44 protein-coding genes and 1 pseudogene (1 of these 45 running past the window's edge) are annotated in these 52081 nt (G+C 69.6%); 18 read left to right on the plus strand and 27 right to left on the minus strand.

The features are described from left to right. Positions 1-328: the beginning of an SMP-30/gluconolactonase/LRE family protein gene (locus tag ACTWQN_RS30965; RefSeq protein ID WP_443207154.1), read on the minus strand. Its footprint begins 593 nt before the window's first position; 328 of the gene's 921 nt are visible here — the first part of the coding sequence; its start codon is at positions 326-328; its stop codon lies beyond the left edge, outside the window. A gap of 267 nt (positions 329-595) precedes the next feature. Between ACTWQN_RS30965 and ACTWQN_RS30970 the strand changes: the two genes are divergently transcribed. Then, on the plus strand, positions 596-1423 hold the full coding sequence (locus ACTWQN_RS30970; protein WP_443207155.1) for a crotonase/enoyl-CoA hydratase family protein: 828 nt from the start codon (positions 596-598) through the stop codon (positions 1421-1423). A 128-nt stretch (positions 1424-1551) separates the two neighbouring features. Here the strand turns inward: ACTWQN_RS30970 and ACTWQN_RS30975 are convergent, their stop codons facing one another. Further along, complete coding sequence (locus ACTWQN_RS30975; protein ID WP_443207199.1) at positions 1552-2337, minus strand: enoyl-CoA hydratase/isomerase family protein; 786 nt, start codon at positions 2335-2337, stop codon at positions 1552-1554. A 202-nt stretch (positions 2338-2539) separates the two neighbouring features. Here ACTWQN_RS30975 and ACTWQN_RS30980 point away from each other — a divergent pair, with 202 nt between their 5' ends. Continuing rightward, the gene (locus ACTWQN_RS30980) at positions 2540-3232 is read left to right on the plus strand and encodes a histidine phosphatase family protein (RefSeq protein WP_443207156.1); all 693 of its coding nucleotides are present in this window, start codon (positions 2540-2542) and stop codon (positions 3230-3232) included. Between the two features lie 194 nt (positions 3233-3426). Here ACTWQN_RS30980 and ACTWQN_RS30985 read toward each other — a convergent pair whose 3' ends face one another. Genes ACTWQN_RS30985 through ACTWQN_RS31000 form a run of 4 tightly spaced genes read right to left on the minus strand, consistent with a single transcriptional unit; the run spans position 3427 to position 7401 of the window. After that, complete coding sequence (locus ACTWQN_RS30985; RefSeq protein ID WP_443207157.1) at positions 3427-4389, minus strand: LLM class F420-dependent oxidoreductase; 963 nt, start codon at positions 4387-4389, stop codon at positions 3427-3429. 14 nt (positions 4390-4403) lie between these two features. Beyond that, positions 4404-5939 carry an acyl-CoA synthetase gene (locus ACTWQN_RS30990; RefSeq protein WP_443207158.1) on the minus strand — a complete coding sequence of 512 codons (1536 nt, stop codon included), beginning with the start codon at positions 5937-5939 and terminating at the stop codon, positions 4404-4406. A gap of 41 nt (positions 5940-5980) precedes the next feature. Beyond that, positions 5981-6640 (minus strand): PaaI family thioesterase, encoded by a 660-nt coding sequence (locus ACTWQN_RS30995; RefSeq protein WP_443207159.1) that lies wholly within the window; start codon positions 6638-6640, stop codon positions 5981-5983. Next, entirely contained in the window at positions 6637-7401 is a 765-nt protein-coding gene (locus ACTWQN_RS31000) for a crotonase/enoyl-CoA hydratase family protein (RefSeq protein WP_443207160.1), read from the minus strand. The genes ACTWQN_RS30995 and ACTWQN_RS31000 overlap by 4 nt, the downstream gene beginning before the upstream one ends. A gap of 166 nt (positions 7402-7567) precedes the next feature. On the opposite strand from ACTWQN_RS31000, the gene ACTWQN_RS31005 reads away from it, so the two are divergent. Then, positions 7568-8518 (plus strand): LysR family transcriptional regulator, encoded by a 951-nt coding sequence (locus tag ACTWQN_RS31005; protein ID WP_443207161.1) that lies wholly within the window; start codon positions 7568-7570, stop codon positions 8516-8518. On the opposite strand, the gene ACTWQN_RS31010 is transcribed toward ACTWQN_RS31005, so the two are convergent. Continuing rightward, complete coding sequence (locus ACTWQN_RS31010; RefSeq protein WP_443207162.1) at positions 8430-9302, minus strand: LysR family transcriptional regulator; 873 nt, start codon at positions 9300-9302, stop codon at positions 8430-8432. The two genes, ACTWQN_RS31005 and ACTWQN_RS31010, sit on opposite strands and share 89 nt — an antisense overlap. Before the next feature lie 180 nt (positions 9303-9482). Continuing rightward, on the minus strand, positions 9483-12584 hold the full coding sequence (locus ACTWQN_RS31015; protein WP_443207163.1) for an amidohydrolase family protein: 3102 nt from the start codon (positions 12582-12584) through the stop codon (positions 9483-9485). Between the two features lie 284 nt (positions 12585-12868). On the opposite strand from ACTWQN_RS31015, the gene ACTWQN_RS31020 reads away from it, so the two are divergent. From ACTWQN_RS31020 to ACTWQN_RS31055, 8 genes are all read left to right on the plus strand, one after another. Beyond that, positions 12869-14056, plus strand: a complete 1188-nt coding sequence (locus ACTWQN_RS31020) for a lytic transglycosylase domain-containing protein (RefSeq protein WP_443207164.1) — start codon at positions 12869-12871, stop codon at positions 14054-14056. A gap of 348 nt (positions 14057-14404) precedes the next feature. Continuing rightward, positions 14405-14557, plus strand: a complete 153-nt coding sequence (locus ACTWQN_RS31025; protein WP_443207165.1) for a hypothetical protein — start codon at positions 14405-14407, stop codon at positions 14555-14557. 226 nt (positions 14558-14783) lie between these two features. After that, a complete protein-coding gene (locus tag ACTWQN_RS31030) occupies positions 14784-14960 on the plus strand; it encodes a hypothetical protein (protein WP_443207166.1) in 177 nt (58 codons plus the stop codon). Between the two features lie 221 nt (positions 14961-15181). After that, entirely contained in the window at positions 15182-15994 is an 813-nt protein-coding gene (locus tag ACTWQN_RS31035) for a hypothetical protein (protein ID WP_443207167.1), read from the plus strand. Beyond that, the gene (locus ACTWQN_RS31040) at positions 15991-16761 is read left to right on the plus strand and encodes an energy-coupling factor transporter transmembrane component T family protein (protein WP_443207168.1); all 771 of its coding nucleotides are present in this window, start codon (positions 15991-15993) and stop codon (positions 16759-16761) included. Before ACTWQN_RS31035 ends, ACTWQN_RS31040 begins: the two co-directional genes overlap by 4 nt. After that, positions 16758-17612, plus strand: a complete 855-nt coding sequence (locus tag ACTWQN_RS31045; protein WP_443207169.1) for an energy-coupling factor ABC transporter ATP-binding protein — start codon at positions 16758-16760, stop codon at positions 17610-17612. Before ACTWQN_RS31040 ends, ACTWQN_RS31045 begins: the two co-directional genes overlap by 4 nt. Next, complete coding sequence (locus ACTWQN_RS31050) at positions 17609-18397, plus strand: energy-coupling factor ABC transporter ATP-binding protein (RefSeq protein WP_443207170.1); 789 nt, start codon at positions 17609-17611, stop codon at positions 18395-18397. Before ACTWQN_RS31045 ends, ACTWQN_RS31050 begins: the two co-directional genes overlap by 4 nt. A gap of 353 nt (positions 18398-18750) precedes the next feature. Beyond that, positions 18751-19524: a hypothetical protein gene (locus ACTWQN_RS31055; RefSeq protein WP_443207171.1), complete on the plus strand. Its 774-nt coding sequence runs from the start codon at positions 18751-18753 to the stop codon at positions 19522-19524. 194 nt (positions 19525-19718) lie between these two features. Here ACTWQN_RS31055 and ACTWQN_RS31060 read toward each other — a convergent pair. The 3 genes and pseudogenes from ACTWQN_RS31060 to ACTWQN_RS31070 form a co-directional block, all read right to left on the minus strand. Next, positions 19719-21164: pseudogene (locus ACTWQN_RS31060) on the minus strand (glutamate synthase subunit beta); the annotation flags it as partial. Next, positions 21157-25695 (minus strand): glutamate synthase large subunit, encoded by a 4539-nt coding sequence (gene gltB, locus ACTWQN_RS31065; RefSeq protein ID WP_443207172.1) that lies wholly within the window; start codon positions 25693-25695, stop codon positions 21157-21159. The pseudogene ACTWQN_RS31060 and the gene gltB, both read right to left, overlap by 8 nt. Before the next feature lie 523 nt (positions 25696-26218). Continuing rightward, positions 26219-27532, minus strand: coding sequence for a glycosyltransferase family 87 protein (locus ACTWQN_RS31070; protein ID WP_443207173.1), 1314 nt, complete (start codon positions 27530-27532; stop codon positions 26219-26221). A gap of 312 nt (positions 27533-27844) precedes the next feature. On the opposite strand from ACTWQN_RS31070, the gene ACTWQN_RS31075 reads away from it, so the two are divergent. Then, positions 27845-28105, plus strand: a complete 261-nt coding sequence (locus ACTWQN_RS31075; RefSeq protein ID WP_443207174.1) for a biotin/lipoyl-binding carrier protein — start codon at positions 27845-27847, stop codon at positions 28103-28105. A 121-nt stretch (positions 28106-28226) separates the two neighbouring features. On the opposite strand, the gene ACTWQN_RS31080 is transcribed toward ACTWQN_RS31075, so the two are convergent. The 5 genes from ACTWQN_RS31080 to ACTWQN_RS31100 form a co-directional block, all read right to left on the minus strand. Beyond that, positions 28227-28709 carry a cupin domain-containing protein gene (locus tag ACTWQN_RS31080; protein WP_443207175.1) on the minus strand — a complete coding sequence of 161 codons (483 nt, stop codon included), beginning with the start codon at positions 28707-28709 and terminating at the stop codon, positions 28227-28229. A 13-nt stretch (positions 28710-28722) separates the two neighbouring features. After that, positions 28723-29751 (minus strand): Rrf2 family transcriptional regulator, encoded by a 1029-nt coding sequence (locus tag ACTWQN_RS31085; RefSeq protein WP_443207176.1) that lies wholly within the window; start codon positions 29749-29751, stop codon positions 28723-28725. A gap of 161 nt (positions 29752-29912) precedes the next feature. Next, positions 29913-31013, minus strand: a complete 1101-nt coding sequence (locus ACTWQN_RS31090) for an LLM class flavin-dependent oxidoreductase (RefSeq protein ID WP_443207177.1) — start codon at positions 31011-31013, stop codon at positions 29913-29915. Continuing rightward, positions 31010-31747 (minus strand): ABC transporter ATP-binding protein, encoded by a 738-nt coding sequence (locus ACTWQN_RS31095; protein WP_443207178.1) that lies wholly within the window; start codon positions 31745-31747, stop codon positions 31010-31012. The genes ACTWQN_RS31090 and ACTWQN_RS31095 overlap by 4 nt, the downstream gene beginning before the upstream one ends. After that, positions 31720-32580 carry an ABC transporter permease gene (locus ACTWQN_RS31100; RefSeq protein ID WP_443207179.1) on the minus strand — a complete coding sequence of 287 codons (861 nt, stop codon included), beginning with the start codon at positions 32578-32580 and terminating at the stop codon, positions 31720-31722. Before ACTWQN_RS31100 ends, ACTWQN_RS31095 begins: the two co-directional genes overlap by 28 nt. 312 nt (positions 32581-32892) lie before the next feature. Between ACTWQN_RS31100 and ACTWQN_RS31105 the strand changes: the two genes are divergently transcribed. After that, on the plus strand, positions 32893-33555 hold the full coding sequence (locus tag ACTWQN_RS31105; RefSeq protein WP_443207180.1) for a 4'-phosphopantetheinyl transferase family protein: 663 nt from the start codon (positions 32893-32895) through the stop codon (positions 33553-33555). Positions 33556-33714: 159 nt separating this feature from the next. On the opposite strand, the gene wrbA is transcribed toward ACTWQN_RS31105, so the two are convergent. Next, complete coding sequence (wrbA, locus tag ACTWQN_RS31110; protein WP_443207181.1) at positions 33715-34332, minus strand: NAD(P)H:quinone oxidoreductase; 618 nt, start codon at positions 34330-34332, stop codon at positions 33715-33717. 153 nt (positions 34333-34485) lie between these two features. Between wrbA and ACTWQN_RS31115 the strand changes: the two genes are divergently transcribed. Together ACTWQN_RS31115 and ACTWQN_RS31120 are read left to right on the plus strand one after the other, a co-directional pair. Beyond that, on the plus strand, positions 34486-34959 hold the full coding sequence (locus tag ACTWQN_RS31115) for a MarR family winged helix-turn-helix transcriptional regulator (protein WP_443207182.1): 474 nt from the start codon (positions 34486-34488) through the stop codon (positions 34957-34959). A gap of 349 nt (positions 34960-35308) precedes the next feature. Then, positions 35309-36112, plus strand: a complete 804-nt coding sequence (locus tag ACTWQN_RS31120) for an NAD-dependent epimerase/dehydratase family protein (RefSeq protein ID WP_443207183.1) — start codon at positions 35309-35311, stop codon at positions 36110-36112. A gap of 18 nt (positions 36113-36130) precedes the next feature. On the opposite strand, the gene ACTWQN_RS31125 is transcribed toward ACTWQN_RS31120, so the two are convergent. After that, positions 36131-37138, minus strand: a complete 1008-nt coding sequence (locus ACTWQN_RS31125) for a glycoside hydrolase family 5 protein (RefSeq protein WP_443207184.1) — start codon at positions 37136-37138, stop codon at positions 36131-36133. Positions 37139-37531: 393 nt separating this feature from the next. On the opposite strand from ACTWQN_RS31125, the gene ACTWQN_RS31130 reads away from it, so the two are divergent. Next, positions 37532-38740: an acetyl-CoA C-acetyltransferase gene (locus ACTWQN_RS31130; protein WP_443207185.1), complete on the plus strand. Its 1209-nt coding sequence runs from the start codon at positions 37532-37534 to the stop codon at positions 38738-38740. A gap of 218 nt (positions 38741-38958) precedes the next feature. Here the strand turns inward: ACTWQN_RS31130 and ACTWQN_RS31135 are convergent, their stop codons facing one another. The 9 genes from ACTWQN_RS31135 to ACTWQN_RS31175 all read right to left on the minus strand — a co-directional run bounded on the left by ACTWQN_RS31135 (position 38959) and on the right by ACTWQN_RS31175 (position 49679). Further along, a complete protein-coding gene (locus ACTWQN_RS31135) occupies positions 38959-40317 on the minus strand; it encodes an MFS transporter (RefSeq protein ID WP_443207186.1) in 1359 nt (452 codons plus the stop codon). A gap of 330 nt (positions 40318-40647) precedes the next feature. Next, positions 40648-41445 carry an SDR family oxidoreductase gene (locus ACTWQN_RS31140; protein WP_443207187.1) on the minus strand — a complete coding sequence of 266 codons (798 nt, stop codon included), beginning with the start codon at positions 41443-41445 and terminating at the stop codon, positions 40648-40650. A 19-nt stretch (positions 41446-41464) separates the two neighbouring features. Next, complete coding sequence (locus ACTWQN_RS31145) at positions 41465-42346, minus strand: alpha/beta fold hydrolase (RefSeq protein WP_443207188.1); 882 nt, start codon at positions 42344-42346, stop codon at positions 41465-41467. 28 nt (positions 42347-42374) lie between these two features. After that, a complete protein-coding gene (locus ACTWQN_RS31150; RefSeq protein ID WP_443207200.1) occupies positions 42375-43067 on the minus strand; it encodes an enoyl-CoA hydratase/isomerase family protein in 693 nt (230 codons plus the stop codon). A gap of 13 nt (positions 43068-43080) precedes the next feature. Then, complete coding sequence (locus tag ACTWQN_RS31155) at positions 43081-43674, minus strand: SRPBCC family protein (protein ID WP_443207189.1); 594 nt, start codon at positions 43672-43674, stop codon at positions 43081-43083. A gap of 12 nt (positions 43675-43686) precedes the next feature. Next, positions 43687-45957, minus strand: a complete 2271-nt coding sequence (locus ACTWQN_RS31160; protein ID WP_443207190.1) for a xanthine dehydrogenase family protein molybdopterin-binding subunit — start codon at positions 45955-45957, stop codon at positions 43687-43689. Positions 45958-46009: 52 nt separating this feature from the next. Further along, complete coding sequence (locus tag ACTWQN_RS31165) at positions 46010-46492, minus strand: (2Fe-2S)-binding protein (protein ID WP_443207191.1); 483 nt, start codon at positions 46490-46492, stop codon at positions 46010-46012. Continuing rightward, a complete protein-coding gene (locus ACTWQN_RS31170; RefSeq protein ID WP_443207192.1) occupies positions 46489-48825 on the minus strand; it encodes a xanthine dehydrogenase family protein molybdopterin-binding subunit in 2337 nt (778 codons plus the stop codon). The genes ACTWQN_RS31165 and ACTWQN_RS31170 overlap by 4 nt, the downstream gene beginning before the upstream one ends. After that, on the minus strand, positions 48822-49679 hold the full coding sequence (locus tag ACTWQN_RS31175; protein ID WP_443207193.1) for an FAD binding domain-containing protein: 858 nt from the start codon (positions 49677-49679) through the stop codon (positions 48822-48824). Before ACTWQN_RS31175 ends, ACTWQN_RS31170 begins: the two co-directional genes overlap by 4 nt. Before the next feature lie 166 nt (positions 49680-49845). Between ACTWQN_RS31175 and ACTWQN_RS31180 the strand changes: the two genes are divergently transcribed. Further along, positions 49846-51381, plus strand: a complete 1536-nt coding sequence (locus ACTWQN_RS31180; protein ID WP_443207194.1) for a class I adenylate-forming enzyme family protein — start codon at positions 49846-49848, stop codon at positions 51379-51381. 70 nt (positions 51382-51451) lie between these two features. After that, positions 51452-52075 (plus strand): GntR family transcriptional regulator, encoded by a 624-nt coding sequence (locus ACTWQN_RS31185; protein ID WP_443207201.1) that lies wholly within the window; start codon positions 51452-51454, stop codon positions 52073-52075. Positions 52076-52081: the final 6 nt, after the last annotated feature.

Here is a 52081-nt window from a genome sequence, read left to right on the forward strand (position 1 = left end):
TGTAGACATCGGTGACGGCACCGTCCATGGTGACCCGCTGGATCCGGCCGCCGATGTAGTTCTCGGGCTGCAGTCCGGGCACCACCCGGCCGTCGACGTCGAGCCACCCGAACCCGCCGTTGTTGCACACGTACACCGCGCCGTCCGGTCCGATCGCCGCCCCGTTGGGCCCGCCGCCGCAGTCGGCGACCACCGACACCTCGCCGTCCGGCGACACCCGCGAGAGGGTGCCGCGCTTGATCTCCACCAGCAGCACGGATCCGTCGGAGAGGGCCACCGGTCCTTCCGGGAACTGCAGGCCCGATGCGATCTGCCGAAGCTCGGTCATGAGGTTCCTCTCTCGTGCCGCGCAGCCTTCCGCGAGCCGGTTCACTGCCGCGGCGCGCTCCACAATGGACAAGGTGTTCACCCGAAGTCCGAGCAACCTCCTTAACGCTCGTTAAGTGACCCTAGACACGCCGTCGCAGGTAGCACAAGAGGCGACCGGGGGCGTTCTTGACGCCCCGCGCACGCTCCCCATAGCGTGCGGAAATCCCTGGTGCGCGAGTGCCCGCATCGGTCCAGTGCGCGGATCGCGCGGAGTTCAGGAGGGTTCGTGACCACAACGGCTGAGCAGCGGGTCAGCTGCACCATCACCGGTGGTGTGGCGGATGTTCGGTTGAACCGCCCGGACAAGCTCAACGCGCTCGACCAGGCCATGTTCGAAGCGCTGGTCGCGACCGGGCTGCGGCTGCGGGACGACAGCAGCGTGCGCGCCGTGGTGCTCTCCGGTGCAGGCCGGGCGTTCTGCGCCGGGCTGGACTTCGGCAACTTCCAGCAGATGGCCGACGGCACCGGCCGGGTCCCGGACCGCGAGGCCGTCAGCGCCGAGCCGATCGGTCCGGCCAAGGCGCGTGGCCAGCGGGCGGCGCACGTGTGGGCGACGCTGGCGGTTCCGGTGATCGCGGCGGTGCACGGCGTCGCCTTCGGCGGCGGCCTGCAGGTGGCGCTGGGCGCGGACATCCGGCTGGTTGCGGCGGATGCGAAGCTCTCGGTGTTGGAGATCAAGTGGGGCCTGGCGCCGGACATGACCGGCACCCAGCTGCTGCCAGAGCTGGTCGGCCGCGACGTGGCCAAGGAACTGACCTACACCGGCCGCGTCGTCAGCGGCGAAGAGGCCGCCGCGCTGGGGCTGGCCACCCGCGTCGAAGCCGACCCGCTGGCGGCAGCGCTGGCCCTGGCCGGGGAGATCGCGACGAAGAGCCCCGACGCGATCCGCTATTCCAAACAGCTGCTCGACATGGCGGGCCGCACCAGCCTGGCCGAGGGCTTCGAAGCCGAGCAACACGCCATCAAAGCCCTGATCGGCAGCCCCAACCAGACCGAAGCGGTCCGGGCCAACCTGGAGAACCGCTCCCCCAACTTCACCGACCCCACCACCTGACCCAACACACCGGCCTGACCCAACACACCGGCGCGTACGTCGATCGCGTTGAGGTGAGGGGCACCTGTGACCAAGTAACTGGGTCACAGGTGCCCCCCACCTCGAAAAAGTGCGCTCGATCGGGTTGGTTATCGGGGTAGCCATTCGCCGGTGAAGTTCGGTTCTGCCTTGTTCAGGAACGCTTCGCGGGCGGCCGGGGCGTCGGCGGTGGCGAAGTTGATGGTCTGGGCGCGTGCTTCGTTCTCCAGCGCTTCCCGGAAGCTCTGGTGCGAGCCCGCGTGCAGCAGCTGCTTGGTCTGCGCGACCGCGATCGGCGGGCCCTGCGCCAGCCGGTCGGCCAGGTCCGTGACGAACCCGTCGAGCTCCTGGTCGTCCTTCACCCAGGTCACCAGGCCGAGCCCGAGGGCCTCCTCGGCACCGATGATCTCGCCGAGCAGCGCCAGGCGCTTGGCCTGCTGCATCCCGACGATCCGCGGCAGCAACCAGGATCCGCCGAAGTCCAGCGACAGGCCGCGTTTGGCGAAGATCTGCGAGAACCGCGCGTCCGGGGTCGACACCACCAGGTCGCAACCCAGCGCCAGGTTCCAGCCCGCGCCGACGGCCACCCCGCGAACCTTGGCGACGACCGGTTTGGGCAGGTCGTGCAGTGCCAGCGCGATCTCGTTGATGTCGTGCATCCGGTGCAGCGGATGCGGCCCGCCGCGATCGCTGCCCAGGTCGGCACCGGCGCAGAAATCGCCGCCCGTGCCGGTGAGCACCAGCGCCCGCACGCTGTCGTCGGACGCCGCGCGCTCCAGCACCTCGCGCAGCGCCGACCAGGTCGCCGTGTCGATGGCGTTCTTCCGGTGCGGCCGGTTGATCGTCACCGTCAGCACGGGACCGTCCTGGGTCACCAGAACCGTGTCACCGTCCATTGTGCTCACGCGTCCCATCCGTTTCGGCACCGGTGCGCGCCGGGGCCAGCCGTGTATCGTTCGTTAAGTTAACATCCGGCGGCGCCAGTCCCAAGCGACGTTTCCGGCACTTGAAATGCACCCGCCGCACTGGAAAAGTCGGAGCTCGCCCCGAGTCCCGAGCATCGCGGCCGGGCGCGGACCGGCCGGAAAGCGAGTCCGCATGTCCGAAGTGGAATACCGGCAGTCCCAGTTCTCGGCACCCGCCGGAGCCACCGACATCCTGCTGATCCGGCACGGCGAATCCGCCCCGGCCCGCCCCGACCAGCCCTTCCGGTTGGTCGACGGGCAGGGCGACCCGGAACTGGCGCCCGCTGGTCTGGCACACGCCCAGCAGGTCGCCGTACGGCTCGCCGACGAGCCGCTGGACGCGATCTACGTGACCACGCTGCAACGGACCGCGCAGACCGCCGCACCGCTGGCCGCCCGCCTCGGCCTGACCCCGCGCGTCGAGCCCGACCTGCGGGAAGTGCACCTGGGCGAGTGGGAAGGCGGGCTGTTCCGGCAGAAGGTCGCCCAGCGCGACCCGGTGATCCTGAAGATGCACGACGAGCAGCGCTGGGACGTCATCCCGGGCGCGGAACCCGCCGAATCGCTGCGCACCCGGGTGCGCGGGGCGATCGAGCGCCTCGCCGCCGCGCACCCGGACCAGCGCATCGCGGTGTTCACCCACGGCGGGGTCATCGGGCAGGTGATCGCGCTGGCCACCGACTCCCGACCGCTGGCCTTCCTCGGCGCGAACAACGGCTCGATCTCCCAGATCGTGGTGACCGGCGACCGCTGGATCGTCCGCCGCTTCAACGACTCCGCGCACGTCGATGGCGGCCTGTCCAAGGCCGCCACCGCGCTGAGCTAGCGTCTGGTTTACAAGTGGTGTAGCCGCTTGCGGTGTGGGACTCAGCTCGCACCGCCGCCCGATCTCGACGACACGGTCTCAGGCGTCTCCTCGCCGACGACAGCCCCGACGTGGCTGGCATTCATGATGTCGGGGATCGGCGGACCGAGGGGCGTCTGAGGTTCCGCTACGCGAACCCACGCCTGAAACGGTCTTCAGCGCTGCGCCAACCCCAGCGCGCGGACGGCGGCGGTCGGGTCGCCCTGGGTCAGCAGTGCGATCGCCGGGGTGGTGACGCCGTTTTCCACGTACTGCCGCACGCGTTCCCGGCAGTAGGCGGCCGGGCCGTGCACGACGAGCTCGTCGACCACCTTGTCCGGGATCGCCGCCAGCGCGGCCTTGCGGTCGCCGGATTCCCAGGCCTGCCACATCGGCTCCAGTTCGGTGCGGCCCAGCCACTCGTGGAACGCCCGGTACACCGGCACGTTCAGGTAGGCCGCGATCTGCCGCCGGGCCACCCCGCGCGCCGTGTCGGGATCGGTGTCCGGCATGACGAAGATCCGCGCCACGATCTCCTTGTCCGCACCACCCTCGTGCACGTGCGGGACGACCGCGCGGACGTCTTCGGGGGACAGCCAGTTGATGATCGCCCCGTCGGCCTCCCGCCCGGCCAGCCGCAGCATGCCCGGCCGCAGCGCGGCGAGCAGCAGCGGCGGTGGCGGGTCGGCGACCACCCCGGCGGTGAACCCGTGCACCTGGAACGTGTCGTAGGTTTCGGTGACCTTCTCGCCGCGCAGCGCCTTGCGCAGGAACCGCAACGTGTCCCGCACCCGCTGGTAGGGCTCGTCGAACGGAATGCTGTTCCAGCGCTGCACGATCACGTTCGACGACGTGCCGACGCCCAGCACGAACCGGCCCGGCGCCACCGCCGCCAGCGTCGCCGCGCTCATCGCCAGCGTCGCCGGGCCGCGGGTGTACACCGGCACGATCGCGGTGCCCAGCCGCAGCCGCGGCGCCCAACTGCTGGCCAGCGCCAGCGGGGTGAACGCGTCGGTGGCGTTCGACTCCGACGACCACACGTCGGTGTAGCCCAGGTCCGGCAATTCGGCGATCAGCTCCCGCTGTGCGGCCAGCGGCAGCCCCGGCAGCGGGACCGTGATGCCCCAACGTCGTTCCACGACAATCCCTTCCGTCACGAATGCGCGTAACGCGCCTTGAGCTTTCCCTTTACCAGCTTGCCGGTGGGGGTCCTCGGCAGTTCGTCGACGAAGTCCACGCTGCGCGGCGCCTTGTAGTGCGCGAGCCGGTCCCGCACGTAGCCGAGGATCTCCCGTTCCAGCGCGGGGCCGGGCACCGCGTCGGGCGCCGGTTGGACCACTGCTTTGACCGCCTCCCCCATCTCGTCGTCGGGCACTCCGAACACCGCCACGTCGAGGATGGCCGGGTGCAGCGCGAGCACGTTCTCCACCTCCTGCGGGTAGATGTTCACCCCACCGGAGATGATCATGAAGGCCTTGCGGTCGGTCAGGAAGAGGAACCCGTCCTCGTCGAGGTAGCCGAGATCGCCCACGGTGGCCCAGTTGGCGTGCTCGGGATGCTGGACCGAGCGGGTCTTCACCGGGTCGCCCAGGTACTCGAAGCGCAATTCCTCGCGCGCGAAGTAGATGGTGCCGACCTCCCCAGCTGGCAGCACCCGGCCCTCGTCGTCGCAGATCCGGGGCTCGCCCAGCACCGCACGCCCCACCGAACCCGGTTTTTCCAGCCACCGCGCGGAATCGATCATCGTCATGCCGACGCCCTCGGTGGCCGCGTAGTACTCCAGCAGGATCGGCCCCCACCACTGGATCATCGCGCGCTTGACGTCCACCGGGCACGGCGCGGCGGCGTGCACCGCGACGCGGTGGCTGGACAGGTCGTAGCGCCCCCGGATCGCCGGATCGAGTTTGAGCATCCGGATGAACATCGTCGGCACCCACTGGCTGTGCGTGATGCGGTAGCGCTCGATCGCCCGCAACGCCGCCTCGGCGTCGAAGTGCTCCATCATCACCACGGTTCCGCCCAGCGCGTGCACCGAGGCGCAATACCGCAGCGGAGCCGCGTGGTACACCGGCGCGGGCGAGAGGTAGACGGTGTCCTCGCCGAATCCGAACGCGGTGCGCAGGATTTCGACCAGCGTGTCACCGGGTTCGTGCACCTGGCGATCCGGCAGACCGGGCTTGATCCCCTTGGGCCGCCCGGTGGTTCCGGACGAGTACAGCAGATCCGCGCCGCGCGGCTGCACCTCGGGCACCTCGGCGGACGCCGCCGCCAGCCCCGCCTGGTAGTCGTCGTAGCCGCGCACCGCACCGCCGTAGGCCAACCGCACGCGCACCTCGGGTACCCGGCTCGCGACGTCTGCGGCGAGTTCGCCCAGGGCCGCCGACACCACCAGCGCGCTGGCGCCGGAATCGCCTACGATGTAGGCGACTTCGTCCACCTGCAGGTGGCTGTTCACCGCGCACACGTACAGCCCGGAGCGCACCGCGGCCCAGTACACCTCGTAGGCGTGCATCGAGTTGTCGGCCAGCAGCGCGACCACATCGCCCTTGGCCAACCCCGCGCAGCGCAGCAGGTTCGCCAGCCGCAGCGAGCGGTCGTCGAGTTCCCGGTAGGTCAGCCGATCCCCGGATCCGGCCATGATCAGCGCTGGTCGATCGGGGTGCGCGGCGGCGTGGCTTCCTGGGTACATGCGGCTCCTCCTCGACCTACCCCATCGCATGCGCTTCGCGGTCAACGCACGATGCGCTCCAACTCCCCGAACAGCCGCTTGGACTGCTCAGCGGTTGGCACCACGAAGGTGCCTTCGGCTTCCACCAGCACGGTGTCGGGATCGTCCTCGATGCTGATCGTGGCCACCGAGTTCGTCCGCCGCCGGTCGACGCCCAGCACCCGCCCGACGATGCGCAACGGCGTTCGCAACGGCACCGGGCGCCGGTAGCGCAGCGCCAGTTTCGCCGTCATGCCCGGTTGCCCGTTCGCCGCGTGCGCGTGCCCGAGGATCTGGTCCAGCAGCATCGCGCTGATGCCGCCGTGCACGTAGCTGGGTGGGCCCTCGTAGGTCAGGCCGAGGGTGCAGCTGCCGATCGCGACCCCGTCGACGATCTCCACCCGCATCGGCGGCGCGATCGGATTGCCCGGCCCGGCCGCCGGGTTGTACATCCGCCTCGGCCGCCGCCCATCGTCCACAGTGGCCAGTTCGCCGCGTTCGCGGCGCGCCGCGGCCAGCACCGGCACCAGCGCGCGGACCTGCTCGGCGACCTCGGCCAGGCTGCTCGCGTCGACCTCGGTCGACACCGCCGCCTCGGTCAGCTCGCGCAGCGCGGCACCGAGTTCGCGCACCGCGCGGCGGCGCTCCCGCAGATCGGCTTCGGCGTCGTCCGAGGCGGTCACACGCCCCGCCAAACCGGCGCGCGCTTCTCGGCGAACGCCCGCGCCCCTTCCTGGGCATCGGCGGAACCGAACACCGGCGCGGTGATCTCGGCCTGCTTGGCGAAGGCCTCCGCATCGGTCCAGCCGACCGCCCCGGCCACGATCTGCTTGGTGGCGCGGATGGCCAGCGGCCCGTTGGCGGCCACCCGCGCGGCCAGCGCCCGCGCCCCCGCCAGCGCCTCGCCGGGCTCGGTGAGCTCGTTGACCAGCCCGTGGGCGTGCGCGACCTCGGCGGTCAGCGGATCGCCGGTCAGCGCCACCTGCATGGCCAGCTGGTACGGCAAGGCCTTCGGCAGCCGCAACAGCCCGCCCGCCGCGGCGACCAGCCCGCGCTTGACCTCGGGCAACCCGAACTTCGCCGCCCGCGAGGCGACGATCAGATCGCAGCTGAGCGCCAGCTCGCAGCCCCCGGCCAGGGCCCAACCCTCGACGGCGGCGATCAGCGGCTTCGACGGCGGGCGTTCGGTGAGCCCGCCGAAGCCGCGGCCGGGCAGCGACGGCCGCTCGCCGCGGGTGAAGGCCTTGAGGTCCATGCCCGCGCTGAAGGTGCCGCCCGCGCCGGTGAGGATCCCGATGACCACGTCCGCGCGTGCTTCGAGCTCGTCGATCGCGGCGGCCAGCCCTTCGGCCACCGTGCGGTCCACCGCGTTGCGGGCTTCGGGTCGGTCGATCGTGATGACGGCAACGCCGTCGGCGACCTCGGTCCGGACACTTTCGCCCACGCTGTCTCCTCCTGTTGCGGTCAAGAGCGGCTTTCAGTCTTGCTCGCCGGTCGCCAGCAGTCCAGACCGGCCGGTCGGTCTGATGACGAGGCAGCGCCGCACGAACCGATGGCCGCCACCAATAGCAGCCTGTCCGACCCGACGTTTTGCCGGATATGGTGCGGAAGTGGATCTGCGGTTGGTGGAGTACTTCGTGGCCGTCATCGATCATGGCAGCGTCACCAGGGCCGCGCAGTCCCTCTACATCGCGCAGCCGTCGCTGTCGCAGGCGATCCGGAGCCTGGAGCGGCAGCTCGGCGTGCAGCTGTTCCACCGCACCGGCCGCCACTTGGTGCTCACCTCCGACGGCGAGGCGTTCGCCGAACCGGCTCGCCGGATCCTGCTGGACGTCGACCGGGCGCGCGGCGCGGTCCAAGACGTGCGCGCCATGGACAGCGGGCGGCTGGACATCGCCGCCCTGGCGACGCTGGCCGCCCACCCGCTGCCGGAGCTGGCTGGCGAGTACCGGCGGCGGCACCCCGGCGTGCTGCTCAACATCATCGATCCGGGTGGCTCGACCCGCGTCGTCGACGAGGTTCGGCGCGGGCACGCCGAACTCGGCCTGACCCGGCTGGCCTCGGCCCAGCACAAGTCTTCGCTGATCGCCCACGAGCTCGACACCCAGGAGATCGTGCTGGCGCTGCCGCCGGAACTGGCCGAAGCACTGCCCGACCCCGTTCCGCTGGACGCGGTCGCGGGCATCCCGCTGGTTCTGGAATTCACCGACACCACCACCCGCCCCCTGGTCGACGAGGTGCTCGACACGGCTGTGCAGACGGTGGCGGTGGAATGCGCTAACCGGCAGGCGATCTGGGATCTGGTGGCGCACGGCGCGGGTGCGACGTTCTTGCCCCGACACTTGGCCGAGCGTGAACTCGAAGGCGTGGTGCTGCGTTCCACCGTGCCGGAAATCTGGCACAGCGTCGGATTCGTGCACCGGCCCGGCCCGCTGTCGCCAGCGGCCGAAGCGTTCCTGGCGGTCGCCGGGATCAGCGTGCCGACCGGGCCAGGTGGAGAAACGCCCGCCCTGCGGGAGACAGCACCGCCGGGTCGTAGAGCACGCCGTAGGCCAGGCTGATCGGCGGGTCGATCGCGCGCACCACCGCGCCGCGCGCGGCGGCCTGCTCGGCCATCGGCCGCGCCAGAACGGTGCCGCCGACACCGGCCAGCACGAACGGCAGCATCGATTCGCGGTGCTGCACGATCGCCGATGGCGTGGTGCGCTTGCGGGCCGCGCTCAGCGCTCGCTCGATGACGGTGCGACCGGTGCTCTTGGGCACGATCACCAGCGGCAGGTCCGGAAGTTCGGTCAACGGCAGCGGATCCTGCGCGGGAACGTCGGTGCCGGGCGGGAACACCAGCCAATAGTCGTGCGTACCGAGCTCCTCGACCGCCAGGTCCGGCCCGGCGACCGGCAGGTTGGTGAACACGATCTCGCAGTGGCCTTCGCGGATCAGCGCCGCACCGGCCTCCTCGTCGCGCAGCTCGGCCAGCCGCAGCGAGACGTTCGGGTAGTGCTTGCGGAACCGGCCGACCAGCTGCGCGACCGGGTGCACCGCCAGCGGCGCGGCCACCTGGATGTCGAGCCGACCGCGAGGCAGGCCGTCGGAGTCGACCAGCACGCCTTCGGCGGCCACCACATCGCGCAGCACCTGCCGCGCGGGGCCGACGAAGGCCTGACCTGCCGAGGTCAGCACCATGCCGCGACCGATGCGGTGGAACAGGTCGACGCCGAGCTCCCGCTCCAGCCCGCGGATCGCCTGCGAAACAGTGGGCTGCGCCAGTCCCAGAACGCTCGCCGCGGCGTTGATGCCCTTGTGATCGACGACCGCCAGGAAGTACTCCACCTGGTGCAGTTCCACACCGGCAGCTTAGAAGTCCCGATCACCACCCACCCAACCAACACCGCAGGTCCACAACGATGAGAAACGAGGTGAAGGGCACCTTTCACCAAGTAAGTTGGTAAAAGGTGCCCTTCACCCTTCACTCGAACGAAAACCCCGATGACGTTCGGATCGGCCGCACCTGTGCGGGGGCAGCGGTCAGCAGCAGGAGTGCCCGGTGATGTAGTCCTCCCGGTGCCACCAGAACCCGGCCTGCCGCGGGGTGGTGCGGAAGGTGTGCGTCACGGCGGCGGTGGGTTTCGCCGCCGGTTGTCCGATGAGGTCGGCCACGGTGTGCAGGACACCGCCCAGCATCACCTGCCTCGTCTGCGCCGCCGCGGTCACGTCTTCGAGCGGATTGCCGTGCACGAAGGCGAGATCGGCGAGCTTGCCCGGTGCCACGGTGCCCAGGTGCTCGGCCATCCCGATCAGCCGCGCGCCGCCCGAAGTCGCGGCCCGCAGCACCTCGTACGGGGTGATGCCGTTGCGGGCCAGCGAGTCGATGTTGAGGTGGTAGTGGATCGCGAACGGCACGAGCGGTGAATCGGTGCCGATGCCGATGTGCGCGCCGCCGTCGAGCATCCGGCGCACCGTCGCCACCTGGCGCGCGTTGAACGCCAACTCCGCCTCGGGGTAGCGGCCCACCGCATCCTCGACGTCCGCGCGGAACTGCTCGTACGTCGTCGCGGGCAGCAGCGCTTTCAGCCGCGGATCGTCCAACGCCCACCCGGCGTAGTGGTACAGCGCTGCCGCCATGCTCGCCGAACTGGGCCCGGACAGGCCCAACGTGGGGGTGAACGTCATGCCCGAGCGCGCCACCGGCGCCACGACGTCGGCGTAGGCGTGCCCGAGGTACGTCTCCTTCTGGCGGTAGCCGTAGCGGCTGGTGCCGCCGTGGTGCTCGACCGCGTCCGCGCCCAGCGCCGCCGGACCGAACAGGTAGTGCGAAGTGACCGGGACCCCGTGGTCGTGGGCCTGCTCGATCGCCTGCCGCTGCAAGGCGAACGGCAGCCGCACGTAGGTCTTGACCATGTCGTGCCCGAGTTCGCCGACCCGGTCCAGTTCGCGCCGCAGCTCCTCGGCTTTGGTGATGGTCCGGTTGCTGCCGTAGTACACCCGAGCGCCGTCGACGATCTCACCGGCGCAGAACAGCCGCGGTGCCAACCGGTTTCCGGATTCCTGCGCCTCCTTCGCCTCGACAGCGGCGTAGTGCCCGGAGCCGGGCGAGCGGACCGTGGTGACGCCGAAGGCCAGCCACAGCCGCGGAATCCGGTTGTTGGCCCACGGCAGGTGCTCGTGGGTGGCGATCAGACCCGGCAGCACCGTCAGATCACCCGCGTCGATGACCTCCGCACCTGGTGCACCGGCGCCGACCGCGACGATCCGGTTGCCCCGCACCAGGATCTCGACGTTGCGGCGCAACTCCCGGTGCTCGCCGTCCCAGAGCGCACCGGCCCGGATCACCTTGAGCCCGTCCGGTTTGCTCGGCCGCCAGGTCAGCCTGGTCTGCATCGGCCGCACCGCCCCGGTGCGCCGGTCGGCCAGCCGCAGCCGACCGTTGGCCAGGTAGAGCAGCGTGTTCGAATCACCGCTCCAGCTCGGGCAGTCACCCGTCTCGTCGCTGACCCGTTTGGCCGTCCCGGCCGGCCGACCGGTGGAGTCCACATCGGACATCCACACCAAGCCCGCGACGACGAAGGCCATGCTGCGGCCATCCGGCGAGTACACCGGGCCCGCATCGACGCGGTTGGCCAGCGACTTGCCCGGCAGCGGCGGCGTGTAGTGCGCCTCGCCGGTGACGATGTCCACGGTCAGCACGTGGTTGGTGCCTTCCCGGTAGCGCGCCGTGGTCGGCACGAAACCGGCCAGGCCGAGCTTGCCGCCATCGGCGCTGAAGCTCGGGCGGCCGGGCGCGTTGAGCGAGCCGATGACCTCGCGCACCTCGCCGGTCGCGATGTCCACGGTGCGCACCGAACTGCCGGAGACGAACGCGACGCTGCGCCCGTCCGGGCTGAACGCGGGAGCGCTCTCGTCGCCTTCGAGGTCGGTGAGCTGCCGCTGCCCGCCGGTGGCGAAGTCGTGCAGCCACAGGTCGAGCTGGCCCGACCGGTCGCTGGCGAACACCAGCGTCCGACCGTCCGGTGACCAGGCCGGATCGCTGTTGTAGTTGCCGTCGGCGATCAGCGCTTCGGGCTCCCGGTTCGGCCGCAGCAGCCAGATGCCGCCCAGCGCGCGGCAGGCGACCTGCTGACCGTCCGGCGACAGCGCCGGACTCACCAGGCCCTTGACCGGCCTCGGTGCCGTCGCGTCGAAGTCGCGCACGCTGGGCCGATCCACCACCGAGCGCACCGAGACCTCGGCGGTGAACGGCACTTCCCGCGCGGCGCCGGTGCGCAGGTCGCGCCGCCGGATCCGGCCGTCGGCGGTGTAGAGCAGTTCATCGGCGGAGAACCAGCGCGGCGCGAACGGGAACACGTCCTCGCCCGGCTGCGAAATCTTGCGGTCGCCGACGATGAGCGCGGTCTCCGAATCGGTCAGGTGCACGTAGCTCAGCCTGCCGCCGGGTGCGAACGACGGTCCGGCGAGTTGGCCGTCGGACACCTCGACCAGGCCGTGACGCGCCCCGGCGGCGTCGACCGCTTCGATCTTCTGCGGCGCGTTGGCCGCACCGCTGGTGAAGGCGATCAGCGAGCCATCCGGCGACCACACCGGATGCGCCTCCTGCTGGGTGCCGCTGGTCCAGTCGCTGATCTCGCCGGTCGCCAGCTCCAGCACCCGGATGCCGTAGCGGCCACTGGTCTCGCCGGAGAACGCGATCCGGGTGCCGTCCGGGGAGAACCGGGGTTCGCGGTGGTCACCTGGCCCGTCGGTGAGCCTGATCAGCCCGGTACCGTCGATGTTCAGCAGCACCAGGTGGAACTGTCCGTCCTGATAGGACTGGCACACGATGCGCCGCCCGTCCGGGGAGATGTCGGGCTCGCTGGCTTCCTGCACCACATCGGTGAGCCGAACGGCCGCGCCGCCGGTTACCGGCAGCACCCACAGCATGTTCAGCAGGTCGAACACGACGGTGCCGCCATCCGGGGACAGCGCGGCGGCCGCATTGGTGGCCTCCTGGAGGGTGAGCTGCCTGGCACCTGCCGCGTCCGGCGCCGCGACGGCGACGGATTCACCGGCCAACCGGCTCAACAACCAGCCGGAACCGAGCCCGGCCGCCGCGCGTCCGCTGTACCGAAAGAGCGCTCGCCGCGAAAGACCCACCACGCACCTCCTGGAAGAGCCACCGCCACGCCGCAGGGGCGTCGAACCCGCCGCCGGTGGGCATCGGCCGTCTCGGTGAAGATCGTCAGCCAGCCCAGCAGAACTCATCGATCGCGCACTTTCAAGAAGGCGATCAGCCGATCGGTCCGAGCCGCGACGGGCCGATCGGAGCAACCTGTTCGTCGCTTGGAGTTCCCAATTCGGACGGCTTCTGGTGGTTCACAAATCCGGTGCGCTCAGGCAGGGTCGAGCGCCGGGATTGACCCGCGTGGAGGTGACCGGAATTGGATTCGCACGGCCTGTTCAACCGCGGCGAGCGGTTCACCGCGGTGACGACCGGCCTGCTGGTCGCCCTGGTACCGGTGTTGATGCTGCGCGGCGACATCCGGCACGAACCAGTCCCGACGCCGGTCCGCGCCGCGCCGCAACTGCCGCCGGACCTGGCCACCGACGGCGAATTGCCCGCCGACGAGCAGCTGAGCCCGGAGTTCCTGGACGAGGTGCGCACCAGCGAGGACCTGTCCGCGCACGCCGAACCGGCGGACCGGGCCCCGGTCGGGCCGCTGGGCATTCCCGCCTCGGTGCTGGCCGCCTACCAGCGGGCCGAGCGAACGCTCGCGCGCACCGATCCGGGCTGCGGGGTGCACTGGTCGGTCCTGGCGGGAATCGGGCGCATCGAGTCGAACCACGCACGCTCCGGCCGGGTGGACACCGACGGCCGAACGCTGTCGCCGATCCTGGGCCCGCAGTTGGCAGGCGGCCCCGGCGTGGCCGCCATTGCCGACACCGACAACGGCCGGTTGGACGGCGACACGACCTGGGACCGCGCCGTCGGCCCGATGCAGTTCATCCCGTCCACCTGGCGCAACTACGCGGTGGACGGCAACGACGACCGAATCAGCGACCCGCACAACGTCTTCGACGCGACGCGCGCGGCCGGGCAATACCTGTGCGCTGGCGGCGGGAACCTGCGCGACCGGGCCCAGCTGGCCGCAGCGGTGTTCCGCTACAACCACTCCGAGTCCTACGTCCGCACGGTGCTCTCCTGGGCCGACGCCTACGCCCGAGGCGCCATGCCGACGCCCAACGACACGTCGATCCCGCCGGAGGACGCCGTCCTCGCGCTCACACCACCCCCGCCCGGTGCACCGATGCTCGCCGCGGCAGCCCCGCCACCGCCGATGCCGCCGCCGGGTGCCGCACCACCGCCCGGCGCGCCTCCGCCACCGGGCACGACCGCACCACCTCCCCCGCCACCGGGCACGACCGCACCACCTCCCCCGCCACCGGGCACGACCGCACCACCTCCCCCGCCGCCGAGCACGACCGCACCACCTCCCCCGCCGCCGAGCACATCCGTACCGCCGCCTCCACCGCCGTCTTCAACGCCGCCGCCTCCGACGAGCTCGGAGCCGCCGCCCAGCTCACAACCACCGCCGAGCGGCGCAGCCACCACCTCGCCCACCGCGTGAGTGGCCGCTCAGACCAGGTGAGCCCGTAGGAGTTCCGCTGCGGCAGATCGGACCGGCTCCCGCTGGTCGGTCTACCGGAAATTCCGCTCTGCACCGGAGGTTTCCGGCCTTGCGGCTGGCACGCGATCGCCGGTTGGGACCGGGCCCTCCGGGTGGCTGCGTCGACCTTGGGACAGGCGCCGCCTCGACGTGATGATCAACGCACTCCCATCGCGGAAATCGAGAGCGTCTCGGGCCTGACCGAGCGACGTGATCGGAGTCATCGCGGCGACGTTGGTCCTCAGTGGTCTGGTCATCGCGGCTATATCGGCTGGTTTTCGGCGAAACGAGTGCGGTGAGTTGGCCGCGGTGAGTGCTGCGACGACCGCCGCGACCGCGCTGATCTTCTTGCTGCGGGTCAACTACTACTACCACTACGCGTCGTTCCTGATGCCTTTTCTGGCGTTGACGATCGGGGTTGCCTTCTCGCGCATCGGGCGAATCCCCGGTGTTCGCGTCTGATCACCCAGCTCGTCGGCATCCACGTGCGAGGACCGGCCTGCCAACCCGGCGCATCCGCCGCGCGGGCGATACCCGAGGGCACCTGCGTGTTGGCCGATCAGGTGTCGCTGACCATCGCGGCGGACCGGTTCGTCGCCGAGTCTCCGGACTGCGCTGCGATGGTCGACGCGATCGGCACCGACTACGCGTTCGGCGCGGCCGCAACGCCCTCACCGGCGCGGGCGAGGTGCCGGAGGTCGAAGCGGCCTGGCTGGCGGCGTTCGAGACCGCCGAGTACGTCTGGTTGTCCGACCTCAGGCACCGGCGGGTTCCCTGGACACCGGCGACGCGCTCGTACTTCCTGACCCACTTCGAACCGGTGCCCGACCGAGGCGCACCCGCCGGACTCCACCGACGCCGCTGAAAGCCCGTCTTCCATCTTTTGGATCGCCGAAACAGCAACTCCCGCAGGGGGCTGCCAGGTAAAACGAGCTCAACGGAGCTGAAACCTTCCTCGGGCTTTACCGGCGGTGCGCGTTGTGGCAGTCTGCTGCAAACGCTTGCAGTGGTCGGCTAGCTGCCCGTCGTCGCTGGTGACGTCCCGCCTGTCAGAGCCACTCGGCACGTTCCGCAGGAGGCAACGCCATGAGCACCGTCCACTCCGGACTTCGGCTGCCACCGTGGGCATACGTCACCATCGGCACCGCGGTGATCCTGGTTACCTACCTCTACCTGCTCATCGAGCGGCCGTCGAGCCTGCACGAAACCGGGCACGGCAGTTCGGCGGCGCTGATCGCGCTCGGCGGATACCTGATCGGCTCCCTGCTGGTCATCGCCGGGGCCACCGCCCGGCTGCCCACCTCCACGGTGGCGATGTTGCCGGTGGCGATCGCGATCAACGTGGTGATCGGGCAGCTGGTCAACATGCTGGGCCTGCCCGTCTACCTGGACTCGATCGGCACCGTCATCGTCGGCGCGCTCGCTGGACCGGCCGCGGGCGCGGCAACGGGGGCGCTGTCCAACATCATCTGGGGCTTGACGATCTCGCCACCGCTGCTGCCGTTCTCGGTCGCCGCCGCGGCGATCGGCATGTTGGCCGGGCTGGCCGCCCGCATCGGCGCGTTCCGCCGCCTCTGGACGGCGCTGCCCGCGGGCCTGATCACCGGGGTGGCCGCCGGGATGCTGTCCGCGCCGATCGCGGCGTTCGTCTTCGGCGGCGGCGGATCGCCGGGCCGCACCGCGCTGCAGGCCACCTTCCAGGCCTTCGGCAACAGCCTGCTGGACGCCGCCACGCTGACCGGGCTGGCCACCGACCCGCTGGACAAAGTGGTGACCTTCGCGATCGCCTTCCTGATCCTCGCCGGGCTACCGGCCAGGTTCCGAGAACGCTCGCCGTTCGTGCGCGAACACGCGGTGTTCGGTCGGCGCACCGCCGTGCTGCAGGGAGCGGCGCGATGACCTTCTACCAGTTCGGCGAATCCCGGGTGCACCGCCTGAACCCGATCACCAAGCTGGTGTTCGCGATCGTCGTGATCATCGCGGCGTTCGCGATCAACCCGATCTGGTTCTCCGCGCTGCTGTGGGTCGTGCTGGTCGCGGCGGTCGCCGTTGCCGGTGTGCTCGGCCGGTTCTGCTCGGTGACGTTGAAGTTCTTCGTGCCGTTCCTGCTGCTGATCTTCCTCGCGCAGGGCCTGTTCTACCCCGGCGAAGGACCGGTCATCGCCCACCTCGGTCCGCTGGAGGTGCAGCAGGACGGCCTGCTGTTCGCCACCCAGACGGGGCTGCGGCTGCTGGTGCTCGTCGACGCCTTCCTGTTCCTGCTGCTGACCACGCACCCCGGCACGCTGATGACCGCGCTGGTGCAGCGCGGGCTGCCGCCCAACATCAGCTACGTGGTGTCGGCGACGCTGCAGATCATCCCCACCTTCCGCGCCCGCGCCCAACTGATCCGCCAGGCCCAGCAGGCGCGCGGCCTGGCACTCGACGGCGGCCCGCTGCGCCGCGCACGGACACTGCTGCCGCTGGTCGGACCGCTGGTGCTGGGCGCTTTCACCGACGTCGAGGAAAGGGCGATCGCGATGGAGGCGCGCGCCTTCGGCGCCCCGACGCGGCGCACCAACTTCGAGGTGATCGCGGATACCAACGGCCAGCGGGTGGGACGCTGGGCGTTGTGGATCTGCGCGGTCGCCGCGCTCGCCGCCAACGCGCTGGGGGTGTTCTCGTGATCGAGTTCAGCCAGTTCAACTACGCCTACCCGACCAGCACCGCGCCGGTGCTGCGGGACATCGCGGTGACCATCCCGGAAGGCCAGGTGTGCGGGCTGGTCGGCCCCAGCGGAGCGGGCAAGTCGACGCTGGCCTACGCCGCGGCCGGACTCATCCCGCACGCCCTCGGCGGCGAGTTCACCGGGAGCGTCACCACCGCCGGGCGGGTGGTGGCCGACACGCCGCTGGCGGAAGTGGTCACCGAGGTCGGGTTGGTGCTGCAGAACCCGTTCAACCAGATCTCCGGCGCCAAGTACACCGTCCGCGAAGAACTGGCCTTCGGGCTGGAGAACCTCGGCGTGGCGCGGCCGGAGATGGTCAGCCGGATCGACGGGATGTTGGAGCGGCTGCAGATCACTCATCTCGCCGACCGCTCGCCGTACGAGCTCTCCGGCGGACAGCAGCAACTCGTCGCCCTGGCCGCGGTGCTGGTGATGCAGCCCCGGGTGCTGGTGCTCGACGAGCCCACCTCGCAACTCGACCCGGCGGGCAGCCGACTGGTGTTCACCGCCCTCGACGAACTGCGCGACAGCGGCATCACGGTGCTGCTGGTCGAGCACAAGCTGGAACAGCTCGCCGAGTACACCGACCGGCTGCTGGTGCTCGTCGGCGGTTCGGTCCAGCTGGACGGCCCGCCCGAAGAGGTGTTGGCCGATCCGCGACTGCCCGAGTGGGGGGTGGGCACCACGCGCTTCACCGATGTGGCGCGCCGCGCCGCGGAACTCGGGCGCTGGCCGACCGAACGGCCCCTGCCGGTCACCCTGCCCGCCGCGGTCGCCGGTTTCACCGAGTCGCTGGGAGACGCCGGATGAGCATCGAGATCGAGTCGCTGGTCTACCGCTTCCCGAACGGCGTCACGGCGCTGGACGGGGTGTCGCTGCGAATCGACGCGGGTGAGCGGGTCGCCATCGCTGGTCAGAACGGCGCCGGGAAGACGACGCTGGTGCGCCACCTCAACGGCATCGTGAAACCCACCTCGGGCACGGTCACGGTGGACGGCTGGAACACCGCCGAGCACAGCATCGCGCAACTGGCGGCCAAGGTCGGCTACCTGTTCCAGAACCCCGATCAGCAACTCTTCGCCCGAACAGTCCGCCAGGACGTCGAGTTCGGCCCTCGCAACCTCGGCTACTCCGAAACCCGCCGCGCGGAACTGGTGTCCTCGGCGCTGGCCGCCACCGGTCTCACCGACCACGCCGACGCGCACCCCTACGAACTGTCCCTTTCGGACCGGAAACTCGTCGCACTGGCCGCCGTCCTGGCCATGGACACCCCGATCGTCGTGTTCGACGAACCCACCACCGGCCAAGACCACAACGCGGTCCGCAACATCGCGAACATCATCGACAACCTCCACGAACAGGGCAAAACGGTCGTCGCAATCACCCACGACATGGACTTCTGCGCCGAAAACTTCGACCGAACCATCTTCCTGGCCCAGGGCCGAATCATCACCGACGCCCCACCCACAGAAGCCTTCACCAACGAACCCCAAGTAACCGCCGCAGCCCTAGAAACCCCCCAAATCCTCCGCCTAACCCAAGCCCTAACCCACCCCCCAACAACAAAGATAAAAACCTTCCTCACCAACCTCTAACCCAACCAAACACCGAGTGAAGGGCACCTTTGACCGAGTATGCCGGTCAAAGGTGCCCTTCGCTCGCTACCCGTTCGAGTGACGCGAGTTATCCACAGCGGATCGTTCTGTCCACAGATTGTCGAAATGTACTGGAGTGCGTTGGAAATCTTGGCGATCGTGGGAGCATGCCTCGAAAGACACCAGTCGACTGGGACGCGGTAGCGACCGTCGCGAAGAACGGAATCATCACAACCCGAGAACTCGACGAACTAGGTGTGCCACGACAAACAGTCATAGATCGGACTGATCCGGGCGGCCCCTGGCGAAGGCTGTTGCCCGGTGTCATACAGCTTTCCACTGGACACCTGACAATGGAGCAGCGTTATGACGCCGCCCTGCGCTACGCCGGGCCGGACGCCATGCTGACCGGAGTCAACGCGGCACAATTGGGCGGCCTGCAACGCCTGCCGGAAGCGGTTGCAGTGCACGTCCTGATACCTCACCGATCTCGATGTATCAGCTCGAAATTCGTCACCGTCGAGAGAACCACACGCCTCCCGGTACCTGAGAAGCGCGCGGGCTTCCGGGTAGCCCCGCTGGTCCGCGCGCTGCTCGATGCCGCACGCCGGTTCCGGAAACTCGACGAGATCCGAGCACTGCTTGCGGAGGCCGTCCAACGCGGCTTGGTACAGCCGCAGCTTCTGAAGAAGGAGTTGGAGGCAGGGTCCGGCAGAGGGACCCGCCTGTGTCGGATCGTGCTCGATGAAATGCTCGCAAACGTACATTCCGTCGCCGAAGGTTGGGCATTCCGGTTGGCAGAGCGGAGTGGCCTACCTCCGATGCAGTGGAACGTCCGGGTACTGGACGGTTCCGGCAAGCTGCTCGGCATTCCGGACGGCTGGATCGACGAGGTCGGTTTGGCCTGGCAAATCGACTCGCGTGCCTATCACCTATCGCCGATCAGCTACGACGCGACCGTGCAACGACATTCGACGATGACAGCGGCTGGCATCATCGTCGTACACACCCTGCCAACGCAACTACGGTCTGCCCCAAGCACTGTGGTGGAACAACTCCGAGGCGCATACCACCTGGCAACCCAACGCCCACGCCCCCCAGTAACCGCCGTACGACCAGCAGCCTGATGGGTGAAGGGCACCTTTGACCGACTAAGCCGGTCAAAGGTGCCCTTCACCCATGCCCCGGCGAGGTGAACCCCCGCGACGCCCGATCCGCTCCGATGACCCTATCCACCCATCGTGTGGTGGCTGAAGGGCACCTTTGACCGGGTAAGTCGGTCAAAGGTGCCCTTCACCTCGGAAACTCGCGCTGGGTACGTGAGGGGGCGGTCTGTTGGGTGGATTGGGGTTGGGAGGATTTGGCGGTTGGTTAGGTAGTGGTCCACTCCGGCTGCTGCTGAGCGGCCTTCGGCGATGGCCCAGACTATGAGGGATTGGCCTCGGCCCATGTCGCCCGCTGTGAAGACTCCGTCCACATTGGACATGAAGTTGTCGTCGCGGGCGACGTTGCCGCGTGGGTCCAGGTCTACGCCGAGGTCCTCCAACAGGCCTGCGCGTTCTGGGCCGACGAAGCCCATCGCGAGTAGCACCAGCTGGGCGGGTAGTTCCCGGTCGGTGTCCTCGACCGGCTCGAATCCGGCGTTCGTGCGGCGCACCTCGACCAGTCGCAGCGCGCGCACCCGACCGTTGGCGTCACCCAGGAACTCCTGGGTGTTCACCGAGTACAACCGCTGCCCGCCCTCCTCGTGCGCCGAGGAGACCCGGTAGATCATCGGATACGTCGGCCACGGGTGCCCTTCACCGCGCGACGCCGGGGGCATCGGCATGATCTCCAGCTGCGTCACCGAAGCCGCGCCCTGGCGGTGCGCGGTGCCGACGCAGTCCGCGCCGGTGTCACCGCCGCCGATGACGACGACATGCTTGCCCTCGGCGTTGATCGGCGAGCGGGCCAGGTCGCCCTCCTGCACCTTGTTGGCCAGCGGCAGGTACTCCATCGCCTGGTGCACGCCGTCCAGCGAGCGCCCCGGTACCGGCAGGTCGCGGGCCTGCGTGGCACCACCGGCGAGCACCACCGCGTCGTAGTCGGCGCGCAGTCGCTCCACCGTGATGTCCACCCCGACGTTCACGCCGGGGCGGAACTCGGTGCCCTCGGCGCGCATCTGCCCCAGCCGCCGGTCCAACCGGCTCTTCTCCATCTTGAACTCGGGGATGCCGTAGCGCAGCAGTCCGCCGATGCGATCCGCCCGCTCGTAGACCACCACGCGGTGGCCCACGCGGGTCAGCTGCTGCGCCGCGGCGAGTCCGGCGGGCCCGGAGCCGACCACCGCGACCTTCTTGCCCGTGCGGGTGCGCGGCAGCTGCGGCTGGACCAGACCGGCGTCCCAGGCCTTGTCGATGATCGAGATCTCGACCTGCTTGATGCTGACCGGATCGTCGTTGATGCCGACCACGCAGGCCGCCTCGCACGGCGCGGGGCACAGCGTCCCGGTGAACTCCGGGAAGTTGTTCGTGGCGTGCAGTCGCTGCGCGGCGTCCTGCCAGTCGTCCCGCCACACCAGGTCGTTCCACTCCGGGATCAGGTTGCCCAGCGGACAACCCTGGTGGCAGAACGGAATCCCGCAGTCCATGCAGCGACCGGCCTGCTTCTGCAGCTTCGGCTGCTCGAACTCCAGGTAGACCTCGCGCCAGTCCTTGATGCGCACGTCCACCGGGCGACGCTGCGGCACCTCCCGCGGCGTCGTCATGAACCCCTTGGGATCAGCCATGTGCGGCCTCCATGATCGCCTCGTTGACGTCGCGCCCGTCGCGTTCGGCGGCGCTTCGGGCGGCGAGCACCCGCTTGAAGTCCTTCGGCATGACCTTGCCGAAGCGCTCGACCGCGCTGTCCCAGTCGGCGAGCAGTTCGCGGGCCACCTGCGACTCGGTCTGCTCGTAGTGCCGTCGCACCCGGTCGTGCAGGAACTCCCGGTCGGCGTCGTCGAGCGGGTCCAGGTCCACCATCTCGGGGTTGATCCGCTTGGTGTCCAGGTCCAGCAGGTAGGCGACGCCGCCGGACATGCCCGCCGCGAAGTTGCGCCCGATCCCGCCGAGGATCACCACGCGACCGCCGGTCATGTACTCGCAACCGTGGTCACCGACGCCTTCGACGACCGCCACGGCACCCGAGTTGCGCACGCAGAACCGCTCGCCGACCACGCCGCGCACGAACAGCTCGCCGCCGGTTGCGCCGTAGAGCAGCACGTTGCCCGCGATGATGTTCTGCTCGGCGGCGAACGGCGCCGACGCGTCCGGGCGCATCACGATCCGCCCGCCGGAGAGGCCCTTGCCGACGTAGTCGTTGGCGTCGCCCAGCAGTCGCAGCGTGATGCCGCGCGGCAGGAACGCGCCGAAGGACTGCCCGGCCGAACCGGTGAACGTCACGTCGATCGTGTCGTCCGGCAGACCTTCGCCGCCCCACCGCCGGGTCAGCTCCGAGCCGAGCATGGTGCCGACCGTGCGGTTGACGTTGCGCACCGGGATGTCCAGCCGAACCGGGGAGCCTTCCTTGAGCGCACCTTCGCACAGCTGGATCAGCGTGTTGTCCAACGCCTTCTCCAGACCGTGGTCCTGCCCGGTGGTCTGGTGCCGCGCCGCGCCGCCGGGCAGTTCGGGCACGTGCGTGATGGGCGTGAGGTCCAGGCCCTGGGTCTTCCAGTGCCGCACGGCCTCGGAGGTGTCCAGCAGGTCGGCGTGCCCGATCGCCTCGGCCAGCGTGCGGAAACCCAGCGCTGCCAGGTATTCCCGGACTTCCTGCGCGACGAACTCGAAGAAGTTCACCACGTATTCGGCCTTGCCGGTGAACTTCGCGCGCAGCTGCGGGTTCTGGGTGGCCACGCCCACCGGGCAGGTATCGAGGTGGCAGACCCGCATCATGATGCAGCCGGAGACGACCAGCGGTGCGGTGGCGAAGCCGAACTCCTCGGCACCCAGCAGTGCCGCGATCACCACGTCGCGACCGGTCTTGAGCTGGCCGTCGGTCTGCACCACGATCCGGTCGCGCAGGTCGTTGGCCAGCAGTGTCTGCTGCGTCTCGGCCAATCCGAGCTCCCAAGGGCCACCGGCGTGCTTGATCGACGACAGCGGCGAGGCACCGGTTCCGCCGTCGTGGCCGGAGATCAGCACCACGTCGGCGTGTGCCTTGGACACTCCCGCGGCGACCGTGCCGACGCCGACTTCGGAGACCAGCTTGACGTGGATCCGCGCCCGGGGGTTGGCGTTCTTCAGGTCGTGGATCAGCTGCGCCAGGTCTTCGATCGAGTAGATGTCGTGGTGCGGCGGCGGCGAGATCAACCCGACGCCCGGCGTGGAGTGCCGGGTCTTGGCGACCCACGGGTACACCTTGTGGCCCGGCAGCTGGCCGCCTTCGCCGGGCTTGGCGCCCTGCGCCATCTTGATCTGGATGTCGTCGGAGTTGACCAGGTATTCGCTGGTCACCCCGAACCGGCCGCTGGCCACCTGCTTGATGGCCGAACGCCGCGAATCACCGCCCGCGTCCGGGGTGAACCGCTCGGCGTCCTCGCCGCCTTCACCGGTGTTGGACTTGCCGCCCAACCGGTTCATCGCGATGGCCAGCACCTCGTGCATCTCCTGGGAAATCGACCCGTAGGAGATGGCGCCGGTGGCGAATCGCTTGACGATGGCGGAAACCGGCTCGACCTCGTCGATCGGCACCGGTGCGCGCACGCCGTCGCGCAACTTGAACAACCCGCGCAGGGTCATCAGTTCCCGCGACTGGTCGTCGACGGCCTGGGTGTACTCCTTGAACACCTCGTAGCGCCCGCTGCGCGTGGAATGTTGGAGTTTGAACACGGTCTTCGGGTTGAACAGGTGCGGCTCGCCTTCCCGCCGCCACTGGTATTCGCCGCCGACCGGCAGCGTCCGGTGCGGGGCCTGCACCCCGTCGGCGGGATAGGCCTGCCGGTGCCGCGCGGCGACTTCCTCGGCCAGCACGTCGAATCCGACGCCGCCGAGCCGGGAAGTGGTGCCCGTGAAGCACTGCTGCACGACCTCGTCGCCGAGTCCGATCGCCTCGAAGATCTGCGCACCGGTGTAGGAGGCCACAGTGGACACTCCCATCTTGGACATGGTCTTGCGCACGCCCTTGCCCAACGCCTTGATCAGGTTCGCGGTGGCCTGCTTCTCGTCCACACCTTGGATGGCGCCGCCGCGCACCTGATCTTCGACGGTCGCCATCGCCACATACGGGTTAACGGCAGCGGCGCCGTAACCGATGAGCAAAGCGACATGGTGCACTTCGCGGACGTCACCGGCCTCGACGATCAGCCCCACCTGGGTGCGCTTCTTCTCGCGCACCAGGTGGTGGTGCACGGCTCCGGTGGCCAGCAGCGACGGGATCGGCGCGTGCTCGGCGTCGGCCGAGCGGTCGGAGAGCACCAGCACGTGCGCCCCAGCCTCGACGGCCGCCGAGACCTCGTCGCAGATCTCGTCGAGCCGGGCCCGCAGCGCCTGCCCGCCACCAGCGACGCGGTAGGTCGACTCGATCACCGCGGGCTTCAGGCCCGGCCGGTCGCCGTCGTCGTTGAGGTGCACGATCTTGGCGAGCTGGTCGTTGTCCAGCACCGGGAACGGCAGCACCAGCTGGCGGCAGGCCGCCGGGTGGTGGTCGAGCAGGTTGTGCTCCGGGCCGACGTGGGTGCCCAGCGAGGTGACCAGTTCTTCCCGGATCGCGTCCAACGGCGGGTTGGTGACCTGCGCGAACAGCTGGGTGAAGTAGTCGAACAGCTGCCTGGGCCGCTCGGAGAACGCGGCGAAGGGCACGTCGTTGCCCATCGAGCCGATCGGCTCGGCGCCGGTGGTGGCCATCGGCCCCAGCAGCACGCCCAACTCTTCCTGCGAGTAGCCGAAGACCTGCTGCCGGTGCACCAGCGAATCGTGCGAGGGCAGCTCGCGTTCGCGCTCGGGCAGGTCGGCCAGGTGCAGCACACCGGCGTCCAGCCATTCCTGGTACGGATATTCGGCGGCGAGTTCACCCTTGATCTCGTCGTCGTCGATGATCCGGCCTTTTTCGGTGTCGACCAGGAACATCCGGCCCGGCTGCAAGCGGCCCTTGCGGACCACCTTGTCCGCGTCGACCTCCAGCACGCCGACCTCGCTGGCCAGCACCACCAGACCGTCCTCGGTCACCCAGTAGCGGCCCGGTCGCAGCCCGTTGCGGTCCAGCACCGCGCCGATCTGGGTGCCGTCGGTGAACGCCACCAGCGCTGGGCCGTCCCACGGTTCCATCAGGTAGTTGTGGAACTCGTAGAACGCGCGGCGGGCCGGGTCCATCTCGGCGTGGTTCTCCCACGCCTCCGGGATCATCATCAGCACCGCGTGCGGCAGCGATCGACCGCCCAGGTGCAGCAGTTCCAGCACCTCGTCGAAGGTCGCCGAGTCGCTGGCCTCCGGCGTGGCGATCGGGTAGAGCCGCCGCAGGTCGCCCGGGATCAGGTCGGTGGTCAGCATGCTCTCGCGGGTCCGCATCCAGTTGCGGTTGCCCTTGAGCGTGTTGATCTCGCCGTTGTGCGCGATGAACCGGTACGGGTGTGCCAGCGGCCAAGACGGGAACGTGTTGGTGGAGAACCGGGAGTGCACCAGTCCGATCGCGCTGGCGAAGCGCTCGTCGGTCAGGTCGGGGTAGAACGCGGCGAGCTGGGCCTCGGTCAGCATCCCCTTGTAGACGATGGTGCGCGCCGACAGGCTCGGGAAGTACACGTCGGCTTCGTGTTCGGCGCGCTTGCGGACGCAGAACGCGCGCCGCTCGAACTCCAGCGCCGTCTCGCCGTGCGCGGCATCGGTACCGTGGCCGAGGAAGAGCTGGCGGAAGCTCGGCATCGTCTCGCGCGCCGCGGTTCCGGCGGTGTCGGGCCGGACCGGGAGTTCACGCCAGCCGAGCAGCCGCAGGCCTTCCTCGGCCACGATCCGCTCGATGTCCGCCACGGCCTGCGCCGCGTCGTCGGCTTCGGCCGGGAGGAACGCGGTGCCCACCGCGTAGCCGCCGCCTTCGGGCAGGTCGAAGTCGACGACCGCGCGGAAGAAGGCGTCCGGGATCTGGGTCAGCAGCCCGACGCCGTCCCCGGTCTCCGGGTCGGCGCCCTTGGCGCCGCGATGCTCCAGATTCCGCAACGCAGTCAGCGCTTTGCGGACCAGGTCGTGACTTCGCCGACCGCGCAGGTCGGCGACGAACGCGACACCGCACGCGTCGTGTTCGAAAGCCGGGTCGTAAAGTCCCTGGGCAGCGGCGCTGCGCTGCGCCATGTTTCTTGCATGCTGAGAATGGGGCATCGGACCTCCCGTCGTCAGGCCGCGGGCCGCAGCAGGGCATGACTCACCCACCGCGATCCGGCGAGAACCTTTGGGGGCACTGACAAAAGGATGCGCCGTTGCACTCTTGGTCAGTTTGAGGCACTCTACATAGCGAGCGCCCGGAAAGCTACTGTTAAGTAACACGAAGTTAAGCGAAGATGACGGCGCTCCCAGTCATTGAGACGGCGTTGTCGCAATCCCGCGAGCCCGGGGAATTCTGCACCACAACATTGTCCATACGCGACTGTTGACCCGCCGCGAGTGGCATTGTTCACGATCTTCTTGCGGACCACCGAATCGCTGTTCAACCGGTTCGGATTCGGTTCAGAACAAACCATTTTCGTGATCGCGGGAACACGTTGCGTACACGAAAACAGAATCACCCGAATGCCAACGAGTTAACCTCACCAACCGTCCAATGTCGAGTCCCTCGACTCGCGAAAATACCGGGTCAACGGCACTCCGCGCGGCCAGATCAGGGCCGGATCTCCACTGGTGCCAATGGTTCTTCCGGCGTAGTCGACCGCGGTTGATTCCGGACATATCGGCCGAGAAGCGCGAGCAGTGCCAACCCGAGCAGCAGGTACGGATTGCCGAACAGGTGCTGCAACGGGGTCCACGGCGGGCCGGTGGGCAGCATCCGGAACGACGCGACCAACACGGTCACCAACGTCACCCCGGCGACGAGCAGCCAACCCGGACTGCGCAGCCGAACGGCGTATCCGAGCATCACCAGCAGCGCCGGTGCGCACCACACCCAATGATCCGACCACGACGTCGGCGACACCAGCAGTGCCAGCAATCCGTTGGCCGCCACCGCCAGCACCGGTTCGACGCGGCGGATCGCGAACACCACGACGGCGGTGCAGGCCAGCGAAAGCACCAGCCACAGCGCGTGCTGCGCCGGGCTCGGCAGTTCGAGCCGGGCGAGCCCACCCATGATCGACTGGTTGGTGTGGAAGGCGGATCCGCTGACGCCGTGCGCCGGACCCTTGCCGAACCAGTACTCCACGGCGGCCTGGTAGTTCAGCGCGAAGCCCGCCAGAGTGCCGATGATCGCCGTCACGACCACCACCACCGCGGCCCGGAAGTCCTTGCGGAACAGGAAGAACAGCAGGAACGCCACCGGAGTGAGCTTGATCGCCGCGGCGATGCCGATCAGCAGTCCGCGCGGCCAGCGCGGGCTGCGCGCCAGGCAGTCGACGATAACCAGCCCCAGCAGCGCGATGTTGATCTGGCCGAGCCCGAACGAGGCGTACACCGGCTCCAGGAACAGCGCCCACGGCAACAACGCCATCGCCACCGCAGCAGCGCCCCGCGTCCCCACCACCGGCCACATGTGCCGGGTGATCAGGTACAACGCCGCGCCGATGGCGAGCAGGTCGACGATGTAGAGCGCCAGCAGCCCGGCGACGAACGGCAGCAACGCGAACGGCAGCAGCGGCAGCAGCGCGAACGGCGGGTACACCCAGGGCAGCACTCGCCCGATGCTGACCATCGGGGCGGTGTTCATGATGTCGCCGCCGGCGAGCCAGGTGTGCACCGCCCAGCGGTACACCTGGTAGTCGATCCCGGAACCGTGCACCAACCCGGCCCGCCGCAGCAGCACCAGCAGCACGAACGACGCGATGACCATCGGGATCGAGAATCCGATGATGCCGCGGGAGTGGTTCACGACGAAACCGCGAAGCCGATCCGGGAGGCCGCCCAGGTGAAGCACGGCGTGGCCGGACTCGAACTGCACCGTGGCCAACTGGGTCCTCTCGATCAGGCGACCGACATCAACCACTGATGCGTGATCGGTCGATCACGCCGAGTTCGCCAGGCCGCGGGAAACACCCGTGGAAGAACCGAAAGACTTTAACCCACCCCGAGCAGGTCCCGGCACGCGCCTCGCCGGAGCACACCAGGTCATCGCCCGGCTCCATCGAGTGATTCGGCCGACCCTCGCCGCGCCTGGTCGATCAGCCCGCCAGGGCGGCGATAGCCCGGGCGCGGGTATCGGTCAAGGGTTTCGCCCTACCAGAACCCGGGCGCAACCTGTCGGTTCCGGCCAAGGTCCTTGATTTCCCGCGATGCGCCTCCGGAGACTGGGACCGGCGTGATCGACCGGATCATCGCCTGTAGCGCCCGGGAGAGGGGATGCATGGAGATCAGGGCCGAAATGGTCGCCAGCGTGGGGAAGCTGCTGGTCGCCGAAGGCGCGTCGGTGCGGGCCGACGAAGAGTTGGCCGTCCTTGAATCGATGAAGATGGAAATCCCGGTCATCACCGAAACCAACGGCGTGGTCACCCGCCTGGCGGTGGCGGAGGGCGACACCGTCGCGGAAGGCGACCTCATCGCCGTGGTGAGCACCGACTGAGGAATTCGCGCGAATCCGCAGGCGGGACCCCGGTGTCGGGCGAGCGGCGGAGCCGAGACCGCATCCGAGGTTCCGCCGCGCGATCACCCGTCCGCGCATTCGCCGAAGCCTGGACCGGAGCTCAGTCGGACTCCGGTTCCAGGTGGTAGAGCTCGGGGAGGTTGACCACGATCGCCTCCTGGGTGCTGCGGGCGATCACCACCACCGCCGGGTCGTTGGGATCGGGGTTCTCCTCGCGGTGCGGGACGAACGGCGGCACGAAGATGTAGTCGCCCGGCTCCGTCTTGATGCGCACTTCCTCGGAGCCGTCGTGGAAGACGAACTCCGGGTGGCCGCTGACCACGTAGATCGCCGTCTCCGACTCGCCGTGGTGGTGGTTGTCCGATGCCGTGGACGGGGCGACGTGCGTCTCCCCCATCCAGATCTCCTCCGAACCGACCAGGTCGCCGCTGACCGCCGCGAGCCGCCGCATGCCCTCGGTCTGCGCGGTCTTGTGGTCGAGGTCGGCGGCCCGGACGTGGTGCACCCGGGTGCGCAGCTCGCGGCGCTGCGCCGCGGGCACCGGGGTCGAGAAATCCGGGTGGAACGCGTCGTGCTCGGTCATCGCCGATCCTTTCTCACCAGCCGACCAGCGGCGCACCGTCGAGGAACCCGGTGACCCGCCGGTCGAGTTCGCGCCAGATCTCGGCGCCGGGTGAACCGCTGTGTACCGAGGTAACCGCACCTTCGACCGCTCGCACAACCTCACCGACCGTGATTTTCTCGGCCGGGCGCGCCAGCCAGTAGCCGCCCTCGCAGCCGCGCTGGCTGCTGACCAGCCCGGCCCGCCGCAACTCGATCATCAGGTTGACCAGCGAATTCAGCGGGATGCCCTGCCGCCGGGCGATGACCTCGCAGGTGACCGGTTCGCGGCCGCCACCGGCCAGCTCGCGCAGCGCCCGCACCGAGTAGTCGGCCCGGGCCGAGACGTGCACCGGAGCGGATCGGCGTGCTCGGGGCGCGGCCGAGGTCTCGGGCAGCAGCACCGCGCCCTTGGCCACCTCCTCGCAGAACAGCACGATGCGCGCGGCCACGCTGCGGTGGAACCGGTCGTTGAGGATGTCGTGCACGCCGTCCTTGAACACCGCGAGCGAGCTCTGCGGGTGCTGGGCGGCCAGCGAGGTCACCGGTGCGACCGGCGCGAGGGTGTCGGCGTCGCCGTGCAGCAGCAGGGTCGGCACCTCCGGCAGTCGCTCCGGCGGCTGCGGCACGTCGTCGGTCAGCTGGCCCCACTCGAAGTCCGGGTCGTTCTCCAGCAGCGCCCGGTGCACCGGGCACGACGTGCGCACGCCGATCTCCTCGGCCCGGTCGGCGGGGCGCTGGCCCCGCGCCAGCGGCGTGCCCGCCAGGATCAGGCCGTCCGGTTCGATCTCCAGCGCCAGCTGCCAGGCGCGCAGCGCCCCGACATCGGTGCCCGCCAGGAAGCCCGCCACGCCTGGCTGGAAGCACGCTGCGGGATCGTCGTCGGCCTCCGGCACCACGACCGCGTAGCCGTCGGCCGCCAGCCGTCGGCCGAAGCGCTGGTAGACCGACGGGTCCTCGCCTCTGCCGGGCAGCACCACGACGGTGCCGCGGCAGGCCCCTTCCGCGGTCCAAGTCCGGGTCATGTCAACTCCGCTCATCGCCGGTACCGGGAATCACGCGGCGCGCGTCCCGGTGTTCTTGTCCTTGGCAGCGCCAGCCCACCTGGTGGCACTGCGGAGGTGTCGGCTCATGAGGACCGCGCCGACGTCGTGGCGTCCGCCGAGGCCCGCGCGGGTCCTGCGGTTCAGGCCGCCTCGCGGCGGGCGATCTCCTGGCGCACCAACGGGATCAGCTCCCGCCCGTAGTCGACGGCGTCGTCGAACGGGTCGTAGCCGCGGATGAGCAGCGTCGTGACGCCGATGTCGACGTAGTCCAGCAGTGCCGCCGCCACCGTCTCGGGCGTGCCGACCAGCGCTGTCGAGTTACCGGCCGCGTTCGTGGCCGCCGCCGTGGGTGTCCACAGTGCACGGTCGTGCAACTCCCCCGCCGCCGCGGCGGCGAGCAGGCGTTGCGAACCGACGTTGCTGACCTGCTGGCCCGGTTGCAGGGTCTTCGGACCGGTGAAGGACGCCAGCCCGCCACCTACCGCGTTGATCCGGTCGAGGATGCCGTGCGCCCGCTGCCACGCCTGCTCCTCGGTGGCGCCCAGGATCGGCCGGAACGACACGCTGATCCGCGGCGGTTCGGCCCGCCCGGCCGCCGCGGCGGCCTTCCGGACGGCCGCGATCTGCTCCGCCGTCTGCGCCAGCGGCTCGCCCCACATCGCGTAGACGTCCGCGTGCTTGCCACCGACGCGCAGCGCCGCGTCCGAGGATCCGCCGAAGTACAGCGGAATTCGGGGCTGCTGCACCGGGCGGACCGGGGTGCTGAAGTCCTCGAACCGGTAGTGCTCGCCCTCGTGGCTCACCGGGCCTTCGGCGGTCCACACCTGGTGGAGGATGTCCAGGTACTCGTCGGTGCGCGCGTAGCGCTCGTCCTTGCCCAGGTAGTCGCCGTCGCGGCGCTGCTCCGCGTCGTTGCCGCCGGTGATGATGTGCACCGCGATCCGGCCGCCGGTGAGGTGGTCTGCGGTGGCGAAGGTGCGGGCGGCCAGCGTCGGGGCGATGAAGCCGGGCCGGTGCGCGATCAGGAAGCCCAACCGCTCGGTGTGCGCGGCCACGTAGGCGGCCAGCTGGGTGTTCTCCGGGCTGCTCGACCCGTAGCCGATCAGCACCCGGTCGAACCCGGCCGCCTCGTGGGCCTGGGCGAACCCGCGCAGGAACTCCCGGTCGATCGGGGGACCGTCGGCCGCGTGGATCTCCGAGACGTGCTGGGCCCCGATCATCCCGATGAACTCGACGGTCATGGCGAACTCCCTTCTTCGGGCCCGACGCCCAGCCAGGACAGCAGTTCGGCGCGCAGCGCCAAGAAGGCCGGATCGGCCACATCGCGCGGCCGTTGCAGGCCGAGGACCTTGTCGTAGCCGATGCGGCCGTCGCGCATCACCAGCACCCGGTCGGCCAGCAGCAGGGCCTCTTCGACGTCGTGCGTGACGAGCAGGATGGCGCACCTGTGCCGCTGCCAGAGTTCGCCGACGAGCTCCTGCGCCTTGATCCGGGTCAGCGCGTCCAGCGCCGAGAACGGCTCGTCGAGCAGCAGCAGATCCGGTTCGCGCACCAGCGCGCGGGCCAACGACGCCCGCTGCGCCTCGCCGCCGGAGAGCACCTTCGGCCACACGCCCACCCGGTGGCCGAGGCCGACCTCCTCCAGCGCGGCCACCGCCCGCTTCTTGTCCGGGCGACCCGGCAGACCGAGGATCACGTTGCGCCACACGCGTTTCCACGGCATCAGCCGAGGCGCCTGGAACGCCACCGCACGCCGCACGGCCACTTCGACGTCACCGGTCACCTCGCGGTCGAGGTCGGCCAGGATGCGCAGCAAGGTGCTCTTGCCGCAGCCGCTGCGGCCGAGCAGGGCCACGAACTGGCCGGGCTCGATCTCCAGGTCGAGCCCGTCGAGCACGGCGCGGTCGCCGAAATGGCGGCTCAGGCCGCGCACCGTGGCGGGTTTCACTACGCTCCGCTGAACGCCGGTCGCCATGCCAGCACGATCCTTTCCAACAGTCGGACGATGAAGTCGGCGACGAGGCCGAGCAGCGCGTAGAGCACCAGGCAGACCACGATCACGTCGGTCTGGAAGAACTCGCGGGCCGTGTTCATCTCGTAGCCGATGCCCGCGGTGGCGTTGATCGTCTCGCCGAAGACCAGCGCCAGCCAGGCCGAACCGAGCGAATACCGCAGTCCTACCAGGGCGTTGGGCATCGCGGCGGGCAGGATCACGTGCCGGACCTGCCCGAACCAGCCGAGGCCGAGGGTCTTGGCGGCCTCCACCAGACCGGCGTCGACGTTGCGGATGCCGCCGTAGATGTTCATGTACAGCGGGAAGGTGACGGCCAGCGCGATGAGCACGATCTTGGGCTGCTCGCCGATGCCGAACCAGATGATCAGCAGCGGGATCAGGCCGATCACCGGCACCGTGCGCAGCATCTGCATCGGCGCGTCGATGATGTCCTCGCCGCGCCGGAACAGCCCGGACAGCGTGGCCAGCACGATCGCGGTCACCACCCCGATGGCCAGACCGGCCAGGACGCGTTGCATCGAGGCGCCGATCGCCGCCTGCAACCGCCCCTCGTCCCACAGCTCGACCGCGGTCGCGGCGACCGTGGCGGGCGAGGCGAGGGTGTCGTCGCTGAGCACTCCGGTGCTGCTGAGCACCTGCCAGATCACCACCAGGCCGATCGGGCTGATCAGCTTGAAAAGCCAACGCGGCACGCGGTTTTCGCGCCGCGCCGTGCGGGTCCGCACGGTCGTCACGGCGATCGGATCTCGTTCGGTCGGCGCGTCGGTGGGCGCGCGTTCGGTGGACACAGGCATCGGCACTCTCCGCGGGGCAGGGTGCAGCGCGGCCGCGATTGACCGGCCACGCTGGGAATCGTGGAATCAGACGGTGATCGGCAGGTCGCGCGCGAGGATTCGTGAGTGATCGCTGCGGTGAGAACCGTCGCTCACGAGCAGCCGGACGCGCGTGCCGCAGGCAAGATCCGTTACTGGCAACAGAGCGCGGAGGACACCCGCACGAAGTCCACGTAACCTCGTGTGGTCAGCGCCGCTGTCCGGAACATGGCACCGACGGTAGCCGCGTGCTGGAATCGTGTAAACCCAACTCCACAGATTGGGATTCCGCTGGTGATCGAGGACCTGCTGCCCGCCGAGGTCAGCTCAGCCGAGGCGTTCAGCGATCCGCCCGACGTGCTCCTGTTCCCCGAAGAGGAAGCGCTGATCGCGCGCGCGGTGGACAAGCGGCGCCGGGAGTTCACCACTGGTCGGTGGTGCGCGCGCCGGGCGCTGGAGGGACTCGGTGTGCCGCCCGCACCGCTGCTGCGCAGCGAGCGCGGCGCACCGCAGTGGCCCAGCGGGATCATCGGCAGCATCACGCATTGCGCGGGTTACCGCGCCGCGGTGGCGGCGCAGGCCGACAAGGTGCACACCCTCGGCATCGACGCCGAGCCGCACCAGCCGCTACCCGACGGCGTGCTGGACGTGGTGTCCCTACCCGCCGAGCGCGCCCACCTCACCGAGCTGTCCACAGTGGATCCGAATACGAACTGGGACCGGATCCTGTTCAGCTGCAAGGAAGCCGTCTACAAGGCGTGGTACCCGATCACCCGGGAATGGCTCGGCTTCGAGGACGCCCGCATCGAACTGGGCACCGGCACCTTCACCGCACACCTGCGCAAGGAAGGCGCCGAACTGGCGGGCCGCCCCCTCACCAGGTTCACCGGCCGCTGGCTGGTCCGCAACGCCCTGGTGGTGAGCGCCATCGCGGTAACCCAATCGCCTGACGAGTGAAGGGCACCTTCCACCAACATACTTGGCAAAAGGTGCCCTTCACCCACCACTCGACCAGTGGCCAGCGGAGCGCACGTCACCTGGGTGGGGCATGAGTGAAGGGCACCTTCGACCGGGTAAGCCGGTCAAAGGTGCCCTTCACTCGTACTCGGTCGCCGGTCAGGCGGTGCGGCCGGTCTTGAGGGCTTGGGTTACCGCGACTACGCGCTTGGCTTGGACCGCGGCGGCGGCGCGGGTCACTTCGTCGACCTTGTTCGCGCCCTGGGCGTCGACGTGGCTGGTGCCGTACGGGTTGCCGTCGGCGAACTTGGCGCCGTCGGTGTAGCCCGGGGCGACGACGATGCCGCCGAAGTGGTGGAAGGTGTTGTACAGCGCAAGCAGCGTGGACTCCTGCCCGCCGTGCGCGGTGGAGCTGGAGGTGAAGCCGCTGTAGACCTTGTCGATCAGCTGGCCCTGCGCCCACTGCCCGCCGAGGGTGTCGATGAACTGCTTGAGCTGCGAGGCGATGTTGCCGAACCGGGTCGGCGAACCGAACAGCACCGCGTCGGCCCACACCACGTCGTCCGGAGTGGCCTCCGGGATGGCGCGGGTGGCCTCGACGTTGGCGCGCCACGCCGGGTTGCTGTCGATGGCCGCGTCGGGGGCGAGTTCGGGGACCCGACGCAGCCGCACCTCGGCACCCGCCGCTTCGGCCTCGGCGACCAGGGTGTTGGCGATCTCGGTGCCGACGCCGGTGGCCGAGTAGTAGATGACGCTGACCTTGACGGTGTTGCTCACGGTCGGAACTCCTGTTCGCGGGACGGAGCGCTGTCTCGACGCTCATCTCTTCCAAAGAAGACAGTACCCAGCTGAACTCTTTCCTGCAAGAGATTTCCTGGCGAGCCGTTTCGGGTAGACTGGTACGCGGCAGTACAGGAAAGGAGCACCTCGGTGAGCAACGAGACCGGCCCGGACCCGCACACCGATGACGACGAGATCATCACCTGGTGGGGCCTGGTGATCGAGGGCTACCACGTCACGCAGGAACGCCTCACGGCCGAGATCAACGAGCACTTCGGCCTGGCCCCGGCGTCCTTCGACATCCTGCTCCGCCTGGTCCGCTCCCCGGAACACCGGATGCCGATGACCAAGCTCGCCCGCGAGGCCGCGCTCAGCAGCGGCGGCTTCACCAAGGTCGCCGACCGCCTCGCCACGGCCGACCTCATCCGCCGCGAGCCGTGCGAGACCGACCGCCGCGTCACCTATGCGGTGCTCACCGACCACGGCCTGGACATCGCCGAACGCGCCCGCGAGGTCTGTGCCGAGATCCTGCGCAAACGCGTCCTGGCACCCCTGGGAAAGGCCGACTCCGCCGCGCTCGCCCAGGCCATGCGCACCCTCCGGGCCGCCAACAGCGCGGACTGAGCCCCGCCCCGGCAAACCGCGCCGGAAGAATAAACAGATTACCTCCGCGGCGATGCGGGCAAATCGGTCACAACACCTGCGCCAATGAGTCTCATCTATCCACATTAGACTGATCAGATACCAGATTTCCCGACCATTTCCCAGAATTAACACCCTTCGAACACCGCCGTCGTCCTTGACGGGGATGATCGGCTGCCCTAGCTTTGACCACGACAGTCCGGGGCGCGACACGGCATCCGTGCCCAGCAGCCGGGGGTTCGCTCATGTCTGGCGGCGGGAGCGAGCCCCCACCCCGGCCCCCTCCCGTATAGAGTTCGGCGTGGACATCCGTTGCCGACGGGAGGAAGTCATGTCACCCCAGCGCATTCTGGTCACCGGTGCCGCCGGACGCATCGGCGTCATGCTGCGCACCAGGCTGCGCCAACCCGGCCGCACCCTGCGACTGCTGGACATCCAGCCACCCGCGGCAGCCGAACCCGGTGAGGACGTCGAGACGCTGACCGCGGCCATCACGGACGAGGCGGCGATGGTCCGCGCCTGCCAGGACGTCGACGCCATCGTCCACCTCGCCGGGCTCAGCAGGGAGGACACCTGGGAAGAGATCCTCTCGGCCAATGTGGACGGAACCCGCACCGTGCTGGAAGCGGCCCGGAAAACCGGCGTGGGACGGGTGATCCTGGCCTCCAGCAACCACGCCGTCGGCTTCCACCCGGTCGCCGATGCGGGTCCCGACGGTGTTCCCGGCGAGGCGGTGCCCCGGCCCGACACCTACTACGGCTTCAGCAAGGTGGCGACCGAGGCGCTGGGCAGCCTCTACCACTCGCGGTTCGGCATCGACGTCATCTCCCTGCGCATCGGCGCATGCGCCGAGCGCCCTTCCGACGAGCGGGGCCTGTCGATCTGGCTGTCCCCGGACGACGCCGGGCGGCTGTTCGAGGCCTGCCTGACGACCCCTTCGCCCGGCTACCGCGTGGTGTGGGGCGTCTCCGACAACACCCGGAAACTCGTCTCGCTGACCGAGGCCGAGGAGCTCGGCTACCGTCCGCAGGACGACTCCGAGATCTTCGCCGCCGAGGTGGCACCGAACAAACCCGGCCCCGACCAGGACTACCTGGGTGCGACTTTCACCACCCTGCCGCTGGGCCGCCCCTGAACGCAGGCTCTTTCGGCGCTACATGACCCGCTCGCGGACCCACACGCCCGCGGGCTTGAGCTGGCCGGTGCCCGGATACGGCCCGTTCTCGCAGGTGCCTTCCTTGAACACCGCACCGGAGCGGGCATCGTCGGAGTAGTTCCAGTTCGTCCAGCTGATGTTCTTCGCGGCCATCAGATCGATGTACTGCTGCGCCATGCCGAAGTCGTCGCCGCCGTCGCCGGTGGCCTCCTGGGTCCCGAACTCGGTGACGAACATCGGTAGCTGATCGGCGGCGCGGGACAACGCGTCCAGGTACTCGGTGCCGTGCGAGGCCGCGTAGAAGTGGAAGGTGTAGAGGATGTTCTCGGCGTTGACCGGGTTCTCGACGACTTCCTTCTCGTCGGCACCGTCGGAGACCCCCAGCGACGACCAGGCCCGGGTGCCGACCAGCACCACCGAGTCCGGGTCCTGCGCCCGGATCACCGGGATGAGTTCCTCGGCGTAGCCCTTGATCCGAGCCCATTCGACACCGCTGGGTTCGTTGGCGATCTCGTAGAGCACGTTCGCCTTGTCCTTGTGCCGCCGGGCCATTTCGGTGAAGAACGTCTTGGCCCGCGCCAGGTTGTAGTACGGGTCACCGGGGTCGAGCAGGTGCCAGTCGATGATCGCGTACATGCCGCGCTCGCTGGCCTCCTCGACGTACTGGTCGACCATCTCGGTGAACCGCGCCGGGTCCTCCTCGTAGCCGCCTTCCTGGATGTACATGGAGATCCGCAGCACGTCGGCCTGCCAGTCCTGGGCCAGCGCGTCCAGCGATTCGTCGTTGACGCACTGGCTGTACCACTGCAGGCCGTGCGTGCTCATGCCGCGCAGCTGCACGGGAGCACCACTGCTGTTGCACAGGGTCTTGCCGCAGACCGACAGGATCCCGTTGGCGGCAACGGGGTCGAGTTCGGCGTCCCGGGTGCTCGCCTGGGCCGCGGTGCTGGTCAGCAACAGGGTCGCGGCGATCGCCACGACGCGGACGGGGTTGCGCCACCTCATCGGTTCTCCTCGGTAGAAGAGCGGAGCCGTGGGGGCGGCTCCCGATTCTGGCGGCGGAAATCGGAAACATAGTTTCCAATTTCGGGTCACGATAGCGAGATCGGCGAGAGACCGTCAACATCCGGTCGTTCATCAGCCCTGGGTAGCCCAACGCGACCGGCGCTGCCGCGCGACGCCACGCCGGTGCCGATCACCCCGAGCCGCCGCATGGCCGACCTCCCGAAGTTGCCCCGCTGCACCTTCGCACGACACAGCGAAACCGTCCAATACCGAATTGACCAGCCAGTAAGACCGGCTCGAACATAATCCCCGGTCATTTCGATGACCGACGATGCTGTGCTACGAACGAGACGGCGGCGCAGTGGCCGCCACCGGAACTCGAAGGAGCAAGCCATGCGCGAAGCGGTGATCTGCGAACCGCTGCGGACCCCGATCGGTCGATTCGGCGGGGTGTTCAAGACGGTGCCCGCGGTCGACCTGGCGGCAACGGTGATCAAGGAACTGCTGGCGCGCACCGGGCTGGCCGGCGAGGCGATCGACGAGGTCATCCTCGGGCACTGCTATCCCACCTCCGACGCCCCGGCGATCGGCCGCGTCGCCGCGCTGGACGCGGGCCTGCCCATCGAGGTCGGCGGCACCCAGGTGGACCGGCGCTGCGGCTCCGGTCTGCAGGCCGTGCTGGACGCCGCGATGCAGGTGCAGACCGGGGTGAGCGACGTCGTGCTGGCCGGTGGCGTGGAGAGCATGAGCAACGCGCCGTTCTACACCACCGAGGCGCGGTGGGGCATCCGGGGCAGCGGGCTCGAACTGCACGACGCGCTCGCCCGGGGCCGGGTGACCGCGGGCGGCAAGAACTTCCCGGTGCCGGGCGGCATGCTGGAGACCGCCGAAAACGTGCGCCGCGAATACGGAATCTCGCGCACCGAGCAGGACGAGCTGTCGGTGCGCTCCCAGCAGCGCGCCGGTGCCGCGCAGCAGGCTGGGCGGTTCGCCGACGAGATCGTGCCGGTGACGGTGCGCTCCCGCAAGGGCGACACCGTGGTCGACGTGGACGAGCACCCACGCCCGGACACCACGATGGAGGCGCTGAGCGCGCTGAAACCGGTGCTGGGCAAGTCCGATCCGGAAGCGACGGTCACCGCCGGCAACGCCAGCGGGCAGAACGACGCGGCCGCGGTGTGCGTGGTGACCACGCCGGAGCGCGCGGCGGAGCTCGGGCTGCGCCCGTTGGTGCGGCTGGTTTCCTGGGCGCGGGCCGGGGTGCCACCGCGCACGATGGGCATCGGCCCGGTGCCCGCGACGGCGAAAGCCTTGCAGCGCGCCGGAATCGGCATGGCGGACCTGGATCTGATCGAGCTCAACGAGGCCTTCGCCGCGCAGGTGCTGGCCTGCACCCGCGAGTGGGAGTTCAAGCCCGCCGACTTCGACCGCCTCAACGTCAACGGTTCCGGCATCTCGCTGGGACACCCGCTGGGCGCCACCGGCGGCCGCATCCTGGCGACCCTGTCCCGCGAGATGCACCGCCGCGAAGCCCGCTACGGCCTGGAAACCATGTGCATCGGCGGCGGCCAGGGCCTAGCCGCCGTCTTCGAACGCATCTGACCCGAGGTGAGGGGCACTCGTGACCCAGTAAGCGGGTCACAGGTGCCCCTCACCCTTCACCACACCGAGTGGCGCACCCCCGGACGTGTGATGAGTGAAGGGCACCTTTCGCCAACTTACTTGGTAAAAGGTGCCCTTCACCTACCACTCGATCAGTGGCGAACGGGGCTCATCCCGCGCGCGTTCACCTGGGTGGGGCACTCCGATGAGCCTGGGGATCAGGGGGTGGTTGTGGGGGTTTTGATGGTGTCTAGGTCTCGGCCCTTGGTTTCTGGGGCGGCGGTTGCCATCCACAGGGATGCCAGGACCAGTAGGGCGCCGATGACCGTGAACGTCAGGGGTAGGCCTAGGTGGGGCCATAGGAGGGAGCCGAAGATCACTGGGACGAATCCGGCTCCGACTCGGCTTACCGTGGAGGCCCAGCCGAAGCCGCTGGCGCGCAGGCTGGTCGGGTACAGCTCGGAGACGTAGGCGTAGAGGGCCGGAATCGTCAGTTCGATGAGGAAGCCGAAGGCCGTGATCCACCACTTGGCGGCGGTCTCGATGTCCAGTTGCACCGCGAAGAACACCAGGGTGAGTGCGGCCAGCGGGCCGCTGAGACCGATGACCCACTTGCGACCGACCACGTCGACCAGCCAGGCCGAGACGACCACGCCGACGATGCCGATCGCGGTCATCAGGGTGGTCACCATGAATGCCGCGTAATTGCCGTAACCCTGCTCGACCAGGATGCTCGGCAGCCAGGTCAGCGCGCCGTAGTAGACCAGGAACACGGTCAGGAACAGCGCCCACGACACCGAGGTGATCCTGGCGCTGAACCGCCACAGGTCGCGCGCCTGGCGGCCGAACGCGGCGACGGTCATCCTCGGCTGCGGTGCGGGCTCCGGCAGCGTCCAGGGCTCGACTGCCGCCCCGGTCCGCCGCACCAAATCGTCGATCACCGACCGGGCTTGCTCGGCCCGGCCTTGGCGGATCAGGTACATCGGCGATTCCGGCACCGAGCGCCGGATCCAGAACAGCAGCAGCGCGGGCAGCACCATCACCACCAGCAGCAGCCGCCAGTTGTCGAAGACCAGCAGCGCGGCGGACACCACGCCGCACAGCGTCGCGCCCACCGGCCACCAGATGTCCATCGCGGTGAGCACCCTGCCGCGCACCTTCGCCGGGGTGAACTCGCCGACCAGCGCGTAGTCCACCGGAATGCAGCCGCCGAGGCCGATCCCGGCCAGGAACCGGAACACGCAGAACGTCACGAAGTCCGGGGACGCGGCACCGGCCAGCGAGAACACCGAGAACATCAGCAACGTCAGGCTGAACGCGCGTTTGCGGCCGATGGTGTCGGCGATCGCGCCCCAGATCACGGCACCGACGGCCATTCCGATGAGGTTGGACGTGCCGACCCAGCCCCGCGCGGCGGGCGAGAGGTTCCACTCCGCGCCGACCAGCGGGATGAGGAAGCCGTTGAGCGCGACGTCCCAGGCGTCGAACATGAACCCGAGGCCGCCGATCAGGAATATCGCGCCCTGGGTCCGCCACTTCCACGGCAGTTCCTGGACGATCTGATCTCCGGTCTTCATGGGACTCCCTTGTTCGTCGGACCGGGTTTTCTCGGGTCGTGAGTGGTCGTTCCGACAACCACTCACGACCGATGACCTGGGTCTCAGCGCCCTGTTTTTGATCTTGTCCTTCGAAGCGGCGCCAGCCGCTTGGCCCACCCCCGCAACCGGTACCGCCGCAGGTTCTCCGACTCCGCCCGCGTTCTTCGCGAGGGCGCCGACATCGTGAATTGGCATTCACGATGTCGGGGATCCTTTGTCGAGACGGCGTCTGAATGCCTGTCTTCGCAGCCGTTGTGGCGGCCCGACCGCCTCGGGTTCACCACGCAAAACGAGTACGAGAACAGGTTCTCAGACGTCCATCAGGGCTTTGCGCTGGCCGCCGTCGACGGGGATGTGCGCGCCGTTGAGGTAGCTGGCGCGTGGCGAGGCGACGAAGGTGACCACGTTGGCGACCTCCTCCGGCTCGCAGATCCGCCCCAGCGGCAGCGACGACACCGCGAGCTCGTGCGCGCGCTGACCATCGACCTTCTTGTCCCGCGCGAAAGCGGCCTCCAGCCCGGCCCACCGGTCGGTGTTGACCGGGCCGGGGTTGACGGTGTTGCACCGAATGCCCATCGGCCCGTACTGCTCGGCCACCGAGGAGGCGAAGTTGATGTCGGCGGCGTTGGCGACACCGGCGGTCATCTCCCAGTAGGACGGTTTGAGCCCGTCGTTGCCGACCACCAGCACGATGGAGCCCTCGCCGCGCTCGCGCATGTGCCCGATCACGGCGCGAACCGTGCGCACGTAGCCGAGGAACTTCAGCTGCATGCTGCCCAACCACTGCTCCTCGGTGAGGTCTTCGAGCAGGCCGCCGGGCGACGAACCGGCGCAGGTGATCACGATGTCGATGTGGCCGAACTGCTCGATGGCGAGGTCGACGCAGCGCTGCACGTCCGCGGTGGCGCTCATGTCCCCGGCCAGTCCGAGCACCTTGCGCCCGCTGGCCGCGGCGATCTCGTCGGCGGCGCGGACGATGTCCGCCTCGGTGCGCGCGGTGATGACCACATCGCAGCCTTCGGCCGCGAGCTGCTCCGCGCAGGCCCGGCCGATCCCCTTGCTGGCGCCGGTGATGAACGCGATCTTGCCACCCAGCTGCATGTCCATTGTGGACTCCTCTTCGTGGTTACTTGGCGCCGGTGGTCGAGGTGCTCTGCGAACGCGGGTCCCGTCTCGGCCAGCGGTCTTGCTCGACCTGGGCGAGGAAGCGTTCGACGTGGTGGTTGAACAGTTCGGGTTCTTCGAGGTTGGTCACGTGCCCGGTCTTGGGCAGCACGACCAGGCCGCTGCGCGGGATGGTCCGCTTGAGCATCAGGTCGGTTTCCAGCACTCCGTCGTCCTCGTCGCCCGCGACGATCAGGGTTGGCACGTCCAGCGCGGCCAGTTCCGCCCGCAGGTCGTACAGCGACGGGCGGGCCTTCTGCACGCCGCGCATGGTGCGCGCCGCGCCGACCGGATCGTGCTCGGCGAGCACGGCCACGTGTTCGGCGTGGCCGCGCGGGTCCTTGTGCTCGAACTGCACGCGGGCCGGGCCGAAGCCGTACCACTTGGCCATTTCCGCCGAGCCTTCGGTTTCGAAGGCCACCGCGACGAGTTCCGACTCCGACCGGAACTTCTCCTGGGCGTCGGGGTGCGCTCCGTAGCCGCAACCGGCGACCACCAGCGATCGGGCCCGCTGGGGATGGCGGAGGCCGAAGTGCAGCGTGCAGAATCCGCCCATCGAGTTGCCGACCACGTGCGCCCGGTCTGCTCCGATCGCGTCGAGGACGGTCACCAGGTCGTCGACGGCGCGGAACTGGCCGTAGCGCTCCGGCTCGGTGGGCACCTCCGACGGCGGGTAGCCGCGCGCCGCGTAGACGACGCATCGGTACCGGCGGGCGAAATACCGGATCTGCGGTTCCCACGACCGGTGGTCCCCGGCGAACTCGTGCACGAAGACCAGCGGCACGCCGCTGCCGGATTCCTCGTAGTACAGGCGGATTCCGTCGTCGGTGGTCGCGTACGGCACTCGAACCTCCCATTTGCGATTTGATATATCATCTGCCGAACGGCACTTCGCCGGTGAACACCGCGGCGTTCGCCGACCGTTCCTCGGCAAGCCGAGCCAACAGGCCCTCCCCGGCGACCACCTGCTCCTTGGCCCGCCGCACGGCGTCGCGGCCCAACTGCGCGACCGATCCGGCCAGGGCGGTCGCGATGCGCAGCGGATCCTCGGCGAGCCGGTCGAGCAGCCCGATCGCCACGGCCTCCTCGGCGTCCACGAAGCGCTGGCTGAGCACCAGTTCCAGGGCGCGGCGCCCGATGGTCGACGGCAGCCCCCACGATCCGACCGACAGGCCGTGCCCTGGCCCGACGAACCGGAACCGCGCCCGTGGCGAGCCCAGCCGCACATCGGCGGCCAGCGCCAGCTGCGCCCCGCCACCCACGGCTGGGCCGTCCACCGCGGCGACCACCGGAACCGGCAGTCGCAGCATTCGTTCGTACAGCGCGTAGAGGTCATCGCTGACCTTGCGCCGCTCGGCATTGGACACGTTGAGATCGGCACCGGCGCAGAACTTGCCAGCGGTGCTCGAACCGAGCACGACGGCGCGCACCTCGGCATCGACGGCGACCTCGGCGAATCGCGCGTGCAGCGCGTCGACCAGGGCCGCGTCGAGTGCGTTGTGGACTTCCGGGCGATCCAGCGTGAGGACCACCAAGGTGGGCGATGGCCGGGCGTGGTGCAGCATGCTCGTCACTTCCTCAGCTCCGCCGGGCGCCCAGCAGCCGCCCGACCACGATTCCGACCACCAACGCCACCGCGACCGGTGCGGCCTTCTTCAGCATCGGCACGACAACCGGCTGTCGTGCGTAGTTCTCGCGGTGCGGGCTGGCCTCATCGCGCAGGACCACCTGGGCGGGTTCGGCGAGCAGGTCGCTGATGTTGGCCGCGAACTGCTCAACCAGCTGCTGCGAGATGTCAGCCAGCGCGCCGCGGCCGAACCGCGCGACCTCGCCCCGGATCACCAGGTCGGTGTCCAGCGCGAGCACGCTGCCCGCATCGTGCGGGCGGACCTGGACCGCCACCCTGGCCTCGGCGATGCCGTGTTCGTCGCGGCCCCTGGCGCCGAGCACCAGGCGGTTGCCGGGCTCGTCGACCTCCAGGAAGCGGACGACGCCCTGGTAGGCGGCCGAAATCGGCCCGACCTCGACCCGCACCCGGCCGCGGTAGGAGTCGTCGGTCCGGCCCTCCAGGGTCGCGCCCGGCAGGTGGGGGGCGATCCGCTGCACGTCGTTGATCAGCGCGAACACCGCCTCCGGTGGTGCGGGTAGCACGACTTCGTTGGTCAGCCGCATGCGTTCCTCCCGTCAGCCCAGTTCGGCGCAGATCCATTGTGGACTCAGCGGCAGCCGATCCACCGCACCGCGCAGCCCGAGCGCGTCGCGCACCGCGTTGGCCAGTGCCGCGCCCGCCGCGGTGATGCCGCCCTCCCCCGCGCCCTTGACGCCCAGCGGGTTGTCCGGGCTGGGTGCGTCCTCGGTGACGATCGTGTCCACCAGACCGGGCACCTCGGTCGCGGTCGGCATCAGGTAGTCCATGAACGTCGAAGCCTGCGGCTGGCCCTGTTCGTCGTAGTGGAAGTTCTCGTACAGCGCACCGCCGAGACCCTGCGCGACGCCACCGATCAGCTGCCCTTCGACCAGCGTCGGGTTGATCGCCCGGCCGATCTCGTAGGCGACCAGGTAGCGCGGCACCGCGACGTGCCCCGTCCCTGGATCGATGTCGACCAGCGCCACGTGCACGCCGTACGGGTAGGTCATGTGATCGACTTCGAAGACCCGGCGGGCCGCCAGCCCAGGTTCGGATCCCCGTTCCAGATGCGGACTTCCGGGGGCGCACGCGGCGGCGACCTCGCCCAACTCGACGCTGCGGTCGGCGAAGGAGAAGGCGCCGCCGGAGTGCTCCAGCAGGTCTTCGGCGACGCCCAGCATGCGGGCGGCCACCGAACGGGCTCGACGCAGCACGGCAGTCGCCGCGAGGTCGACGGCGTTGCCCGCCAGCACCGTCGACCGGCTGGCCCAGGAGCCGAGCCCGAACGGTTGCAGGTCGGTGTCGCCGTTGATCACCTCGACGTTCTCGTGGTCGATGCCCAGCCGATCCGCGGCGATCTGCGCCAGCACGGTTTCGATGCCCTGGCCCAGCGACGTGCCGCCGGAATGCACCCGGACCCGCCCGCTGGGTTCGACGATCACGTCCGCGGTCTCGTGCGGCCCGAGCCCGCTCTTCTCCAGGAACACCGCGAAACCGCAACCGGCCTTGCGACCCCGCGCCCGCAGCCGCGCCACTTCGTCGCGCCAGCCGCGGGTCTTCGCCAGCGCGGTTTCCAGCAGCGCCGGGTAGTCACCAGCGTCGAGCACCATGTCGGTGCCCAACGCCCGCAGCGGACGCACGTGCGGAATCTCGTCCGGGCGCAACAGGTTCCGCCGCCGGATTTCCGCCCGGTCGATGCCGAGGCGATCGGCCGCGACGTCCAGCAGGTGTTCGCGGGCGAAGGTTCCCTCGTAGCGGCCGGGTGCGCGGTAGGTGCCGCACGGGGTCTTGTTCGTCAGCACCACGTCCAACCCGGCCTGGTAGGCGGGCACCCGGTACGGGCCGGGGAGCATGCCGACGGTCAGCTCCGGCACCAGCAGGCCGTGGGTGCGCAGGTAGGCGCCGTTGTCGTGGACGATCTCGTCGCGCAGCGCCAGCAGCCGGGCGTCCGCGTCGAACGCGGCGGCGATGCGGTGCCGCTGCTGCCGGGAGTGGTTGAGCGCGACCAGGTTCTCGGCGCGGTCCTCGGTCCACTTCACCGGCCGCCGCAGGTGCCGGGCCAGCCACGGGATCAGCAGGTCTTCCGGGTAGAACTCGCCCCGCGCACCGAAGCCGCCACCGGCGTCCATGGCGTGCAGCCGCACCTGGTCCTCGGGCATCCCGAGCATCCGGGCGAGCACGTTGCGGTTGAACACCGGCACCTTCGTCGCGCCCCACACCGCCAGTCGCCCGGTCGCCGCGTCGTACTCGGCGACCAGCCCGCGCGGCTCCATCGGAACAGCGGCGTGCCGACCGACCTCCAGATCCAGTTCGACGACGTGCGCCGCGGCGGCGAACGCGGCCCGCACCTCGCCGAAACCGACCTGCATCCGGGTGGCCGCTGGCGCGCTGCTGGCGTCGAGGACCACCGGCAAGTCCCGGTACTCCACGGCGACCAGCTCTGCGGCGTCCTCCGCGGTGTACGGGTCGTCCGCGACGACCACGGCGATCGGTTCGCCGACGTAGCGGACCACCTCCGGCAGGATCGGCTGCAAGCTGTCCGCTGGCTCGTCGCCGCGCGGCAGCCGGATCGGAATCGGCGGAATGTCAACGAGATCCGCCCCGGTGATCACGGCCAGCACACCGGGCAGCGCCCGCGCCTGCGCCGTGTCGATCCGCGTGACCTCACCGTGCGCCACGGTGGAACGCACGATCCGCGCGTGCACCTGGCCGCGCCGGTTGACGTCGTCGGCGAACCGCCCCTGGCCCTTGAGCAGCCGATCGTCCTCGTGGCGGCGCACCCGCGCCCCGATCACCCCGGCGACCCGCTCCGACGTCGCGGTGCTCATCGCGCCCCCAGCGCGTCGCGCGACGGATCGCTGCCACGAGCTGCCCGGCGGCTCACAACGCCTCCCGTCGGCTGGTGGCGACGTCGCTGATCGCCTCGACGATGCCCTGGTAGCCGGTGCAGCGGCACAGGTTCGACGACACCACGTCGCGGATCTCCGCCCTGCTCGCCGTCGGGTTCTCCGCCAAGTAAGCCTCGGCGAGCATCAGGAATCCCGGGGTGCAGAAGCCGCACTGCAGCCCGTGGTGCCGGGAGAACGCCTCCTGCAGGTCCGAAAGCCGATCGCCGTCGGCGAGGCCCTCCACGGTGCGCACCTCGGTGCCGTCGGCCTGCACCCCGAACATCAGGCACGCCCGAGCCGGTACCCCGTCCACCAGCACCGTGCAGGCCCCGCAGATGCCGTGCTCGCAGCCCAGGTGGGTGCCGGTGTAGCCGAGGTCGTGGCGCAGCACGTCGGCGAGCGTGCGGCGGGATTCCACCAGCACCTCGTGTTCGGTGCCGTTGACCGTGACGTTGATCAGCTGCTGGTCCTTCATCGGCTGCGCTCCAGGGCTCGCAGGACTTGCTCGGGTGTGATGGGTACGGCGTCGAGTTCCACGCCGGTGTCGCGCAGGGCGTCGTTGACCGCGCCCAGCACCGCGGCCGGGGCCCCGATCGTGCCGCCCTCGCCCATGCCCTTCGCGCCGGTTTCGGTGAAGGCACAAGGGGTTTCGAGGTGTTCGATGTCGATCTCGGGAATTTCCGCGGCGGTCGGTACCAGGTAGTCGATGAGGCTGCCCGCGCTCGGCTGCCCGTCGGCGTCGTAGTCGATCTGCTCGTACAGCGCCCCGGCGATGCCCTGCGCGACACCGCCGCGGACCTGGCCATCGACGATCTTCGGGTTGATCACCACGCCGCAGTCCTCGACCACCAGGTAGCGCAGCAGCCGGGTCTGGCCGGTGCGCGGGTCCAGTTCCGCGACCACGCCGTGCGTGGCGTTGGAGAACGTGCCCGAGGTGAGCACGTCGAAGGTGGCCCGCTCGGACAGGCCCGGTTCGAGGTCCTTGGGCAACCGGTGCGCGCGCAGGTAGGCGATTTCGGCGACCTCGGCGATCGGTACCGCGCTGTCCGGGTCGTCGCGGCGACGGCACCAACCATCGGCCAGCTCGATGTTGGTCTCGTCGGTCTCCAGCAGGTGCGCGGCGATCGCCCGGATCCGCCCGGCCAGCTTCCCGGCCGCCAGCCGGACCGCGCCGCCGCCGATGGCCGCCGACCGGCTCGCGAAGGTGCCCCACCCGTAGCTGACCAGGTCGGTGTCGCCCTGCCGGATCCGCACCGCATCCGGGTGCACGCCGAGCTGGTCGGCGGCGATCTGCGCGAGCGTCGTCTCATGGCCCTGGCCGTGCGCCGACGTCCCGGTCAACACCGTCACCGCACCACTGGGATCCATGCGGGCCTCGGAGATGTCGTAACCGGGTACCACTGACATCTTGCGCTGCGCGAACGCCTCGGTGCCGTACCCGGTGCGCTCGTTGAAGCAGGCGAAGCCGATGCCGATCAACCGGTCCGCGGCGGTGTCGCGCAGCTCGAACCAGCCTTCCGCGCGCAGCCGCCGCTCGCAGCGGTCCAGCGATTCCCGGTAGGAGCCGGGATCGTAGGTGATGCCGTTGACCCCGACGTAGGGGAAGGTGTCGATCAGGTTGCGCCGCCGGATCGCGACCGCGTCGATGCCGAGTTCCCGCGCCGCGCGCTCCATCAGCCGCTCCATGACCAGCACGATCTGCGGGCGGCTGACGCCTCGGTAGGGCGCGGTGGGCGCCTTGTTGGTCGCGACGGCGCGTGCCCGGGCCCGGTAGCGGGGCACCTGGTAGACGCCGGGCAGTTCGGTGGCGGCCATCAGCGGTTCCACCCCGCTGGTGAACGGGAACACCGAGTACGCCCCGACATCGCAGTGCACGTCGGCGTCCAGCGCCAGGATCCGGCCTTCGCCGTCGAACGCCGCCCGCACCCGGTAGCGCTGCTCGCGCCCCAGGAAGCTCGCGAACAGCCCTTCCCGCCGGTCCTCGATCCACTTCACCGGTCGCCGCAGCCGCAGGGCCGCCGCGGCGACCGCGATTTCCTCCCGCCCCACCACGCATTTCAGCCCGAATCCGCCGCCGACGTCCGGCACGATGACCCGGACCTGCCGTTCGCGCAGCCCGAGGCAGCGGGCCAGCGCGGTGCGCACCTGGTGCGGGACCTGGCTGGAGATGTGCACGACGAGCTGGTCGTCGCGATCGACCCATTCCGCGAGGCAGCCGCGCGGTTCCAGCGGCAGCGCGTTCTGCCGCCCGCTGCTCATCGCGGTCCGCACCACGCATTCGGCGGTGCTGAAGACGTCGTCCACGTCGTCGTCGAACGGGGTCACCGCCAGGAAGGTGTTCGCGTCCAACTCGTCGTGCACGTCGGGCGCATTGCCCGCCAGAGCGTCGTCGATGGATGTCACCACCCGGCGCGGCGCATAGTCCACATTGGCCAGTTCGGTGCCGTCTTCGGCGGCGTACGGGTCGTCGGCGAGGACGATCGCGACGGGTTCGCCCGCGTAGCGGACCCGCCCGGTGGCCAGGATCGGCATGGTGGTCGGCACGAACTCCTCGCGTTCCAGCAGCGCGGTCAGCCCGGCCAGGCCCAGCTCGGCCGCCGAGAAGGCGGCCCGAACACCCGCCGCCGAAGTCACCTCGGACAGGTCGACCGAGTTGATGTCCGCTGCCGCCACCGGAGAACGCACGAAGGCGGCCGACAGGGCCCCGACGCGTTCCAGGTCGTCGACGAACCGGCCGCGCCCGGTGAGCAGTCGCGGGTCTTCGCGGCGCGGCACCGACGCGCCGACCCAGGTGTGTGGTCCGCTCACCCGGCCATCGCCTCCTGGCAGGCGCGGATCACCAGCGTGCGGGCGAGTTTGCGGCGGTACTCGGCGCTGCCGTGCGCATCGCTGCCCGGCTCGATGGCGTGCGCGGCCGCGGCCGCGCACGCGGCGAACAGTTCGCCGCCCAGTTCGCCGCCGCGCAGCACGGCCTCGGCCGCCGGGATCCGGACCGGCACCGCGTCCACGCCACCCAGCGCCACCCGACCCGACCGGCAGACCCCACCGGCCACGTCGAGGCTGACCGCCGCCGCGACGATCGCGAAATCGCCTTTGCGCTGGGCGAATTCGGTCAGCGCCGCGTGCGGGGCGGGGGTCGGGAACACCACTTCGACGATCATCTCGTCAGGTTCCAACGCGGTTGTCAGGAAACCGAAGAAGAATTCCCCGGCCGCGACCGTGCGCCGCCCGCGAGTGCTCTCGACGACGATCTGGGCGTCCAGCAGCACGGCGAGCAGGCACCATTCCGCCGTGGAGTCGGCATGCGCCAGACTGCCGCCGATGGTGCCGCGAGTCCTGATCGGATAGTGGCCGATCCAGGTCGCCGCGCGGGTCAGCACGCCGAAGGGGCCGACGATCTCGGCGGCGCTCGCGGTCTCGATCGCCCGATGCGTCGTCAGCGCGCCGATGCGCAGCGCCGATGCGTCGCGGCGCAGGTAGTTCAACCGGCCGATGCGGCCCACGTCGACCAGCGCGGCGGGCCTGGCCAGCCGGAAGTTCATCATGGCCACCAGACTCTGGCCACCGGCCAGCAGTTTCGCCTCGTCGCCGAGTTCGGCGAGCAGTTCGGTCGCCCCGCGAACGTCGTGCGCCCGGTGGTAGTCGAAGGATGCCGGTTTCACGGCTCTCCTCTCCGCGGATGCCGCTGGCACGGTCTGCAACTTGATATATCATGATTCAAACAGTGCGGCTCGTCTCGCGCAAGCGTCCGACACCACGCATTTTCGTTGGCCCAGCGTGGAAATCAACTCGTCACCGCGGAAACCCGACGGTCACAGGGAGCAGGCCTTGACACAGAACCCGACGCGGCAGGAAACTTCCGCACGCGACCGCGCGGCATGGCAGCGGCACGGCACCACCGAGGTCGCCGCGCTCGACATCGGCAGCCTGCCCAGCGCGTGCCACGCACTCCCCGACCGACGGGCACTGCTGTTCCCCGCCGAGTCCGACCGCTGGTTCACGCACGGTGAACTGGCCGAACGGGGCGCCCGGACGGCGAGTTGGTTGCGCATCAACGGTTTGCGCCCCGGCGCACGAGTTCTGCTGTGCGGGCACAACAGTTCCGCGCTCGTGCTCGCCTACCTCGCGTTGCTGGGCGCAGGCGCCACAGTGGTCCTCGCCAATCCCGCCTACACCACAGCCGAACTCCGCCACCTGGTCACCGACAGCCAGGCCGAATGGGCGTTCGCCGCGCAGCCCGCCACCGATCGGCTGCGCGGCCTCGACCTCCGCATCGTGTCCCTGGACGAACCGCTGCCCGAAGCAGCGCGCGGCAAACCCGAAGCGGATGCGCACGAACCCGCACTGCTGGCCTACACCTCGGGGACTACCGGTGCACCCAAGGGAGTTCCGCTGACGCACGGCAACCTGCTCGCCTCGATCCGCGCGGCCATGCTGGCGTGGCGCTGGAGCGAGGACGACGTGCTCGTGCATTCGCTGCCGCTGAGCCACCAGCACGGCCTGGGTGGCGTGCACGCGACGTTGCTCGCCGGATCATCGGCGGTCATCCTGCCGGACTTCGACGCCGCGAAGCTCACCGAGGCGATGCGCGGCCACCACGCCACCGTGCTGTTCGCCGTCCCGGCGATCTACGAACGGCTCATCGCCGACGCCCCGCAAGCCCTGACCACTCCGACGCTGCGGCTGGCCGTCAGCGGCTCGGCACCGCTGAGCCCCGAACTCGCCAACCGGTTGGCGCAGGTCATGGGCGTGCCGCCACTGGAACGGTACGGCAGCACGGAAAGCGGTCTGGACGTGTCCAACCCGATCGACGGGCCGCGCATCCCCGGCACGGTCGGTCTGCCGCTGCCAGGTGTCGAACTGCGCATCGCGGATGAATCCGGCGACGACGCGCCGGAAGGCGAGATCCTGCTGCGCGGACCGCAGGTTTTCACCGGCTACTGGAACCGCCCGGAAGCCACCCGCGAGGCGTTCCACCCCGGCGGCTGGTTCCGCACCGGCGACCTAGGGCGGCTCGACCCGGAAACCGGTTACCTGCGCATCACCGGCCGGAAGAAAGAACTGATCATCACCGGCGGTTTCAACGTCTACCCCAGGGAAGTCGAACTGGTGCTGGAGAAGCACCCCGATGTCGTGGCAGCGGCCGTCGCCGGGCTGCCCTCGGCCCGCTGGGGCGAGCAGGTCACCGCGTGGGTGGTGACCACCGGTGCCGCCGATTTCGACGACGTCCTCGCGCACTGCCGGAGGCTGCTGGCTCCCTACAAATGCCCCAAACAGGTCTTCGCGGTGGATTCCCTGCCGCGCAGCGGCATGGGCAAACTCCGCAGGTCGGCCCTGGTACCACCGGAACACCAGACCCGCTGAACACCGGGCCCGCCGAACACCGGGCGCGGCTAGAATTCCGCCCATATCAACACAGAATGGATGACCCGTGATGCAGCCGCTGTACACCAGTAAGACCGAGCTGGTCACCAGCATGCTTCGCGAACTCATCGTGACCGGTGAGCTGGAAGCCGGCACGTCGCTGCGGCAACGCGACCTGGCCACCCGGTTGGGGGTGAGTCCGACGCCGGTCCGGGAAGCCCTGCGGCGCCTGGAAAGCGAAGGTCTGGTCACCACCGACCAGCACCGCAGCGCGACCGTCGCGGAGTCGTGGTTGGACGCCACCGAGGAGAACTACCTCATCCGCGCCGCGCTGGAGTCGCTGGCCGCCAAGCTCGCCGCCAACCGGATCACCGCCGAGCAACTGGCGGCGATCGAGAAGATCAACGCGCAGATCGTGGAGCTCGACGACGATTCCCTCGCCTACGGCGCGTTGAACCGGGACTTCCACTTCGGCATCTACCAGGCGGCTGGTACCCCGGTGCTGCTGTCGCTGATGCGGATGCTCTGGCAGGCGATGCCCGATGGCCCGAAAGTCGTTCGCAGCCACCGGGAATCGGCCGCCGAGCACGCCGCGATCGTCGAGGCGCTGCGCGACGGCGACGCCGAGCGAGCCGGTGAACTCACCTACCAGCACATCGTCGGCACCGCGCACCTGACCAACAAACGGTCGTGAGAGCGA

The sequence above is a fragment of the Saccharopolyspora antiqui genome, from assembly GCF_052246905.1.
Lineage (GTDB): Bacteria > Actinomycetota > Actinomycetes > Mycobacteriales > Pseudonocardiaceae > Saccharopolyspora.

Coding starts and splice junctions, on each gene's coding strand:
- ACTWQN_RS30975 (WP_443207199.1), bottom strand. CDS start 2,337: ATGGACGGTGACACGGTTCTGGTGACCCAGGACGGTCCCGTGCTGACG.
- ACTWQN_RS30980 (WP_443207156.1), top strand. CDS start 2,540: ATGTCCGAAGTGGAATACCGGCAGTCCCAGTTCTCGGCACCCGCCGGA.
- ACTWQN_RS30990 (WP_443207158.1), bottom strand. CDS start 5,939: ATGTACCCAGGAAGCCACGCCGCCGCGCACCCCGATCGACCAGCGCTG.
- ACTWQN_RS31035 (WP_443207167.1), top strand. CDS start 15,182: ATGAGCACCGTCCACTCCGGACTTCGGCTGCCACCGTGGGCATACGTC.
- ACTWQN_RS31040 (WP_443207168.1), top strand. CDS start 15,991: ATGACCTTCTACCAGTTCGGCGAATCCCGGGTGCACCGCCTGAACCCG.
- ACTWQN_RS31050 (WP_443207170.1), top strand. CDS start 17,609: ATGAGCATCGAGATCGAGTCGCTGGTCTACCGCTTCCCGAACGGCGTC.
- ACTWQN_RS31055 (WP_443207171.1), top strand. CDS start 18,751: ATGGAGCAGCGTTATGACGCCGCCCTGCGCTACGCCGGGCCGGACGCC.
- gltB (WP_443207172.1), bottom strand. CDS start 25,695: ATGGCGCAGCGCAGCGCCGCTGCCCAGGGACTTTACGACCCGGCTTTC.
- ACTWQN_RS31080 (WP_443207175.1), bottom strand. CDS start 28,709: ATGACCGAGCACGACGCGTTCCACCCGGATTTCTCGACCCCGGTGCCC.
- ACTWQN_RS31085 (WP_443207176.1), bottom strand. CDS start 29,751: ATGACCCGGACTTGGACCGCGGAAGGGGCCTGCCGCGGCACCGTCGTG.
- ACTWQN_RS31090 (WP_443207177.1), bottom strand. CDS start 31,013: ATGACCGTCGAGTTCATCGGGATGATCGGGGCCCAGCACGTCTCGGAG.
- ACTWQN_RS31095 (WP_443207178.1), bottom strand. CDS start 31,747: ATGGCGACCGGCGTTCAGCGGAGCGTAGTGAAACCCGCCACGGTGCGC.
- ACTWQN_RS31100 (WP_443207179.1), bottom strand. CDS start 32,580: ATGCCTGTGTCCACCGAACGCGCGCCCACCGACGCGCCGACCGAACGA.
- ACTWQN_RS31120 (WP_443207183.1), top strand. CDS start 35,309: ATGTCACCCCAGCGCATTCTGGTCACCGGTGCCGCCGGACGCATCGGC.
- ACTWQN_RS31125 (WP_443207184.1), bottom strand. CDS start 37,138: ATGAGGTGGCGCAACCCCGTCCGCGTCGTGGCGATCGCCGCGACCCTG.
- ACTWQN_RS31130 (WP_443207185.1), top strand. CDS start 37,532: ATGCGCGAAGCGGTGATCTGCGAACCGCTGCGGACCCCGATCGGTCGA.
- ACTWQN_RS31135 (WP_443207186.1), bottom strand. CDS start 40,317: ATGAAGACCGGAGATCAGATCGTCCAGGAACTGCCGTGGAAGTGGCGG.
- ACTWQN_RS31140 (WP_443207187.1), bottom strand. CDS start 41,445: ATGGACATGCAGCTGGGTGGCAAGATCGCGTTCATCACCGGCGCCAGC.
- ACTWQN_RS31150 (WP_443207200.1), bottom strand. CDS start 43,067: ATGCTGCACCACGCCCGGCCATCGCCCACCTTGGTGGTCCTCACGCTG.
- ACTWQN_RS31155 (WP_443207189.1), bottom strand. CDS start 43,674: ATGCGGCTGACCAACGAAGTCGTGCTACCCGCACCACCGGAGGCGGTG.
- ACTWQN_RS31160 (WP_443207190.1), bottom strand. CDS start 45,957: ATGAGCACCGCGACGTCGGAGCGGGTCGCCGGGGTGATCGGGGCGCGG.
- ACTWQN_RS31165 (WP_443207191.1), bottom strand. CDS start 46,492: ATGAAGGACCAGCAGCTGATCAACGTCACGGTCAACGGCACCGAACAC.
- ACTWQN_RS31185 (WP_443207201.1), top strand. CDS start 51,452: ATGCAGCCGCTGTACACCAGTAAGACCGAGCTGGTCACCAGCATGCTT.